The following is a 43,142-nucleotide window of genomic DNA, read 5'->3' on the forward strand; positions in this document are numbered from 1 at the left end:
AGCACCGGGTCGAAACTTGCCGTCGCCCGGTTCGATACCCCCGCCGCGGGGCCCGTCGTGGGGTTCGACGCCGTCGTCGCGGTGCCGGTTGCGCGGGGTGCCCGCGGAGCCGAGGTATCGGTCATGTTCGGGTCAGCAGCACAGAACGGGTCGGGAGCCGGTGCAGGAGCTGCAGCGGGTGGCCAGGCACCGCTGGGTCATGGTGATCTCCTGCAGGGCGTAGTCGCCGCCGGTGAACAGCGGGCCGGCCGGGTTCTCCCAGCCGTCGACCGGCGTGTCCGTCAACCACCGGGTGATGTGGTCCGGCGTCGGCAGCCGGTCAAGATCGGGCAGTGTGGTGGTCGGCATGATCATCTCTCCTTCACTGGTTGATCGATACATGCGATTCTTCGACTGCGCGCTTGCCGGGTCCTTCCCCCCGGCTTCCCGGACGGTTCCCGTGTCCTGACCTGGCCATTACTTTGGGTGGCAGGTCTCTTACCGTCGGGAGCTCTATTGGAAGTACGGGTCCTGGGACCGGTCGAGGTGGTCATCCACGGCGCTCCGGTTCGCCTCGCCAAGCGGCAACACCGGTTGATCCTGGGCGTCCTCGCCATCGAGGCCAACCGCAATGTGTCGAGCGGGCGGCTGATCGAGCTGTTGTGGGGCGACCGGCCACCCGCCCGCCCGCGGGCCGTCCTGCACAGCCGTCTGTCGGAGTTGCGGGCCGCGCTGCGGGCGCTCGGTGGCGGCACGGCCCACCGGGCGATAGCCACGGGCGACGACGGGTACACGCTGCGGATCCCGAAACGGATGGTGGACGCCCACCGGTTCTTCGAGCTGGTCTCCTCCTCCCGCAGGATCGGCTCCGACCCGCAGGTACGGGACGTGTTGCGGCAGGCACTCGACCTGTGGCGCGGACCGGTCCTGGGCGGGTGGTCGCCGGCCGGCCCGACGGACCCGCTGTTGGGCAGCCTCGAGTCGGCCCGGCTGACCGCCGCCGAAGATCTCTACGAGGCCGAGCTGCGACTGGGCAACCACACGTCCATCGCGGACGAACTGATGGCCCTGTCGGCCACACACCCGACCCGGGACCGGCTGACGGTGGCGGTGATGCTCGCGTTGCACCGCGCCGGGCGTAGCGCCGAGGCGGCCAGCGTCTACCACAAGCGCCGGGTCTGGCTGTCCACCGAGTTGGGCGTCGACCCGGCGCCGGAGCTGAAACGACTCCACGTCGCCGTGCTGCGGCACGATCCCGCCCTCGACCTGACCGGCCCGGATCCGCTCGACCGGCCCGCCTGACCATGCCCTGGTCGGCTGACCGGACCGCCGCGCCGGTGGTCCGGTCGAACCCTGCTGCGGGCCGAAGGGATCACCGGCACGACGCCGGTCAGCCCTTCACGGTCAGAACCGGCTGAAGTTCGGCAACGGGCCGGGCAACGTCCGCCCGTCGGAGGCTGTCGACGACCGGCCCGACATCCTTGTACGCCCACGGCGCTTCCTGTTTCAGGTCGCGGCGCCAGGCGTCGACGATGTCCCGCCGGGCGGCGATGGCCGGGTCACGGTGGTCGAGCGGGGTGACGACCCGGAACTCGCGGAGGAAGTCGTCCAGTTCGGCGTCGTTGCCACGGGCCGCCGCACCACGCGGAACCCGACGGCCGGCGCCGTGGCAGGCGCTACCCAACGCGCGGGTTTCGCCGAGCCCGCGCAGCAGGTAGCTGGGTGCGCCCATGGAGCCGGGAACGATGACCGGCTCGCCCCACAGCTCGGGGCCGCGGTGCGCGTGGTCGGTGATCCCGCCCGCCGGGGTGGCGCCCTTGCGGTGCACGACGGTGCCGTCGTCATGGGGCCAGAGCAGGTTGTGCGGCGCGTCGTAGACCAGCCGGGAGCCGATTTCCCCGACCACGTCGGCGAGGCCGGCGCGCAGCATCATCGCCAGAAAGAAGCGGTTGCCGATCGCGAAGTTGGCCGCGTTGGCGAACGCGGTCAGGTAACGCTCACGCCGCGGTGCGCCGGCTTCGTCGAGCAGCATCGGCAGGATCCGGTTGTTCGGCATCGGTACGCCGCGCGGCCAGACGGCGCGGGCCTGGTCCTGGCCGGTGGCGTTGGCCTGATGCCCCAGCGACAGGGAGCCACTGTGCACCATCAGCACGACCCGGCCGGGTGCCAGGCCCCAGGCGTGCGCGGCCGCACCGTCGTGGATCGCCGACACGTACTGCAGTTCGGCGAAGTGGTTGCCCCCGCCGATGCTGCCGATGATGCTGTCGTAGCTCGTCCCGCCGCCGCTGGTGATCCAGTCACGGAACCCGGCCGCGGACCCGACCGGGAATCCGGTCGCGTGGAGCCGTCCGTCGAGGTCGGCCGTATCGTCCGGGCGGACCTGCCGCCAGGCGCCGTCGGCGCCGGTCGGGACACCGCCGGCAAGCAGACCGGGCAGCCCGTCGCGCAGCAGCCCTTCCCGCTGCGTCGCGGTCAGGCCGATACGGCGTCCGCCCTCGAAGAACAGGTGGCGCAGCCGTCGCTCGAGGGTGTCCAGGTGCGGACGCAGCCGGTCGACGGTGATGTCAGTGGCCTCGACCCGCATCCCGCAGTTGATGTCGTTGCCGACCGCCTGCGGGATGAGGGCGCCGACGGTGCGCAGCACGGTGCCGATCGGAATGCCGGCACCCTTGTGGAAGTCCGGGGTACACACCACCCGGTCAATGCGGGGCTCGACGTCGAGGCCGGGCGTTGCCCTGGCCAGCGCCCGCAGCGTGTCGGTGGTTTCCAGCACCGTGAGCAGTTCGTCGATCGCCGCGGACTCGATCGGGACATCGGGACCGGCGCAGATCTCCACCGGCACGTTCGCGGGGTTGGGCAGGGTGAGCCAGGAGTCGTCGGTCCGGACCAGACGGTGGTCCGGCCGCTGGGTAGCGGGCATGGAATGCCTTTCAAAGCTGCTGAAAATGGGGACGGGAAACCGACACGCGATCGTGCCCGCGTGTGGATCCGGGTCGTACCGGTACAGGGTTTGGTTGTGTGCCTGACGGTTCAGCAGCCGCGAGGTCGTGATCAGCATAGGCGGCGGCGGGCGCGCCCCGCGAACCCGTTTCGTCGGCACCAGCGCACTTCGGGTACGGGTCACCCGACCAGCCAGCCGACACGGCCATCGCCCGGATCGTCGCAATGATCGCCGAGGCCAGCGCCACCAAGGCCGCGTCCAGCTCTTCATCGAAAGGGCCGAGCGGTACTCGGTCAGCCTGGCCGCCGCCACGGAGAACGGCTCCGACACCCACTCGCCCGCGCCGTGGTCACCGCCGCCCACCAGAGCGGGGTCTTCCCACCCGCCCGGGCCGAACCGATCAGGATGCCCTTCGGCTCCCTATCGCCAATTGATGGCAGTTACCCCTAGATTGCAGGGGTGACGATTCAGCTACCAGGTGTGCAGATCCGGCTGTCCCGCCGTCAGCAGGCCGGCTGGCTGCTGCTGGCGGTGACGGCGACGGCGGCCTGCTCCGCCCCCGCCGCTCCGGCCAGCGGCGACGGCACGAGCATCGTGATCGGGGCCGCCTGGGAGCCGGAGAACCTCAACCCGATCCTCGGCTACGCCCCGAACGGTGCCAGCAAGATCTTTGACGGGCTGCTGGACCGGGACGCCGACCTGACCCTGCGGCCGGCCCTGGCGGCCACCCTGCCGACCGTGTCCGCCGATGGACTCACCTGGACGGTCGATCTGCGGCCCGGCGTGCGTTTCTCCGACGGAAGCCCGGTGACCGCCGAGGACGTCGTGTTCACGTACCGGTCGGTGGTCGCGCCGGAGTCGCAGTCCCCCATCGCGGCGGAGTTCGAGGCGCTGGAGACGGTTCGCGCCGTCGACACCGACACGGTGGAGTTCCGGCTTTCGTTCGCCTACCAGCCGTGGGCCCAGCGGATGGCGCTGGGCATCGTCCCCCGGCACGCGCTCGCCGGGCAGGACATCGCGACGGCCGAATTCAACCGCAAGCCGATCGGAACCGGCCCCTACCAGCTCGTCGAGTGGCGGGCCGGCGAGCGGATGACACTGCGGGCGAATCGCGACTACTACCGGGGCGCGCCGGAGGTCACCGACGTCACCGTCATCTTCGCCACCGACGACAACGTTCGTGCCCAGCGGATGGCCGCCGGCGACTTCGACGCCACCGCACTGCCTCCGCGGCTGGCCAGATCGTACGAGGACCGGCCGGGCCACCAGGTGATCACGAACCGGAGCGCGGACTACCGCGGTATGGGCCTGCCGTGGGATCTACCGATCACCTCGACCCCGCAGCTGCGCCGCGCGGTCAACCTCGCCATCGACCGCCAAGCCATGGTGGACACGATCCTGGCCGGCAAGGGCGTGCCGGCGGCCACGCCGATCTCGCCCGCGATGACCGACTGGCACGACCCCACCGCCACGTTCGCCTTCGACCGGGCCGAGGCGGGCCGACTGCTCGACGCGGCCGGTTGGCTGCCCGGACCGGACGGGGTCCGCGGCAAGGACGGGGTCCGCGCCGAACTGCCGGTCCTCTATCCGGGCAATGATGTGCTCCGCAAGGAGTTGGCGATCGCCGCCGCGAGCGACCTCTCCGCCGTCGGGATCTCCGCCCGCGCGGAGAGTGCGACCTTCGAGCAGATGCTCGAGCGGCGGACGACGACCGCCGGCGTCTGGGGTGGCGGTGACCCCTACGATCCCGACAGCGCGATCTACAGTCTGCTGCACTCCCGGTACGCCGACGCCGGCGGCTATCAGAACATGGGCCGCTACCAGAATCCGGCGGTCGACGCCGCTCTGGACACCGGTCGCCGTACCACCGACACCGCCGAGCGCCGGGCCGCGTACCGTTCCTTCCAGCAGGCGTACGTCGCCGATCCCGGCTGGGCCTTCCTGGTCTTCCTCGATCACACATACGTGCTGCGTGACGGGTGGAACGGCCTCCAGTCCCAGGTCGAGCCGCACGACCACGGCCTGGTTCATGGTCCATGGTGGAATCTTGAACAGTGGACGCCGGTCCGATGAAGCCCTCCGCCCCACCGCGTCCCTCGCTGGCCGCGGCGGTGTGGCGCCTCGTGCTGCGACGACTGCTGTTCGCCTTCCCCGTCGTGGTCCTGGTCAGTGCCGGGATCTTCGTACTCGGCAAACTTTCCCCGTTCGATCCGGTCGCCGCCTACTTCGGGGTACGGATCCTGCGGGCGTCGCCGGAACAGCTGGCCCAGATCCGACAGGACTGGGGCGTCGACGACCCGGCCTGGCTGCAGTACGGCCGCTGGCTGTCCCGGCTCGCTGGCGGCGACCTCGGCGACTCGCGACTGTTCAGTCAGCCCGTGTCGACCGTGATCGCCGACCGCCTCGGCTGGACCGTGCTGCTGGTCGGGGTCGGCCTGCTGACCGCGCTGTCGATCGCACTGCTCGCCGGTGTCGCCGCCGCCTGGCACCGCGGTGGCTGGTTCGACCGGGCGGTGACCTCACTGGCCTACGCGATCGAGGCCGCCCCGGTCTTCTGGCTCGCTCTCGCCGCGTTGTCGCTGTTCGCGGTCCAACTCCGCTGGCTACCCGCCGCCGGTGTCAGCGACACCCGGGCCGACGTCTCGTTCGCGCAGGTCGCCGAGCACCTGATCCTGCCGGCGGCGGTGCTCGGCCTGGCCCAGGCACCCTGGTTCGTGCTCTTCGTCCGGCAGGCGCTGCTGACCGAGCTCGCCAGCGACTACGTGCTCGCCGCCCGTGCGCGCGGACTGGCCGAGCGGGCGGTGGTGCTGCGGCACGCCCTACGCACCGGGCTACTGCCCGCCATCACCCTGGTCGGTGCCCGGATTCCCGAACTCATCACCGGTGCGCTGCTGGTCGAGACGGTGTTCTCCTGGCCCGGCGTCGCGGCGGCGACGGTGACCGCGGCGACGTCGGTGGACTTCCCGCTGCTGGCCGCGATGACATTGCTTGCCACGGTGGCCGTCCTGGCCGGCAACCTGCTCGCCGACGTGCTGTACGCCGTCGTCGACCCCCGGGTGCGGGCCGATGGCTGACACCGGCACCGATCCCGCCACCGAGGCGCGGTCGTACCGGCGGCGTCGGTCGTCCGTCCGACGGGAGGGCGCCGGCGACCGACGCCCGTCGTCGCGTCGGACGGTCCGCCGCCGGCGCCCCGGCTCCGGCCGCCCCGGACCGGGTGAGAAACGGCGGGCCCGGCTGCGGCAGACCGTGTCGATCGCGATCCTGGTGCTGCTGGGCTTGGCGGTGCTCGTCGTCCCGCCGATCGTCGATCTCGACCAGCAGCAGGTCGTGCTCCGCCAGGCCGACCTCCCGCCTTCGACGGACCATCCGTTCGGCACCGACGAGGTGGGCCGGGACGTTCTCCTGCGCTGCGTCTACGGCCTACGGGTGTCGTTCACCGTCGGTATCGTCGCGGCGCTGGTCGCCACCGCCATCGGCGTCGTGGTGGGCGCGATCGCCGGCGCCTTCGGCGGCTGGACCGACCGGATCCTGATGCGCCTGGTCGATACCCTGGCATCGGTGCCACACCTGCTGCTCGGCATCTTCATCGTCGCCATCTTCCGGCCCAGCCTGTCCGCCGTGATCGCCTCTATCGCGCTGACGCACTGGCTGAGCACGGCCCGCATCGTGCGCTCGGAGATCTTGTCCCTGCGTGAGCGACCGTTCGTCGACGCCGCCATCGTCGGCGGCGCGACCAGATGGCGGATCATCCGTCGGCACCTGCTGCCCAACGTCGCACCACAGGCGCTACTCGCGGCGACGCTGATGGTCCCGCACGCGATCTGGCACGAGACCGCCCTGTCGTTTCTCGGCCTGGGCCTGCCGGCACACCTGGCCAGCCTCGGCAACATGATCAACGACGGTCAGCGGTCGCTGCTGACCGGTGTCTGGTGGACCTCGTTCTTCCCCGGCCTGCTGGTTGTCGTGGCGGCGCTGGCGATCGCCGGCCTTGCCGGACACCTGCGGGACCGGACCGACCCGCAACGACGAGCGGAGCTGATGCTGTGACCAGTGGGCCGCCCGGACCTGTCCGGGCCGTCAACGCGCGCCTGGCCGTGTCGGACCTGTCCGTCCGATTCCGGCTGCCGGACGCCACCGTGCACGCGGTCACCGACGCGTCGTTCGAGGTCGGCTCCGGCCAGTGCGTCGCCCTGGTCGGCGAAAGCGGCTGCGGCAAGTCGGTCATGGCCGGTGCTCTGCTCGGCCTGCTGCCCGGCAACGCCGAAGTGACCGGAACCGCCGTACTCGCCGATCCGGCTGGTGACACCGACCTGCTGGCCGCCAGTGAGACCGTGCTCGCCCGGCAGATCCGGGGCCGTCGGGTCGGTCTGGTGCCGCAGTCGCCGGCAGCGCACCTGACCCCCGTCCACACCGTGCGCCGGCACCTGGTCGACGTCCTGGGGGCGGTCGGGCCCGAACGGGCCGGGCGGGCCGCCCGGCACGCCGAGGCGGAACGGGTCGCCGCCGCCGTCGGGCTGCCGGTCACCGCGCTCGACCACTACCCGCACGAACTCTCCGGTGGGATGGCCCAGCGGACGGTGACCGCCCTCGCCCTGGCCGGCCGCCCGTGGTTGATCCTCGCCGACGAACCCACGACCGGGCTCGACGCGCCGCTCGTCCGGCGCACGCTCGACGAGCTGCGCCGGCTCACCGATGCGGGGCACGCCGTCCTGCTCGTGACCCACGATCTGGACGCCGCCGCGCGGATCGCCGACACGGTACTGGTCATGTACGCCGGCCGGATCGTCGAGACCGGAGCGGTCGACCGGGTGCTGCACGAGCCGCGGCACCCGTACACCCGTGGGCTGCTCGCCGCCCTGCCACGCAACGGGTTCCATCCCCTGCCCGGTCTGCCACCGCAGCTGAGCGCGCTGCCGCCCGGCTGCGCCTTTGCCGCGCGCTGCCCGCAGGTCGGCGACGACTGCGTACGGCGGCCGGACCTGTGGCCCCGCGACGGCCACCCGGTCGCCTGCCACCGGCCATGCTGACCGCGCTGGGGGTCACCGCCGGCTGGGTACCCGGCCGACCCGTCCTGCGTGACGTCGAACTGACCGTACGCGAGGGAGAGGTGCTCGGGCTGCAGGGGCCGTCCGGCTGTGGCAAGTCCACTCTGGCCCGCGTCCTGGCCCTGCTCCACCGCCCCGACGCCGGCACGGTGTGCATCGACGGCACCACCGTTCCCGGATTCCGGCACGCCGCCCCCCGCGCGCTGCGGACCCGGATCGGGGTGCTGTTCCAGCAGCCCAGGCTGTCCGTCGACCCGCGCCTCACGCTGCGGCAGGTCATCGCCGAACCGTTGCTCGCCAACGGGCTGCGCGGGCAGGTCCGCGACCGGCTGCCGGGGCTGGTCGAGACCGTCGGACTCACCGCCGAGCTGCTGACCCGGCGGGCGCACGCGGTCAGCGACGGGCAGCTGCAGCGGGCCTGCCTGGCCCGTGCCCTCGCGCTGCGGCCGCGCTACCTGATCTGCGACGAGATGACCACCATGCTCGACGCCTCCTCGACGGCGACGCTGGTACACGCCGTGCAGGAATACCGTCGCCGCGAACGGGCCGGGGTGCTCGCGATCAGCCACGACGACACGCTGCTCGGCCACTGGGCCGACCGGATCGAGCAGCTACCCGGACCGGCCGCCGCGTCGGCGCAGGGGCCGTAGGGTCAGCGTCCGGTCCCGCCCCGGCTGGGGACCGGTGAGAGGTACGGGGTGTGTCTCGCCCCGGGCGTGCGCCACGGTCTGGTCGTCGTAGTCGGGCGAGGTCGGCAGTTCGCAGGCGCCGTGCCGGAGCACGTCGCGCAGCCGTGGACCGTCGGCGCGAAGGTCGGCGACAAAGCGCAACGGCGCGCCCTCCACCGCCCTGCCGGCGGGGTCCGGGGTCATCAGGCAGACCGAGTGACCGCCGCCGGGCACCGGGGTGGCGGTGCCACCGAATTCGTCGCCTGGTCCACCGATGCCAGTCACCGACCAGCAAACCGGTCAGGGACATGGTCACCGCCCGGTCGCCATCCTCGCCCACTCGTTCGCCCGTACCGGCCAGCCCCTGTCCGACACCAACGACCGGGTCGCGCTTGTCGAACCGCCTCATGCAAGGCCGACCAGCGGGCGTACCCGGCGGGCGATGGCCGCGATCCGCCCGGCCACCAGCGGCGTGGCGGGAAACCCCATCCGCCCGCCGAGGGTTCAGGCTGGCCACGGCCATCTCGACGCAGTTGCCACTCCGGCCACTCAGCCGCTGGTCACTGGTTGGTCGTATGCGCCCTGGGAGGTGCCGGATCGTGCCGGGCACGGGTATCTGCGGGCGATCTGCGGGACGGGATGGTCAGGAGCGCCACCGCGACCCCCACCGCGGCGGCCGCCGCGGCGACCCAGGCGACCGTTGACAGACCGTCCGCGAAGGCGATCCGGGCCAGTTCGGTCACATCGGCCGGCAGGTCGGTGAAGCGGCCGGACGCGACGAGTTGTCTTACTCCGCCTTCCTCCCCCTCGGACACACCATGCCGGGCCAGATCCTGGTCGGGCAGTCCTGCTCCGATCCGGGCCGACAGGACGGCACCGAAGACGGCCGCGCCGACCGCCGTACCGAGGGGGAAGAAGGCGTTTGCGGTCCCGCTGGCCATGCCCGCCTGCTGCGGTGGTACGACCGACACCGAGATCCCCATCAGCGGAGCGAACAGAAGGCCCATTCCGCCGCCGACCAGCAGCAGGCCGGGCAGTGCCACCCACCAGGTGGAGTCGGCCGACACCCGGGCGACGAGCAGGTAGCCGGCGAGTACCGCGACGAACCCGGCGGTGACCACCAGCCGGTTGCCGTACCTGCGTTGCAGGCGGGCGACAGCGAGGCTGCCGGCGACGATCGCGCCGGACAGCGCGGACAGTTGCAGTCCGGCCTGCAGCGCCGAGTATCCGAGCATGCCCTGCAGCCACAGCACCAGGTAGGGCATGGTGCCGAAGCCGACGGCGCGGGTGAGGAAGCTGAGCAGGCTCGCGCCGGTGAACGCCCGGATCCGGAACAGGCCCAGATCCAGCATCGGATCGTTCGTCCGGCTCTCCACCGTGACGAAGGCGGCCAGGCCGATGAGCGCGACCACCACCGCGGTCATGGCGACCGGGCTGGTCCACCCGTCGTCGGCGCCGGAGATGACCGCCAGGTTCACGGCGCCGAGGGACACGACGCCCAGGACGGCACCGACCAGGTCGAGCCGGCGCTTCCCCTGGGGGCCGGCACCGGTGAGCCACCGGGCGGCACCGAGCAGCACGAACACCCCGGGCAGCAGGTTGACCAGGAACACCGACCGCCAGCCGAGGCTGGCGACGAGCGCGCCGCCGATCAGCGGCGCGAGGGCGGCCGAGACCGCGGCGGTCGCGCTGAACACGCCGATGGCAACTGTCCGCCGCTCCCCCGGGTATGCGGCGGCCAGCAGCGGCACGGCCGGGGCCAGGATGAACGCGCCGCCGATGCCCTGTACCGCCCGGCCGGCGATGAGCACCAGCGGATCGGGTGCGAGGCCGCACAGCAGCGAACCGCCGGTGAACAGCAGTACGCCGGTGACGAAGATCCGTCGGCGGCCGACCCGGTCGGACAGGGAACCGCCGGCCAGCAGTAACGCGGCGAAGAGCAGCGGGTAGGCGTTGACCGTCCACTGGAGTTGGGGAAAGGTCGCCGACAGGTCGTCGGCGATCGCGGGCAGGGCGACGTTGACGATGGTGATGTCCATCGTCGTCATCGCGCTGGCGACGCTGACGGTCAGCAGTGTCCGGCGGGCGAGGGTGCCGGGGTCAGGCTGGCGCAAGGACGACCACCTCCGGGGCTCCGGCGCCGGTGGCGGCCGCCGCCGGGCGCGTGGCCATCCCCGACTCGCCGGCCAACCGCGCGCTGTCGAGGGTGTGCCAGTCGTAGCTGTCGCTCACCTCGCGCAGCAGCCGGCCGGACCGGTAGACACGCCAGGTCGTGGTGAAACGCATTGACGTGTCGCTGCCGGGTTCGCCGGCCACCCACCATTCGTAGTCGTGGCGGCCGATCGAGTCGCGCAGCGACAGCGCCGGCGGGATCGACCTGGGTTGCCGCACCCCCATCAGTTCCACCACCACCACGCCGCCGGGGGCGAGCCGCTGCCGCAGCCGGTTCCACAGCCGTACCCGGGAGGGTTCGTCGAGGTGGCCGGCGACGCCGAAGATCACGGCGGCGCTGATCACCGGTGGCAGCGGCAGGTCCGGCGCGGCGCCGTCGGTCACCGTGACCCGTCGGCGCAGGTCGATGTCGGCGGCGACCCGGCTGGTCAGTACCGCCCGCATCACGCTGGACGGCTCGGCCGCCTCGATCCGGGCCTGTGGCAGCGCGGCCGCGATCACCTCGGTCACCTGGCCGGTGCCGGCACCGATCTCGACGACCGGGCCGGCTGCGGTGTCGATACCGGACAGGGCTGCGGCCAGAGCGGGTCCGCTGCTGGCGACCTGCCGGGTGGCGACCATCTCGTAGAACTCGGCCATCGGGGAGTAGTAGTCACGCATTGCGGCTCCTGCCGTTCGCGACGCGGGCGGGGGTCACGGCGTGCTCGGCCAACCGTGCGGGGCTCGGGCCAGCACCGGGTCGAGCTTGCCGACGATGGTCGCCACGACGGCCCGACGCTGCGGTACCAGGTAGAAGTGGTCGCCGGGAAAGGTGCGTACGTCGAGCTTGCCGGTGGTCGTCCGGGCCCACCCGTGGGCCTGGTCCGCGCTCAGTTCGGGATCGTCGCCGCCCCGAAGCACCGCGACCGGGCAGCTCAGTGCCGCGGCGGGCGTCGGCCGGTAGGTTTCGATGAGGCGGTAGTCGTTACGGACGTAACGCAGCACGGCCCGGCGCAGCTCCGGGTCGGCGAGCACGACGTCGTCCGTGCCACCGAGACGGCCGAGCTCGGCGCAGAGGCCGTCGTCGTCGCGCAGGTGTACGTCTCCGCCGGTGACATCGCCAGGGGCGGGCCGGCCGGAGACGAACAGCCAGTCCGGCTCCGGAACCCCGTACCGCCGCAGCCGCTGCACCGTCTCGTACGCCACCGCCGAGCCCATGCTGTGCCCGAACACCAGGTACGGCCGGTCGATGATGCGTGCGATCGCGGCGGCGACCTGGGCGGTCAACTCGTCCATGTCGTCGACGAGCGGGTCGGCGAACCGGTCCTCCCGGCCCGGATACTGCACGCTCACCAGCTCCACCGACGGCGGCAGCAGGACGTCCCAGGCCCGGAAGGTGCCGGCGCCACCACCGGCATGGGGGAAGCAGAGGAGCCGCACCGCCGCGGCCGGGCGGTGCTGGTAGCGCCGCAGCCAGGGACCGAGCGTCGTGCCGCTCACCACGCGACCGGCATCGCTTCGATGCCGAAGGTGGCGGCGTCGTGTTTGAACTCCAGTTCCTCGAAGGTGTCGGCCAGTCGAAGGGTGGGGAGCCGCCGGATCAGGGTTCCGAGCGCGATCTCGAGCTCCAGGCGGGCCAGGTTCTGACCGATGCACTGGTGGATGCCGTAGCCGAAGGCGACGTGGTGGCGGTTCGGGCGTTCGATGTCGAACCGGTGCGGCTCGGCGAAGACCTCGGGATCGTGGTTGGCCGCCGCGAGCAGGGCGATGATCCCGTCGCCGGCTCCGATCGGTGTCCCGTCGACGTCGATGTCCTCGGTTGCGACCCGCAGTGGGATCGAGTCCGCCACCGACAGCAGGCGCAGCAGTTCCTCGACGGCGGCGGGCATCAGTTCGGGGCGGGCCCGCAGCTTCGCCAGGTTATCGGGGTGTCGCAGCAGTTGTAGCGTGCCGAGCGCGATCATGCTGGTGGTCGTTTCGCGACCGGCGACGATGGTGATGCCGATCGTGGAGAGCAGTTCGTGGCGGGTCACCACACCGGTGTTCAGATGGTTGACGACCAGTTTGGACAGCAGGTCGTCGCCGGGCTCCCGCTCGCGCGCGCTGATCAGCTCGTCCAGCATTCTGAACATGCTTCCGAGGGCGGCGGTGACCTCTTCGGCGCTGCTGTTGCGGCCGCCGGAGATCCGGGTGACGTCGCGGAAGAACTCAAGATCGTCGGTCGGGGCGCCGAAGAGGCCGAGCACGGTGGTCGTCGATACGGCGTTGGCGAACACGGAGACGAGATCGACCGGCGGGCCGGCGGCGATCATGGCGTCGATCAGGTTGTCGACGGTGTGCTGGATGGCGGGACGCATGTCGCGGATCCGCTTGACGGTGAACTCCGCCTGCAGCATGCGTCGGTAGCGGGTGTGTTCCGGCGGGTCCGTACGGATGAACGGTCGGGACTTCGCGCCGGCCTCCTGCTCCCCGACGCCCATCGCCGGAAAGTTCGGGTGCCTGATGTCGGCACTTGCCCTGGGGTCGGACAGCAGCGCCCGTACGTCGGCGTACCGGGTGACGATCCACGGCTGCTTGCCGGTGGGCAGGGTCACCCGCGACACCGGCTCGGTGGCGCGCAACCCGGTGTAGCGGTCGGGCGGGCCGAACGGGCACTCCCGTGGCACCGGGAAGGCCGGCGGCGTGTCGGTCATCGGTGTTCTCCTTCTTCCTGCTCGGTGCGGGCCGCGGGCACCAGAACCCCGATCGGTGGGCCTTCGGTGGGCGACTGCGGCACGTCGCGCAGTTCCATTCGCGCCTCGGCGGCAATCTGCGCAAGGGTCACGGTGTGCCAGTGGTACTGGTCGGTGACGTCGCGGATCTGTGTGTCGCCGCGCGACACCCGCCATGTCGTGTGCAGTCGCATCCGATCGGCACCGTCGGGTTCGCCGGAGAACCACCACTCGTAGCTCTGGCGGCCGAGGTCGGCTCGGGCAAGTCGCGTCGGCGCAAGGATCACCGGCCGGTCGATGGCCATCAGTTCGACGACGATGCGGCCGTTCGGGGCGAGCCGCTCCGCGAGCCGGCGCCACAGCCGTACCCGGTCCTCCGTCGCCAGGTGACCGGCGACGCCGCAGACGACAGCGGCGGCGATGACGTCTGGAAGTTCGATCTCGGGGGCGGCTTCGGCCGACACGGTGACCCGCCGGCGCAGATCGGGGTCGCGGTAGATCCGGCTGGTCAGCACGGCCCGCATCCCGGTGGCCGGCTCGTAGGCAAGGATCTCCAGGTCGGGGTGGGCGCGCGCGATCGCCTCGGTCACCAGTCCGGTGCCGGCGCCGATCTCGACCACCGGTCCGACGGCGGCGTCGATGCCGGACAGTGCCGCGACGACCGCGGGTGCGCTTCCTTCGGCGACGTGTGGCGCGGCGGCGAGGTCGAAGAACTCCGCGGTCGGTGAGTAGGGTTCGGTGCTGCCCGTGCCGGCTGGTGCCCGCACCGCCTGATCGGAGCTGTCCGCGAGGTCGGCGATGGTGATGGTCTCCGGGGCGGCGGGACGGACCACTTCGGGTGGGCCGAGCCGGACGGCCAGGTCGGACCAGATCCGGCATGCGGTGATGTCGAACTGGGCGGTGCGCAGCGGGTCGTCGCCCCGATGGATCGCGGCGGCGAACTCGCGCAGCGCCCGCCGGACCGCCTGTGGCCAGAGCCGGTCGAAGATGTCCTGCTGGGTGCCGGCCGCCGTGCCGGGTAGCAGCGCGGTGCTCGGCCGGCCCAGACGGTCGCCGGCGAACACCAGCCGGTGGTCGGCGTCCCGGCTGACATGCAGCGTCGGAGTCCACAGCACCGGGCCGTGGGTGTCGGCGAGGGTCAGCGTCCCGGCCTCGGTGCCGACGCTGATCCGGTGCCACAGCAGGGCATGGTTGTCCCGGTCGGCCGGGTCGAGTTGGTGGTGCACGCGCAGCGTCAGTGGCACCCCGGCGAGCTGCCCGGTGACCGCGCGCAGCGGTCCGCCGGTGACGGCATCGTCGATCCGCCAGGGTCGCAGGCCGCCGAGCGCCCGCCCGAGAATGTCGACGAACGGGTAGAGCACGTGTACCGGGGTGGCCGCGTCGACGAACACCGGTCGTTGCCGGGCCCGCAGCCGGGCGGCGGCGGCGATGAACCGGGCTACCGGCTCGACGTGCCGGTAGTGGGCGTTGACCTGGTATTGCACGTTATGGCGGCGAGCCGTTTGGAGGCTGGCGACGAGTTCGTTGTGGTGCACCGGGTGCTCCTGCAGCACGTGCACCCCGCGGGCGAGCAGCGCCTGGGACAGGTCCGTGCCGACACCACCGGAGATGGTGGAGCCGACCGCGACACAGGCGACGTCGATGTCGTCGCCGACGCTGTCGAGGCTGTCGTGGTGGGCGACGCCGTACTGCCGCGCGAGCGTACGGGAGGCCTGCCCGCCGCGACTGAGGATGCCGGTCAGCACCAGGTCGGGAGCCAGGTCCGCGACCGCCTGCACGTAGAACCGACCGAAGTTGGTGCCGCAGACCAGCACCCGTAGCGGTGTGGTCACAGGCTTCCTTCCTCGGTGTCGGCGTCGTGCCCGCCCGACACGACCCGCAGCAGGCTCGGCTCGCCGGATGCGTGCAGTGCCGCGACGACCGCACCCGGGTCGAGCACCTCGGCGGTGTAGTGCACCCCTTCGGGGACGTCGCCGGACAGTACGGCGACGGCGGCCAGGGCGCCGAGCAGTCCGGTGAGCCGGTAGCTGCTCGGCACCCGCAGTACGGCGGTACGCTCCGCCGGCACACCGTCCCGGACGCCCCGCATGGTGAAGACCATCTGGTAGTACGGGCTGCGGCCGGCGAGATCGAGATCGGCTGCGCGGATCATCCGCCGGGCGAGATCGGCCCGGTCGGCGTTCTCGCGGGCGGCGACGGGCAGGGCGGCCAGCAGGTTGCGGACCTGCGGGCCCGGGTAGACGTTGAACCAGTCGACGTCGTGCAGGCGCAGTGACTGCGCCAGCCGGCGGGTCTCCGCGCTGAGGAACGGTTGCAGGGCCACCGGTCCGGTGAACATCGGTGCGTCGGCGTCCTCGAGGGGACGCAGGATGCGCGACCGGGCCGCGCCGGCCCGCCAGGCGGCGTTCGCCTCACCGTATGCCTGGCCGCCGGCACCGCCGGTCTGCAGGGAGAGCATCATGTCGACGGCGACGACCGGGGAGCAGTGTTCGACACCGCCGACCCAGGCGGTGAGGGCGTCGGCCTTGTCGAACTCTTCGGTGGCGAGCCAGCGCGGCAGGATGCTGGACAGGCCGGGAAGGGTGCCGGCCGACAGCAGCACGGTCCGGTCGGTTCCGGCAAGGCCCCGGGCGGCCAGTGCCTCCTGGACCGGGTCGTCGCCGGCGACGTCGACGCAGTGCGCCCCGGCGGTCAGGGCCGCGGCTGCGACGGTCTCCTTCAGTTCGTACGTCGGCCCGGCACAGTTGACCACTAGCGTGCACCCGGCACAGAACGTGGCGAGGGCGACCGGGTCCCGCACGTCCACCTCGACGGTGGTGGCACCGGGCAGGTCGGCGGCGAGCCGGTGCAGGGGCTCGCGGCGGCGGGCGCCGAGCCGCAGCGGTCCGGCGCCGAGCCGGTGCAAATGCGCGGTGGCGGCGGCGCCGACCGATCCGGTGGCGCCCAGGATCCCGATCATCGGGTCACCGCGCCGTCGGTGATCTCGCTGAGCAGCTTGACGATGCCTGGGGCGTGTGCCACGTCGATGCAACTGAAGTGGTCGCCGGGTACGTCGACGATGCGTAGGTCGCCGAGGCAGAGTTCGGCCCAGTGCTGGGTGACCGCGTCGCGGCTGCCGGGGAACGGGTACGCGCCGCTGTGCCGCAGGAAGGTGATGTCGCCGGCGTACGGTTCGGGGTCGTACCGGGTGATGGCGAACACGCTCTGCCGGAAGGTGCGGAACAGCCGCATCATGTGTTCGGGTTCGTACATGCCGGCCGAGGCGGGTACGGCGGCGCACATGCGGGCGATCCGCTGCTCGCGGGGTGTCGCGGCGAGTGCCCGGAAGGCGGCGGCGACGTCGGCGTGCTCGCCGGTGAGGTCGGCGAAGCCGCCGTCACGCATCACGCCGGGGCTTCCGGCCAAGACCGCGTCGGCGGCCCGTGCGACGACCAGTTCGTCGGCCGGGAAGCCGATGTCGGCCGGGGCGATGCCCATCATGACGGCGAACGAGTACTCCGACAGCAGTTCGTCGTCGAGCCGGAACCGGGGGCTGTGGCTGCTGATGGCGGTGAGGGTGGCGACGTTCGCTCCCGCTTCGGCCAGGCCGCGGGCGACCTCGGTGGCGATCAGCCCGCCGAGGCAGTAGCCGACGAGATGCAGCTCCCGCGCGTCGAGGTCGAGGATGGACCGTACGTAGTCGCTGGCGATGCGTTCGATCAGCCCGCCCGGTTCGGCGTCGAGGTAGGTGCGCAGGTGCGGCACCTCCAGCCCGACGACGGTGCCGGTGCCGGCGGAGCGGCGCCGCAGTTCGGTGATCACCGCCCGGTAGGGCATGACCGTGCCGGTTCCGGCGTGTACCAGGACGGTGACCGGGTCGCTGCCGGAGCCGTGCAGACGGACGAGTGGTGAGGTGCGCTGCGGGGTGTCCGAAGCATCGTCGGAGGTGTCGGAGGCGGTGACGCTACGCAGGTAGCCGGCGAGCGCCGCGATGGTGGGTTGGCGCAGCATGTGCCGCAGCACGACCTCCCATTCGAGGGCGACGACGTCGGGGACGCGTTCGCGCAGCAGGCCGACGAGGCGGGCGACCAGCAGGGAGTCGCCGCCGAGGGCGAAGAAGTCGTCGTGGCGGCCGACGTACTCGCGGTCGAGCAGTTCCGCCCAGAGTGCGGCGAGCTGCCGTTCCAGGGCGTCGACCGGCTCCGCGGCGACCGCGGCGGTCTGCTGCCCGCTGTCGGTGGTGGGCAGCCAGCCGCGGAGCCGGTTGCGGTCGATCTTGCCGTTGCTGGTCAGTGGTAGTGCGTCGACGAGTTGCCAGACGCCGGGCACCATGTATTCGGGCAGCCGGGTGGCGGTGTGCCGGGCCAGGCCGGCGGCGGTCAGTGGGGTGCGGGTGGTCTTGACCCGGGCCAGGAAGAGCTGCTGGCCGGTGGGGTGCAGCGGCTCGCCAGTTTCGGGCAGGCTGGTGACGAGGTCGGCGCCGGCCTGCGCGAGCAGCGCCCGCCACTGCGGCTCGGTGAGGAACGCCTGGCCGTTGTCGGCGCGGACGTCGGTGAACGGGCCCGCCGTGGCTTCCAGGAACTCCATCGAGACGAGCAGGGCGGGGTCGGCGTCGCGGGTCTGTTCCATGACGACCAGCCAGCCGCCGGGGGCGAGCAGCCCGGTCAGACGGTCGAGCGCCGCCGCGGCATCCTGCGCGGTGTGCAGGTGGTTGGGGCAGATGACCACGTCGGCGCTGTTGGGCGGTAGCCCCTGCGCTCGCGGGTCGGCCCGCAGGTCGAAGCGGGCGTAGCGGATCCAGGGATGGTGGGCGAACTGCTCGCGGGCCTCGTGGAGGAAGAACGTCGACGGGTCGGTGAACAGGTAGTCGGGGGCGTACTCCGCCAGAGCGGGGGCGAGGACGCTGGTGGTACCGGCCACGCCCCCGCCGACCTCGAGGATGCGCAGCGGCTGGTCGTCGACATGCTGTTCGGCTATCCGCCGCAGGGCGACGACGACGGCCTGGTGCAGGTGGGCGACGGCGAGGTTGTCCCGGTAGGCGGCGGCCATCGCGTCGGCCCGGGCGCCAGGGAAGAGCAGGGCACGGATGTCGACGGTGCCGGCGACGAGGGCGGGCAGCCGCTCGGTGCAGACGCGGACCGCGTCGATGAGGTCGGTGCTGTAGTCGACGCGATGCTCGGCTTCGGCGAGTCGCTGCCACGCCCGGTCGAGGGCGTCGGAGGTGGGGGCGCGGAGATCCGTGTGGCGCCCGTCGTCGTCGTGGGTCAGACGTCCGGCGTCGACCAGTGCGGCGAGCCAGCGCCGCACGATGGGCCGGGTCGTCGGGGTGGCGGAAAGAGCGGTACAGGCGTCCTCGACGCTGTGCCGGGCGCCGGCGGTGGCGATGCCGGCGTCGCGCAGGGTGCCGGCCATCGCGGTGAGCCCGACGTCGGACAGCGCGGCCTGGAAAGCGGCCAGCGCGTCCGGATCCACGCCGGCCTGGGCGGCGCGGGAGACGGCGGCCGCGGCGGTGCGGATCTGGTCGGCTCCGGTGGCGGCGGCCGGGTCTGGGGCGCCGGTGGTCGGTTCGACGAAGGCGGCGAGCCGCTTGCCGGCCGGGTGGTCGGTGTCGACGAGCACGGTGGCGTGGGCGACGCCGGGATGGGCCTGGATCGCGGCCTCGACCTCGGCGAGTTCGATCCGGTATCCGCGGATCTTGACCTGGTCGTCCTCGCGTCCGAGGAACTCGATCGTTCCGTCCGGCCAGTACCGCCCCAGGTCGCCGGTGCGGTAGAGACGTTCGCCGCTGTCCGGGTGGGTGAGGAAACGTTCGGCGGTTCGCTGCGGGTCGTGGTAGTAGCCGAGGGCCACTCCCGCTCCGCCGATGTAGAGTTCGCCGGCGGTCCATTCGGGCCGGTCGCGCAGGTGTCCGTCGAGGACGTGGAACGTCTGGTTGGTCAGCGGTAGCCCGTACGGGATGCTGGGCCGGTCGTGGTCGACCTCGTCGATGGGATGCCAGATGGACCAGATCGACCCTTCCGTGGCGCCGCCGAGGCTGACCACCCGCAGCCCGGGTACGGCGGCGCGGATCGCGTCGGGCAGGTTCACCGGGATCCAGTCGCCGGAGAGCATGGCCAGTCGCAGCGACGGCAGCCGCAGGCCCGGGACGGCCCGCAGGTAGTCGTGCAGCATCTGCAGCTGGCCGGGCACCGAGTTCCAGATGGTCACGTCATGGCGGTCGACGAGGTCGGCCCAGTGTGACGGGTCGCCGCGGAGGTCGGCGTCGGGCAGCACGAGCCGGCCTCCGGCGGCCAGCGGGCCGAAGATGTCGTACACGGACAGGTCGAAGCCGAGGCTGGCGAGGCCGAGAACGGTGTCGTCGGGACCGACGGCGAAGCGGCGGTTGATGTCGTCGATGGTGTTGCGCGCCGCCCGATGGCTGATCATGACGCCCTTGGGTACGCCGGTGGACCCGGACGTGTAGATCACGTAGGCGAGGTCGTCGGGGCCGGAGGTCGTCGAGCCGGGCACGGGAACGCTGTCCGGTTCGATGTCGTCGACGGCGAGGTGGGTGACGGTGTCCGGCCACTGCGCGGCGTCGGCCAGCCAGGACTGGGTGAGCGCGGTGCGCACGCCCGCGTCGGTGAGGATCGCGTTGCGGCGGGCGGCCGGCTGGGTGGTGTCCACCGGCAGGTAGGCGCCGCCGGCGAGCAGGGTGCCGAGAACGGCGACAATCTGTTCCCAGCCCTTGTCCATGAGCACCGCGACCGGTTCGGTGGGACGCAGGCCGGCGGCGGTGAGCCGGCCGGCGACGGCGGTGGCGCGGTCCAGCAGTTCGCGGTAGGTCAGCTCGCGTTCCCCGGTGACGACCGAGATGCGGTCCGGGGTGCGACGGGCCTGTGCGACGACCTCGTCGTGCAGCAGGCCGTCGGGCACCGGCCCGGCGGTGGCGTTGCCCCGGTGGCGCCGCTCGACCTGGCCGGCCGGCAACCGGACCGGCCCGGCCTCCCGCCATGGCCCGTCCTGTTCCGCGAGGCGAATGACCAGGTCGGCCCAGGCGGCGAAGGCGTCGTCGACGAGGCCGGCGGGCAGCACCCCGTCGCGGACGTCCCAGGACAGGGCGAGACTGTCACCGCGGGGCATGACCTGGCAGTCGATCCAGACCTGGGGGGTCTGGCTGATGGCGTAACCGACGGCGCCGCGATCGGGTGCCGGGGCGGGGGTGTCGAGGGTACTGGTGAAGACGACCGGCAGCAGGGGCCGGCTGCCGGTGCGCCTGCCGAGTTCGGCCAGTATCTCGCTGCCGGTGAAGAGGCTGTGCGACAGGTCCTCCAGCAGTTGCCCGCTGAGGTCGGCGGTGAGCTGGGCGAACGGCCGCGGTTCGGTGAGGTCGACGGCGAGCGGTTCGACGACGGTGAAGTCGCCGATGACGGCGTCGACTCCGGGGTGCAGCGGCAGCCGCTGGAAGGTGGGGATGTTGAGGGTGAACCGTGGGCTGCGGCTCCACCGGCCGATCACCTCGGCGTACGCGGTGAGCAGCGTGGCGGAGGCGGTGACCTGGTGGCGGGCGGCGCGTTCCCGCAGTCCGGTCCAGGTTCGCGGGGTCAGTAGCCGTTCCAGACGTCGGAAGCGGACCGGGCCGGTCTCGGGACGGTGGTCGGTGACCGGCAGGTCGGGTGCGGGTGGCAGATCGTCGAGGCGGCGCAGCCAGTACTGCCGGTCACGGTCGTAGGCCGGGGTCTCGGTGACCCGGCGGCGGCCGATGAGGTAGTCGCGGTAGGTGACCTCCAGCGGGTCAAGGGTGGTCTCCGGGTCGGCGTACAGCCGGTCGAACTCGGTGACCAGCAGTTGCACGCTGGCGTAGTCGACGATGAGCAGGTCCAGGGACAGATGCAGCACCGCGCGGCCGTCGGCGCGGGTCAGGTGCAGGGCGAACAGCGGCCAGCGGTCGGTCTGGGCCACCCGGTGGGACAGCCGCTCGCGTAGGTCGCGCAGATGTGTGTCGACGGGGGCGGCGTCACGGCCGCGCAGGTCGGTGACGTCGATGCGGTACGGGGGCGGGTCGGCGAGCACGACCTGGTATCCGTCGGGGTGGACGACGGCGCGCAGCATGTCGTGCCGGGCGACGAGGCGGTCCCAGGTCTGCTGAACCCGCTGCGGGTCGAGGTCCGGGTAGTCGTATTCGACGTAGGCGTGGCAGGCGACGCCGCCGTACTCGTAGTGCGGGCCGCGTCCGACGAGGTACGCGGCCTGCAGGTCGGACAGGGGGAAGGGTTCGTGTCGCCCGGCCGGGTCGGGGGTGATGTGTACCTGGTCGGAGCGCCGCAGGTGGTCGCGGATCGCGTCGCGGTGTTGGCGTACGGCCGCCCGTCGCTGTTCGGTGAACGTTCCCTTCGGGGCGCGGAAGCGCAGGTCGTCCCCTTCCAGCCACAGGGTCACGCCTTCGGCGTTCAGTTCGGAGATCAGTTCGTCGACGTCCATCGGGCTCCGCTTCGTCGTCGCTACGGCGTCAGGCTGCGGCCACTCTACGACTTGTTGAAAATGGAATTCAACTGCGATAGACCTATCTAAGCACAGACGTGATCGACGGACCAGAAGGGAATCCGGCATGACCCCCGACCGCGAGGAAGCCCCCGACAGTCCCCAGTGGACCGGATGGCCGGACGACGACGCCCGTCGTTACCGCGACGCCGGCTTCTGGGCCGGCGCCACCTTCGGTGACCTGCTGCGGGACTGGGCCGTCCGGCACGGCGAACGCACCGCACTGGTCGACGGTGACCGCAGGTGGACCTACCGGCAGCTCGACCATGCCGCCGACCGGATCGCCGGCGGCCTGCACCGGCTCGGGCTGCGCCGTGGCGACCGCGTCATCGTTCAACTGCCCAACCGGGCCGAGTTCGTCGAGACCTGGTTCGGCCTGCAACGCCTCGGCGCCGTACCCGTGCACGCCATGCCCGGCCACCGCCGGGCCGAGATCGTCCACCTGGCGGCCCTCTCCGGCGCGGCCGGATACGTGGTCGCCGACCGGCACACCGGGTTCGACTACCGCCGGCTGGCCCACGAGGTCCTCGACGCACGCCGCACCGCCGACGAACCGCTGCGCCACGTCGTCGTGGTCGGCGATCCCGTGGACTCCGGATTCACCCGCTACGCCGAGCTGCCAACCGATCCCGACGGCGACCACGTCGACGCCGGCCCTTCGTCCGGCGACCTCGCGCTGCTGCTGCTGTCGGGTGGTACCACCGGCATGCCGAAGCTGATCCCGCGCACCCACGACGACTACGCCTACAACGCCCGCGTCGGCGGCGAGGTGTGCGGGCTCGGACCCGACGATGTCTACCTGGCCGTGCTGCCGATCGCGTTCAACTTCACGCTCGCGTGTCCGGGCGTGCTCGGTACCCTGATGGCCGGCGGTACCGTCGTCGTGGCGCCCAACCCGAGCCCGGCCACCGCGTTCCGGCTGATCCAACGGGAGCGGGTCACCTTCACCGCCCTGAACCCGCCGCTGGTTCCCTACTGGTTCAGCGAGTACGCCGACAGCCGACCCGACCTGTCGAGCCTGCGCTTCGTGCAGGTCGGCAGCGCACGCCTCGCCGACGACCTCGCCCGCCGGTTCACCCCGACCCTCGGCGTGCGGCTTCAGCAGGTGTACGGCATGGCCGAGGGGCTGATCAACTACACCCGGCTCGATGACCCGGACGACCTGGTCTGCACCACCCAGGGCCGCCCCGGCTCCCCCGCCGACGAGGTCCGCGTCGTCGATCCCGGCGACGGCCGGCCGGTGGCGGCCGGCGAGCCCGGCGAGCTGCTCACCCGCGGCCCGTACACGTTGCGGGGCTATTACCGCGGTGACGCGGCGGCCGCCGCCTCCTTCACCGCGGACGGGTTCTACCGCACCGGCGACCTGGTGCGCCAACTGCCGTCCGGCCACCTCAACGTCGTCGGCCGGGTCAAGGATCAGATCAACCGCGGCGGGGAGAAGATCGCCGCGACCGAGGTGGAGGGTCACCTGCTCGCCCACCCGGCGGTCCGCCAGGCGGCACTGGTCGGGGTGACCGACGAGCAGTGGGGCGAGGCCCCGGTCGCGGTGCTGGTCTGTACGCAGCCGCGCCCCGCCGCCGCCGAGCTGGTCGCATTCCTGCGCGGACGCGGACTGGCCACGTACAAGCTGCCGGACCGGGTGGAGTACGTCGACGCCATGCCGCTGACCGCCGTCGGCAAGATAGACAAGAAGGCGCTGGCGGCTCGGCTGGCACCGGCGGCGGTCACCACCGGTCCGGATGCATGAACGCCACCGGGACCTGCGGCGTCCGGCCGCAGATCAGGTCAGACACCACCTCGCCGATCCCGGTGGCGTGCTTGAAACCGTGTCCGCTGTCCCCACCGGCGACGACCAGGCGGGGGTCGCCGCCCGGACGGCCGAGCAGGAACTGCCGGTCCGGTGTCATCGGATACATGCACACCGCGGCGCGCGACGGTGCCGCGGCGAGCCCGGGCAGTGCCCGGTCCAGCCGCCGCACCAGCGGGCTCCAGTCGTCCGGGGTGACCCGCCGGTCGTCGCCGTCGGGATCCATCTCGCGCATCAGCCCGCCACGGTCCTCCAGGCCGAGCTTGAGTTCGTCGCCGCCGTGCACGCCGTGGCCCCACAGGCAGGTGCCGTCGTCGAGTTCCCGGATGAACACCGGCACGTCGGCCAGCCCGTACGCGCCGGTCGCCGCCGGGTCGGCGGCCCGGAACCAGGTGATCGGCACCCGCAATACCCGCAGCGGCAGGTCCGGCAGCAGGGTCGGCAGCCACGCCCCGGCCGCGACGACCACTTGCCGCACCCGCAGCACGTCGTCGGCCGTACGCACCAGCGCGCCGCCGGCGACGAGTTCGACCCCGTCGACCCTGGTTCCGCTGTGCACCCTCGCCCCCAGGCGGGCGGCGACCGCCACCGCCGCACGGATCGCCGCCTCCGGCGCGATGAGCCCCGCTCCGGCCTCCCAGACCGCGCCGTGGTGGTCGCAGAGTCCGGCATGCCGCGGCAGCCGGGCACGCACCGTCGCGGCGTCCCAGACCTCCACGTCGAGGCCGTGGCGTGCGGCGGCCGCGATGGTGCCGGCCACCACGTGGCCGTGCCGGGGACCGATCAGCACCCCGCCGGTCGGCTCGAACAGCCGCTCCCCTGCGGCATCGCCCAGTTCCCGCCACAGCTGGCGCGATCGCAGCGCCAACGGCACCAGGTCCGGGTGCTCCAGGCACGCGGTGCGGAACATCCGGGTTCCGCCGTGCGACGACCCGAACCCGTGGCCGGGGGCGAACCGGTCGAGGCCGACGACGTCGACCCCGGCGGCGGCCAGCCGCCACAGGGCCGCCGCGCCGAACGCACCCAGTCCGACGACGGCGACGTCAGCGTCCGGCGAGCGCACGCGTGGTCTCGCCGGTGAAGTGCGGAGCCACCTGTTCGGCGAACAACCGCAGGGCGCGCTCCGCGTCCGGCAGCGGGGTGCATCCGGGATTGACCTGCAGGCACACCGACACGTCGGGGCCGAACCAGTCGGCGATCGCCGTCAACTGGTCGCGGACCTGGGCGGGGTCGCCGGCGAGCACCTTGTTGTCGGCGTACGAACGGTCGAAGTCGTACCCGCGGACCTTGTCCACCAGGTGCTCGTAACCCGGATAGTCGGCGCTGCGGACGGTCGCCCACGAGGCGATCGCGGTGGCCATCTTGTCGATGTAGTTCAGCTCCCACCGGCGGGCCGCGGTCAGCGCGACCGTGGCGTCCTCGGCCAGGTAGCAGGTGTACTTGATCTGCACCCGGCCCGGTCCGCGATGGCCGGCCGCGGCCCGCGCCTCCCGGTAGGCGGCGAGCATCTCCTGCAGGTTCTCGCGACTGGTCACGGTCGGGACCACCTGCAGGTGGTGGCCGGCCCGGCCGGCGTCGGCACAGGACTGGACGCTGGTCGTGGACGCGACGAAGATCGGCGGGTGCGGCTGCTGGTAGGGCCGGGGCAGCATGGTCACCGGGCCGAAACTGCCCCAGTCACCGGACCAGCTGACGTCCTCCTGCGTCCACAGGAGACGGCAGGCCTCGATGCCCTCGGCGAAGCGGATCCGGCTGGCGCTCATCGGGACGCCGAAGGCCGCGAACTCCTCGGGCAGGAACGCCCGGCCGAACCCGGCGTCGAGGCGCCCGTGCGACAGGTTGTCGAGCATGGCCAGCTTGCCGGCGAGCTTGACGGGGTGGGTGAAGGCGGGCACGACGGCGCCGGTCACCACCCTGATCCGGCTGGTACGTGCCGCGACGGCGGTCAGGAACGTCACCGGGTCCGGGCTGTACCCGCCGTAGGCGGAGAAGTAGTGCTCGACCATCTGGACGTGTTCGTAGCCGAGTTCGTCGGCGAGCACGGCCAGGGCGAGGCTCTCGTCGTACCAGTCGCTCGCGCCCTTCTCGGCCGGTCCGAGCACGGGGAAGAACCCCACACCAAATTGCATTCGTTTCCTCCGTGATGAGTTCGGTCGCCGCCGACAAGTGAAAGGCGAATCCTCAGGAAAAGTCAACGGGCAGCACCCCGAAATATCTTCTTGATCACACGCTCTGCGCATTTTCCCAACTTGGAGGATGCGGCATTCGACGCTGCCGGAAAACAATTACCGAGACACATTGCTCTTTTTGCATCCCGCGCCACCCGTGCTATTTTCCCGCTCACATCACCGCCGCAACAGGAGCCGCGAAACCTATGGAAGATCGTGACTACCGGGTCGCCTTTCCGACACGTGGCAGCATCCTCGGCGCCGCCGAACTGGCCGCCCTGGCCGACCTCGTCAACTCGGAGCAGATGCTCTCCGACGGCAGATGGCGCAGCGCGTTCGAGCACCGCTTCCGGGACCATGTAGGCTCCCGCCATGCACTGTCGGTAACGAGTGGCACGGTCGCACTCGAACTCGCGATCCACCTCGCCGACCTGCGTCCCGGCGACGAGGTGATCGCCACACCGCAGACCTTCTCCGCCACGATCCACCCACTGTTAGACCGTGACGTGCGGGTTCACTTCTGCGACATCGACCCCGCGACCCTCAACATCGACCCTGCACAGGTCGAGGCGACCGTCAGCGACCGCACCGCGGCGATTCTCCTGGTCCACTACGGAGGGTATCCGGCGGAGATGGAGCGGATCGTCGCCGCGGCGCACCGGCACGGCGCGGTGGTGATCGAGGACTGCGCGCACGCCCTCGGTGCGGTGCGGCACGGCCGCCGGCCCGGCGCCCTGGGCGACATCGGCTGTTTCAGTTTCCACAATACGAAGAACCTCACCACGCTCGGCGAAGGCGGAATGCTCACGTTCGACCGGGACGAATGGTACGTGCGACTTGACCGAATACGCTCCAACCAGCCCGACGTGGTCTGTCGGATACCGCAGTCCCCGACTCCCCCACCGACGCCTCTGTTGCCGTGGATGCGGTTCTCCGGGGAGGTGTACGCGTACGACTACGCACAAATCCTCCGGGCCGGCACGAATGCCACCATGTCCGAGGCCGCGGCAGCCGTCGGAATCGTCCAACTTGATCGACTGGCGGAATTGGCCGCCCGGCGTCGGGAGATCGCACGCCGCCTCGACGACTGCCTCGGCCGGTACGGACAGATCAGACTGCATCGGCCACCGGAGGGCGTCACCCACGCCTACCACCTGTACACGTTCTTCGTCGAGGCCGGACAGGCTGCCCGCGAGCACCTGGTGAAGGCACTCGACCGCAGCGGCGTCGAGGTACAGCTGCGCTACTTCCCCCTGCACCTGACCCCGGAGTGGCGGGCCCGGGGCCACCGGCTCGGCGAGTGCCCGCAGGCCGAGCGGCTCTGGTTCGACCAGCAGGTCAACCTGCCGTGCCATCCCGGCATGACCGACGCGCAGGTCGACTACCTGGTCGAGGCGGTCACGGCGGCTCTCGACGAGACGCTGCCGCCGACCGGTCCGACCGGTCTGGACGAGCGCGCCGCCGCCCGCGCCTGACCAGTACCGCACCCCTTCCCGCCTGAACGGAGAACCGATGCCATTCATCGACGTACGAATATTCGAGGAGCGACTCACGCCGGCGGTCGAGCGGGCCCTCGTCGCCCGGCTCACCGATGCCGTGGCCGATGTCCTCGGGTCGGACGTGCGCGCCCAGACCTGGGTGGTGCTCACCGGCGCACCCGCCACCCGCTGGGGTGTCGGCGGGGTGCAGGGAACCCCGCCGTCGCCGACGGCCTCTGACGAAGGCGGGTCCCGGTGACCGTGACCAGGCCCGTCTCCCCCGGCGCAGCTCCACGCAGGCGCAACGCGACCGGGCCGGACCCGGCCACGGTACGCGCCGAGGTGGCCGCCGCACTCGGCGTCGCTGCCGACGAGCTGACCGCCGAGGCCGACCTGTTCGGTCTCGGTCTCGACTCGCTGGCCCTCATCCGCCTGGTGTCCCGGTGGCGCCAGGCGGGGCACCAGGTCACGTTCGAGCAGCTCGCCGACGAGCCGACGATCTCCGGATGGCTGGCCGTCCTGACCGCCACCACGTCGACGGAGCCGCCCGCCACAGACGCGACTCCCGCACCGGCCGCCGGACCGGTCGGCCAGGTTGACCCGGCGGCGCCGTTCGAACTGGCCACGATGCAGTACGCATACTGGGTCGGCCGGCAGGACGGTCAGCCGTTCGGCGGGGTCGCCGCCCACTTCTACGTCGAGTTCGACGGTTACGGCGTCGAACCCGGCCGGCTGCGGACGGCGATGGCGCTGCTGACCGCGCGGCACGGGATGCTGCGTGCCCGCTTCGACGCCGAGGGCCGGCAGCGCATCGGTGGTGGTGGTCCCGCTCTGGTCGTGCACGACCTGCGTGACGCCGGGCCGGCCGGGTCGGCGCAGCGGCTGGCGGCGCTGCGCGAGCACTATACGCACCGACGGATGGACGTCGAACACGGCGAGGTCCTCACCGTCGCGCTCAGCCTGCTGCCCGACGGCGCCACCCGGCTGCACGTCGACCTGGACATGCTGGCCGCCGACGCGCTCAGCATGCGGATTCTGCTGAACGACCTGCGCCGGCTGTACGAGGAACCGGCCGCCGCACTGCCGCCGGTCACCTCGAGCTTTCCCGAGTACCTCGTGGCGCACCGGCAGGCGGGTGCGGCGGCCCACGAGCGGGCCCGCGAATGGTGGCAGCAGCGGCTGGACAGCCTGCCCGGCGGCCCCCGGCTGCCGCTGCGTCCCGACGCCGGCCGGGCCGGACAGCCCGCCCGCAGCGTACGGCTGCACCACTGGCTGGACCCGCAGCGCAAACGCGCCTTGCTGGAGCGGGCCGCGGGTCACGGCGTGACGTCCGCGTCGGCGCTGGCAACCGCCTTCGCCGAGGTGCTCGGCGCGTTCAGCGACGACCGCCGGTTCCTGCTCAACCTGCCCCTGTTCGCCCGCGAACCGCTGGTGTCCGACGTGGATCTGCTGGTCGGCGACTTCTCCAGCTCGGTTCTGCTCGACGTGGACACCGCCGCGATCGTGCCGTTCGTGGAGCGGGCACGGCGGGTGCAGGCGGGGCTGCGCTCGGCGATCGACCATGGCGCGTACGCCGGCGTGGAGGTGTTGCGGGACCTGTCCCGACGGGCCGGCGAGGCGGTGCTCGCCCCCGTCGTCTACACCAGCGCCCTCGGGCTCGGCGAGATCTACGACGCGGCCCTGCAGGAGACCTTCGGCGCCCCGTCGTGGATCATCTCGCAGGGGCCGCAGGTATGGCTGGACGCGCAGGTCACCGAACTCGACCAGGGCCTGCTGCTCAACTGGGATGTACGCCTCGACGTGCTGGTCGACGGGGTGGCGCAGGCGGCGTTCGCGGCGTACCGGGACCTGGTCGAGGCCCTGGTCGACGGTGATGACGCGTGGCGGCGACCGGTCGGCGCGCTGCTACCCGCCGCCCAGATCGCCGAGCGGGAACGGGTCAACGCCACCGCGGTCGTCCGGCCGCCACGTTGCCTGCACGACGGGTTCTTCCAGCACGCGGCGACCGAACCGCGACGGATCGCCCTGGTCGACGGCGACCGAACGGTCGGCTACGGCGAACTTGCCGGCCGCGCCATGCGGGTACATGCCCTGCTGGCCGCCCACGGGGTACGGCCCGGTGACCCGGTGGTCGTGACGCTGCCCAAGGGCGCCGACCAGATCGCGGCGGTGCTCGGGATCCTCGCCGCCGGCGCCTGCTACGTGCCGGTGTCTATCGACCAGCCGCCACGGCGCCGAACCCACCTGCACTCCCTCGCCGGTGCCCGGGTGGCGCTGACCGACACGGCGCACCGCGACGTCGTGACGGCCGCCGGGGGCGTCCGCCCGCTGACGGTGACCGACGCCGACGCCCTGGCGCCGCGCGACCCGCTTACGCCGGCCCCGGACTCGCTGGCGTACGTGCTGTTCACCTCGGGGTCGACCGGTGATCCCAAGGGCGTGGAGATGACGCACGCGGCGGCGATGAACACGGTCGCGGCGTTGAACGCCCGGTTCGACGTCGGGCCGGCCGACCGGGTGCTGGCCCTGTCCGCGCTGGAGTTCGACCTGTCGGTGTACGACACGTTCGGCCTGCTCACCGCCGGTGGCGCGCTGGTGCTCGTCGACGAGGAGCGCCGCCGCGACGCGGCGGCCTGGTGGCAACTGGTCACCACCCACCGGGTGACCGTCTGGAACACGGTGCCGGCGCTGCTGGACATGCTGCTCGTCGCCGGGCACCAGACGGCCGGGGAAACGCCGGCACCTGCTTTGCGGGTGGTCCTGCTCGGCGGCGACTGGGTCGGTGTGGACCTGCCCGCCCGGCTGCGGGCGCTCGCCCCGGCGTGCAGGTTCGTCGCCCTCGGCGGAATGACCGAGGCCGCGATCCACTCCACGGTGTTCGAGGTGGACCGGGCGGATCCGACGTGGCCGTCGATGCCGTGGGGTGTGCCGCTGGACAACGTCGCCTGCCGGGTCGTCGACACCGACGGGCGGGACCGGCCCGACTGGGTCACCGGCGAACTGTGGATGGGCGGCGCGGGTCTCGCCGACGGCTATCGCGGCGATCCGCGGCGCACCGCCGAACGGTTCGTGACGGTCGAGGGCCGTCGTTGGTACCGCAGCGGCGACCTGGCCCGGTACTGGCCCGACGGCACCCTGGAGTTCCTGGGACGCGCCGACCACCAGGTGAAGGTACGCGGACACCGGATCGAGCCGGGTGAGATCGAGGCCGCGCTGACCTCGCATCCGGCGGTGGAGCAGGCCGTCGTCGTGGTGGCGGGCACCGGTCCCGGCCGCCACCTTGCCGCCGCGGTGACCGTGGCGACCGGCACGGCTGACCGGTGGCCACCGGCCGACCTGGACGACTGGCTCGCCGAGCGGCTGCCGGCACACATGCGTTGCGAGACCGTGCTGGTGTGGCCGTCGCTGCCGCTCACCGGCAACGGCAAAGTGGACCGCACAGCGGTCCGGAAAGCCCTCACCCGGGAGGCGGAACAACGGCGCACGGGCCGCGAGTCGGCCGAGCCACCACGCGGTGAGGTGGAGGAACTCGTCGCGGCGATCTGGGCCGAGTTGCTCGGTGTGTCGCCGGTGGGCCGCGACGACTCGTTCTTCGCCCTCGGCGGTGACTCGCTGCTCGCCACAGGGCTGCTGGTGCGGCTGCGGGCCGCGGGCGTGACCGGGGCCCGACTGGCGACTCTGTTCGCCAGCCCACGCCTTGCCGACTTCGCCGCCGACCTGCGGCTGGGCGCGGAGTCCGCCGCACAGGTGGTGGCCGCGGACCCGACGCACCGGCACGACCCGTTCCCGCCGACGGACGTACAGCGCGCCTATTTCCTGGGCCGGGACGACCGGCTGCCGCTGGGCGGGGTCGGCACCTGGCAGTACACCGAGTTCGACGGTGCGGACGTGGATCTGGACCGGATGCGGGCCGCCTGGCAGCGGCTGGTCGAGCGGCACGAGATGTTGCGCGCGGTGTTCGACGCCGACGGCAACCAGCGCATCCTCGCCGAGGTACCCCGGCTGGAGATCGACCTGGTCGACGTGGGTGACGCAGATCCGCAGGCGGCCTTGGCCGTGTTGCGGGCCGAGCGGTCGCACCGTCTGGTGGACCTGTCCCGGTGGCCGTTGTTCGATCTCGCCGCGGTCCGCTATCGCCGGGCCGGTCAGGTCAGGACCCGGCTGGCGGTCGGGTTGGACTACATCATCTTCGACGCCTTGTCGATCATGACGTTGTACACCGAACTCGACCTGATCTACCGCCTGCCGGACGCCGAACTGCCGCCGATCGACGTGTCGTTTCGCGACTACCTGCTGCAGGTCGAACCGGATCCACAGATCGTGGAACGGGACCAGCGGTACTGGACCGAACGGCTGGCCGGGCTGCCGCCCGCACCGCAACTGCCGACCACCCGGCACCCCGCCGACGTCACGCGGCCCCGGTTCGGCCGCCGGCAGCACCTTGTGCCCGCCCGGCAGTGGACGGCGATCCGGGACCGCGCCCGCACATACGGGCTCACCCCGTCGACGGTGCTGCTCGCCGCGTACGCGGAGGTGCTCGGCGCCTGGAGTTCTCAGCGTGATCTGACGGTCACCCTGACCCTGTTCAACCGGCGCGACGTCCACCCGCACGTCTACCGGGTCCTCGGCGACTTCACCACCTTGTCGCTGGCCGACTACCGGCCGGCGCCGGGTGGAACGTTCCTCGCCGACGTGACCGCCCTGCACCGGCGGATGGGCGCGGACCTGGACCACCGGGAGGTCAGCCCGTCGTGGTTGCTGCGCCAACTGGCCCGCACCACCGGCAACATGGACGCGATGCCGGTGGTCTTCACCAGTGCCATCGGGGTCGGCGACGGCGTGTCGATGGACCGGTCCGACGCTTTCCCGCAGCCGGTCTGGGGCATCTCGCAGTCGCCGCAGGTGTGCCTGGACAACCAGGTGCTGGAGTCCCGGTCGGGGCTGCTGGTCACGTGGGACTTCGTCGACGAGTTGTTCCTGCCCGGTGTGCTGGACGCGATGTTCGGCGCATACCTGGAACTGCTCGACCGGCTCGCGGAGTCGGCGTGGGACCTGCCGCTGCCGCCGCTGCTGCCGGCCGGCCAGCGGGCGGTGCGGGACCGGGTCAACTCGACCGTGGCGCCGATCCCCCGGCGCCCGCTGCACGACGCGTTCTTCGCCGGCGCCGCCCGCGCGCCCGCGCGTACCGCACTGATCTGGCACGGCCCGGACGGGCCGGCGGCGATGACGCACGGCGAGGTACGCGACCGGGCGCTGCGGGTGGCGGGCGCTCTGGTCGGGCAGGGGGTGCGTCCGGGCGACGCGGTGGCCGTCACCCTGCCCAAGGGACCGGACCAGGTGGTGGCCGTACTCGGGGTGCTGGCCGCGGGTGCGGCGTACGTTCCGGTCGGAGTGGAGCAGCCGCGCCAGCGCCGGCACCGGATCTACCGCGAAGCGGGTGCGGTCGCGGTCCTCGCCCGCCCCGGCGGTGATGCCGGCGGACTGCCGCTGCTGGACCCGGCCACCGCGACGACCGCGACGCCGCTGGCGGAGCCGGTGCCGGTCGACCCCGACGAGACGGCGTACGTGATCTTCACTTCGGGCTCGACCGGGACCCCGAAGGGCGTCGAGGTCAGCCACGACGCGGCGGCCAACACCTGCGCGGACGTGACCGCCCGGTTCGGTGTCGGCCCCACCGACCGGGTGCTGGCGCTGTCCGCGCTGGACTTCGACCTGTCGGTGTACGACATCTTCGGGGTGCTGGGCGCCGGCGGTGCGCTGGTGCTTCCCGGCGAGGACGAGCGCCGCGACGCGCCCCGCTGGCTCCGCCTGGTCGACCAGCACGGCGTGACGTTGTGGAACACGGTGCCGACGCTGCTGGACATGCTGCTGGTGGCGGCCGAGCCGGGGCCGCTGCCGACAGGTCTGCGGCTGGCGCTGGTCTCCGGCGACTGGGTCGGGCTGGATCTTCCCGGCCGCCTGCGGGCCGCCACGGCGTGGCGGGAGGGTGGGCCGTGCCGGCTGGTGGCGCTCGGCGGCGCGACCGAGGCTGCCATCTGGTCGAACGCGCTGGAGGTCGCCGAGGTACCGGCGCACTGGCGTTCGGTGCCGTACGGATTCCCGCTGGCGAACCAGGCGTACCGGGTCGTCGACGGGGCCGGCCGGGACCGGCCGGACTGGGTGCCGGGCGAGTTGTGGATCGGCGGGCGCGGGGTGGCGCGCGGCTACCGCGGCGACGTGGGCCGTACCGCCGCGAAGTTCGTCACCGACGCCACCGGCCGCTGGTACCGCACCGGGGACATCGGCCGGTACTGGCCGGACGGCACCCTGGAGTTCCTGGGCCGTGCCGACCACCAGGTGAAGATCGGCGGGCACCGGCTGGAACTCGGCGAGATCGAGGCGGCGTTCGAGGCGTACCCGCCGGTCGGACGGGCGGTGGTCGTCGCCACCGGTGAGCGCCACGCCCGCCGGCTGCACGCGTTCGTGGAGGCGGACGCCGCCGCGCCGGACGATGTCGTGGCCGCTCTGCGGCCGTTCCTCGCCGAGCGGTTGCCGGCGTACGCCGTACCGGCGCGCATCGGTGTGGTCGACGCGCTGCCGCTGACCGCCAACGGCAAGGTCGACCGGGCCGCGTTGCAGGCCCGGGTGGCACAGGCGGACGACGCGACGCAGGGCAGTCCTCCGGTGGGCGAGGTCGAGTCCGCGGTGGCCGCGCTCTGGCAGGAGTTGCTGGGCGCCGCGGTGACGAGCCGGGAGGCGAACTTCTTCGCTCTGGGCGGTGACAGCGTCACCGCGCTGCGGCTGATCGCCATGTTGCGGCAACGGTTCGGCGTGGAGGTGCCGATCCGGCGGTTCCTGACCGCGGCGACGGTGGCCGACCTGGCGGCCGAGATGGAAAGTGCCGGCACCGACCTTAATGAAAACGAGTACGATTTCGGATTGCTATGACAGACACCGACGCACCCCGGCCCCTGACAACGATCCTGGGCCCGATCCGAGGACAGCTCGCTGCCGCGATCGTGCTGCAGACCGCGGCCAGCGCCGCCGGCATCGGCATGCTCGTCGCGATGGCGGAGATCGGCAAACGACTGCTCGACCCCGCCGCCGACGGCACGGTGTGGGCCGTGGCGCTCGCCGGCGCCGGCGCCGCGCTGGCGAGCGTGTTGCTGGCCGCCGCCGCCAACGTGGTGACCCACCTGGCCGACACCGCGCTGCAGCTACGGCTGCGCCGTGGCCTCGCCGACCGGCTGGGAAGGGTGCCGCTGTCCTGGTACGGCGGACGCGGATCGGGCCAGGTGAAGAAGGTCGTCCACGACGACGTGCAGGCTATGCACTACCTGGTGGCACACACCGTGCTCGACGTGACGTCCGTCGTCGTCGCCCCGGTGGCGGCCCTGACGTACCTGGCCACGGTCGACTGGCGGCTGGCGCTGGTCTGCACACTGCCGCTGGCCGCCGGCGCGGCCCTGTTCCGGCACGCGATGGCCGGAGCGGGTCCGAAGATGGCCGCGTACGGCCGCGCCGCCAGGGAGATCAACAGTGCGGCGGTGGAGTTCGTCGACGGCATCGCCGTGCTCAAGACGTTCGGTCGGGCCGGCGCGGCACACCGACGATTTCGTGAGGCGGCCGACGCGTTCAGTGACTTCTTCGCCCGGTGGGCGGCCGGCACCACGGCGGTCACCACCACCTCGCAACTGGTCGTCACCGCCCCGGTGGTTCTGCTGGTGGTTCTCGCGAGCGGCCTGCCCGCCGCCGTCGCGGGCTGGATCCCGCCCTCGGCGCTGGTGGCGTTCATTCTCCTCGCCCCCGCCGTGGCCGCACCGGTCGCCGGCATCGGCACCCGCGTCCAGGCGCTGCGCACCGGACTGACCGCCGCCGGCGACGTCGCGGCACTGCTGGACGAGCCGGCCGACTCCCGCCGCATTGAACCGGTGCAACCGGTGGGAACCACCGTACGGCTCGACGACGTCGGGTTCTCCTACGACGGAACCTCCCGCGTGCTGGAAGGCGTGAACCTGGAACTCGCCCCCGGCACGGTGACGGCCCTGGTCGGGCCGTCCGGAGCCGGCAAGACCACGGTGGCACGGCTGATCGCCGGGCTCCACGAGCCCACCACCGGCACCGTCACCGTCGGTGGGGCCGACATCGGTGACCTCGACCCCGCGCTGCTGCACCGCACCGTCGGCTTCGTCCTGCAGGAGGTGATCCTCCTGCGCGCCAGCATCGCCGACAACATCGCCCTGGCCAGGCCGCACGCGACCCGAGCCGAGATCGAGGCCGCCGCCCGGGCGGCGCAGATACACGACCGGATAGCGGCCCAGCCCGGCGGCTACGACGCCGTCGTCGGTGTCGACGTGTCGCTGTCCGGCGGCGAGGCGCAGCGGCTGTCCATCGCCCGGGCGCTGCTGGCCGACGCGCCCGTCATGGTCCTCGACGAGGCGACCGCGTACGCCGACCCGCACGCCGAGGCGCAGATCCAGCGGGCCCTGTCCGCCCTCGCGGCCGGCCGCACCCTGCTCGTGATCGCACACCGGCTGGCCAGCGTCCGCACCGCCGACCAGATCGTCGTACTCGACCACGGGCGGGTCGTCGAGCGGGGGCGCCACGACGACCTGCTCGCCGCCGACGGCCGGTATGCACGCATGTGGCGGGCCCAGGAAACCACCACCCCGGTCGCGGCCGGCGGCAAGAAGGAGGCGCCGTGATCAGGAGTCTGGCCACGGCGCTGGGCCCCGCGTCCGCCGCCCCGCTGCGCCGGCTGCTCGCCCTCCTGGCCGCCGCCGCGGCCGCCCAGGGGACCGCGTACGCCCTGCTGGTGCCTCTGATCCAGAACCTGCTCGGCGACCGGCCGGCGGCGGCGCTGCCCTGGCTGGCCTGGTTCGCCGCCGCGACCGCCGGCTATGCGGCACTGACCTGGTGGGCGCAGAATCTCGCCTTCGGCCTCGGACAGGACGTGGCCCGGGTGCTGCACGACCGGCTCGGCGAGAAGGTCATCGGGTTGCCGCTGGGATGGTTCACCCCGGCACGCACCGGCGAGCTCAGCCGGCTGGCCAGCCAGAGCGTCCTGCAACTGATGAACGTTCCGGCGCATCTGCTGCGGCCGGTCGTCACCGCCACGGTGACCCCGTTGGTGGTCGCGTCGGTCCTGCTCGTCGTGGAGCCGCGGCTCGGCGCGGCCGTCGCCGTCGCCGCACCGCTGCTGGCGCTCACCCTGTGGTGGAGCAACCGGGCGGTGGCAAGCGCCGACGCCGCGCGGCACCACGTCATGGACGACGCGGCGGCCCGGATCGTCGAGTTCGCGAAGTCCCAGCCGCTGCTGCGGGCGTACGGCAGGACGGCGCGGGAACACCGCCTCCTCGACGACGCCCTGACGGCGCAGGGGCGGGCGGACCGCGCCCTGCTGCACCGCGTGGTTCCCGGACTGGTGGCGTTCGGCTTCGCGGTCCGGGCGCTGCTCGGGACGGTCCTGCTGCTCGGGGTCCACCTGGCGCTCGGCGGCGACCTCGATGCGGCGACGCTGGTCGCCGTGCTGGTCCTGGCCGTACGGTTCACCGAGCCGCTGGCCACCGCGGCCGAACTCGGTGCCTCGCTGCGCATGGCCGCCGGCAACCTGGCCGGGGTCAACCGGGTGCTGGACGCCGCGACGCTGCCCGAGCCGGTCCGGCCCCAAAGGCCGGAGACCACGGAGGTCGTCTTCGACGATGTGCGGTTCGGCTACGACGACCGCCCGGTGCTGCGCGGAGTCGGTTTCACCCTTCCCGAGAAGAGCATGACCGCCCTGGTCGGCCCGTCCGGTGCGGGCAAGACCACCGTGGCCCGCCTGCTCGCCCGGTTCTGGGATGTCCAGGCCGGTGCGGTCCGCATCGGCGGTGTCGACGTGCGTGACATCGCCGGCGCGGACCTGTCCGCCCGCGTCTCGTTCGTGTTCCAGGACGTGTACCTGTTCGACGGCACCCTGGCCGACAACATCCGCCTCGGCCGGCCCGACGCCACCGACGACGAGGTCCGGGAGGCCGCCGGCCGGGCCGGCCTCGACGACGTCCTCGCCGCGCTACCCGCCGGCCTGCGCACGCCGGTGGGTGAGGGCGGCACCGCCCTGTCCGGCGGCCAGCGGCAGCGGGTGTCGATCGCCCGGGCGCTGCTCAAGCGGGCTCCCATCGTCGTACTCGACGAGGCGACGGCGTCGCTCGATCCGGAGGCCGACGCGGCGGTACAGACGGCGGTGGCGGCCCTGGCCCGCCGGGCGACGCTGCTGGTGATCGCGCACCGCCTGCAGACCGTACGGGCCGCGGATCAGATCCTGGTGCTTTCCGACGGGCGCATCAGCGAGCGGGGAACCCACGCCGACCTCGCCGACGGCGCCGGGCTCTACGCGTCGTTCTGGCGGGAGCGGGCCGAGGCCGAGGGCTGGCGGCTGGTGGGAGGCTGATCCCCGGTGCCGCGCCCGGTCAGTCGGGCGCGGCACCGGTGGCGCCGACCAGGGCCCGGGTGACCGCGTGCCCGGGTGCGCGAAGCACGGCGGCGGTCGGTCCGGACTCCACCACCCGGCCGTTGTCGAGCACGACCACGGCATCCGCCCACCGTGCCACGGTGGCCAGGTCGTGGGTGATGAGCACGACGGTGAGCCCCAGGTCGCGGCGCAACTCGGCGAGCAGGGCGAGCATCGCCTCGCCGGTGTGGACGTCGAGCGCGGAGGTCACCTCGTCGCAGACGAGGACACGTGGCCGGCAGGCCAGCGCCCGGGCGAGGTTCACCCGCTGCCGCTCCCCGCCGGAGAGGCTGGCCGGCCGGCGGTCGACGTAGCCGGCCGGCAGGTGCACCCGGGCAAGCAGATTGGTGGCCTCTGCCCTGGCTTGTGGGACGGGCAGTCCGCGCAGGTGCCGCAGCGGGCGGAGCAGGGCCTGGCCGACGGTTTCCCTGGGGTTGAGGGCTGCGACGCTGTCCTGGGCGACGAGTTGAAGGTCTCGACGGTGGGCCGCGGTGCGGTCGCCGGTCGCGCGGGCCACCGGCTGGCCGTGCAGTGTCACGGTCCCCCGGTACGGGTGCAGACCGACCAGGCACCGGGCGAGTGTCGACTTGCCGGACCCGGACGGTCCGACGACGGCCAGACACTCCCGCTCCCGTGCGGTGAAGGACACGGCGGTGAGTACGGTCCGCCGGCCGTACGTGGCGCAGACTCCGGCGGCCGACAGCGCGGCGTCGACGGGGACGCGGACGGCGGTGGCGGTCTTCGGCGGACGTCGCGGGGCCAGGATCCGCGCCGGAGGACCGCTGGCCACCGTGCGCCCGGCCTCCAGGATCACCACCTCGTCGCTGACCGGACGCACGAGGTCCGGGTCGTGGCTGATCAGGACGGTCGCGTGCCGGCCAACCAGCGACCCGATCAGGTCGCGTACGCCGCGGGCAAGGACGGCGTCGAGGCCGGCGGTCGGTTCGTCGAGGACTAGCAGCTCCGGGTCTGCTGCCAGGGCGACGGCGAACGCGACGCGCTGCGCCTGGCCGCCGGAGATCTGGTGCGGGTGGCGGCGCAGGAACGCCCGGTCGGTGGGCAGGTGGACGAGATCGAGCAGCCGGGTGAGCTGTTCGGCGCGTTCGGTTCGGGACAACCGTCCGTGCCCGGAGAGGGCCTCGGCCAGAAGACTCGCCAACCGCCGGGCGGGGTTGAGTGTGGCGGCGGCGTCCTGCGGCAGGTAGGCGATGTGGCCGCGCCGCAGCGTGGCCGCGCCCGTGGCGGTGAAGGGATCATGGCCGGCGACGTGTACGGTGCCGGCGCGCCGGGCCAGCCCGGGCCGCAGGTGGCCGAGCAGGGTCAGCGCGGTGGTCGTCTTGCCGGATCCGGATCGTCCCATCAGCGCGACGACCTGTCCGCCGGTGACGCTCAGGTCCACGCCGGCCACCGTGGGCGGGCCACCGGTGACCGGGCCGACGACGAGCCCTTCGATGCGGGCCAGTGGTGTGCTCACCGGTCGGCCCACCGGGCGGCGAGGTCGTCGGCGAGCAGGTTCACCGAGACGGTGAAGGTCACCAACAGCAGGGCCGGAGCGAGGACCGGCCACACGGTCAGGGCGATTCCCGCGGTGTTCTCGTTGACCATGCGTCCCCAGTTCGCCGTCGGTGGGCCCGCGCCCAGGCCGAGGAATCCGGCGGTCGCGGTCAGATGGACCGCGGCGGAGAACCGGATTCCAGCCTCGGCGAGCATGGTGCCGGTGACGTTGGGCAGGATGTCGTGGCGGACGATCCGCCACCGGCTGTCGCCGCGGGCGCGGGCGGCGTCGACGAAGCCCCGTACGGCCACCTGCCGGGTCGCCGACCGCATGACCCGGACCGAGAACGGCAGGCTGACCAGGCCGACCCCGACGAGGATCGCGGTGTCGCTGCCCGGGAAGCCGGCGGCGAGCACCAGCAGTACCAGCAGACCGGGAATCACGGCGACGACATCGACGACGCGGACCACGAACTCGCCCGGCCGGCGACCGGCGAGACCGGACAGCACGCCGAGCGTCACGCCGACGACACTGGCGAGCAGGGTGGCGCCGGCGGCGAGAAGTACCACCGCCCGACCACCGTGCAGCAGCCGGCTCAGCACGTCGCGCCCGACGGCGTCGGTGCCGAGCGGGTGGGCGGCGCTGGGGACGTCGAACGGCAGCCCCACCTGTGCCGTCGGGGAGGCCGGGGCGACCAGGGGGCCGAGCAGTGCGGCGAGTACGACGACGGCCGCGGCGGTGCCGGCGGCTGTCAGGGCGTGTCGGGACCGGGTGACGGTGACCGCCGCGCCGGTCTCGGCCGTGTCGATGCCGTTCATGCCCGCCCCCGCAGTGCGGGGTTGAGCAGGAGGTGGGCGATGTCGCCGAGCAGCAGCACGGTGAGGGTGGTGGCGGACATGGCCAGCGTGATGCCTTGCACCATGGGTACGTCGCGGTTGGCGACCGCCTGCTGCAGTTCGTAGCCGATGCCCGGATAGTTGAACAGGGTTTCCACGACCACCGCGCCGCCGACGAGCCCGGCGAACATCACGGCGACGACCTGGACGGCCGGGCCCGCCGCGTTGGGCAGCACGTGTCGCAGGGCGAGTCGGACACCGGTGACGCCCCGCAGCCGGGCGGCCTCGACGTAGGGTGTCGCGGCGATGTCCGCGACCGAGGCCCGCAGCAGCCGGCCGGCGGCCGCCGTCGCCGCGACGGCGAGGGCCGCGACCGGGAGGACGAGCACTTCGGGGCTGTCCCAGGGCCGGCCTCCGAGTGGGACCAGCGACACCTCGGGCAGCAGGCCGAGGCCGGCCGCGAAGACCGCGATCAGCAGTGCGGCGACGAGGAACTCGGGCACACCGACCGCGACGAGCGTGGCGGTGCTGACCGCCCGGTCCGCACGGCGTCCGGCGCGCAGCCCGGCGACCAGCCCGATGGCGGCGGCGACCGGAATCGCCACCGCCATCGCGAGTGTGGTCAGGACGAGACTGTTCGGCAGCCGGTCGGCGAGCACCTCGACCACCTCTCGGCGGCCGACGTATCCGGTGCCGAGATCACCGCGGATCGCCGCCGCCGCCCAGTCGATGTACCGGCGCGCCGGGTCGGTGTCCAGGCCGAGGTCCCGGCGTAGCTGCTCGCGTTCGGCCTCGGTGGCGTCGGCGCCGGCGAGCGTGCCGGCCGCGTCCCCAGGCAGCACCTCCGTCGCCGCGAAGATCAACACGGAAAGGGCCACCAGGACGAGGCCGGCGGCGGCGGTGCGCCGGACGGCGAGGGCGGCCAGGGCGGCGTGGTTCACGCCAGGTATGCCTGCTCGAAGCTGGTGAACGGTTCGTCGCGTACGCCGTGGACGGCCGGCGTGTGGGCGTTGATCGATGGCGCGAAGACCGGGATCACCTGGTTGCCCTCCTCCCAGATCAGCCGTTGGGCACGCACCGCGGCGTCCCTGCGCCCGCTCGGATCGGTGGCGCCGCGGGCCTGGCCGACGAGGTCGTCGATGTCGGGGCGGTTGAACCCGAAGGTGGACGGGGAGCCCGCCGTACGCGTGGCGGCGTAGCTCGACAGCGGCGGCACCGGTGGGGTGTAGCTGGCGGCGAACGGCAGCTTCACGTATGCGGGGAAGTCGGAGAAGAGCTGGCCGGTGGGGCGTTGGTCGAGGGTGGCCTCGATTCCGACCTGCTTGAGGTTCTCCACGACGACGGTGGCGGTCTCGGCCATGCCGGCGACCTCGGGCGCGGTGCTGACCGCCACCGTGATCTTGCCGACGGCGGCCTCCGCGAGCAGGGCGCGGGCCCGGTCCGGGTCGTACGGACGCTGCTCGATCTCGTCGGCGTAGTCGCCGAAGCCGAGGGAGCTGAGGTCGTTGCCGACGAAGGCCCGTCCGAAGAAGACGTTGCGGACGATCGCCTCGCGGTCGATCGCGTACTTGACCGCCTGGCGGACGCGTACGTCGGACAAGGGCGCGAAGGACAGGTTCAGCCCGAACGACAGCGACGTCGCGTACGGCAGTTCGGAGACGGCGAGGGTGAACCGCCCGTCGCCTTCGATGGTCCGTGCCGCCACGGGGCCGATGTCGCTGACGAAGTCGACCTGGCCGCCGGTGAGTGCGTTCGTCCGTGCGGTCGCGTCGGGGATGGTGCGCAGTTCGAGGGCGTCCAGGTACGGTCCGGTGCCCAGGGCCAGGCCGTAGTAGTCGTCGTGGCGGGTGAACGAGGCACCCTGTCCGGGCTCGAACTCGGCGAGCCTGAACGGGCCGCAGGTGGGCATGTCCGGGGTGAACCGCGTGGTGCCGTCCTTGAAGACGAGGGTGCTCTGGCACAGCACGAGCCGCCCGTCGGCGATCGGCCGCTGGGTCGGGAGGGTCAGCGTCAGGTCGTCGGTGACGGTCGCCCTGGCCAGGTCGAAGTTCTGCGACGGCGGTTTGAGGAACGGCAGGGAGCCGAGCGTGACCGGGGCGTTGAGCGAGTAGAGGACGTCGCGTGCCGTCAACGTGGTTCCGTCGGTGAATGTCACGCCAGGGCGGACCTTCACCGTGTAGGTCGTCAGGTCGTCGCTGACGTCGATGCGCTCGAGAACGCCGTAGCGTACGCCGTGCTCGGCAGCCGGGTCGAGTACGCCGAGGGCGCCGTGCAGGCACCGGGCCCGTACGTAGTCGAGGCCGGTCGGCCCCATCAGGAAGTTGAGGGTTTCCGCCGCGCCGCCGCCGACGAACGCGGCTCGTAGCGTCCCGCCGGGCCGGGGCGACGGCGCGGTGTCCGACGTACCGCCTGCGGGCGCGTCGTCGTTGGAGCAGGCGGTCAGCAGAGGCAGGCCGGCGGTGGCTGCGACGGCTGCGGCGCCGGTCCGCAGCAGAAGACGGCGATTGAAGGTACGCGCCAAGGGATGCTCCCGGGTTGGTGTCGAGTGCAGGGGTGTGCGGTCGCCCGCGCCCGACAGCATCACCGAAATGAAAACCATTGTCAACTTGCCGGAGGTCGTCGAAGCGCACCCGACGGGCAGAGCGCGACCACCTCACGCAGAACGTCGTCGGAAGCCCCGGACACCTGGCCACCGAGCCACACCACGACACCGGTCTCCGGCTCCTGGTCGAACACCTGCGGCATCAGTCGCGCACAGTGCCCGGCACCGACACACCGGTCCGGATCCACCACCAATCCGCTCATTGGTGCACCCTTGTCTCACTCGAGCTGATGTTGGTTCGAGTGCACCGGTGACCGTCGGGCCATCGCCCAGCTCGCTCGACCTTCGAGG

Annotated in this window: 30 protein-coding genes (1 of these 30 only partly in view); 12 read left to right on the forward strand and 18 right to left on the reverse strand. The window is 72.4% G+C overall.

Features of this window, described 5'->3' with window-relative positions; translation table 11 throughout:
• A protein-coding gene (locus AB0M79_RS27865) for a type 2 lanthipeptide synthetase LanM family protein (RefSeq protein WP_364218917.1) crosses the window boundary here: on the reverse strand, positions 1 to 5 show its 5' end (the start). 2,881 nt of this gene lie to the left of the window's left edge; only the first 5 of its 2,886 coding nucleotides appear in the window; its start codon is at positions 3 to 5; the stop codon falls past the left edge of the window.
• Between the two features lie 127 nt (positions 6 to 132).
• Positions 133 to 348 (reverse strand): DUF6229 family protein, encoded by a 216-nt coding sequence (locus AB0M79_RS27870; RefSeq protein WP_364218919.1) that lies wholly within the window; start codon positions 346 to 348, stop codon positions 133 to 135.
• Between the two features lie 147 nt (positions 349 to 495).
• Here AB0M79_RS27870 and AB0M79_RS27875 point away from each other — a divergent pair, with 147 nt between their 5' ends.
• A complete protein-coding gene (locus AB0M79_RS27875; protein WP_364218921.1) occupies positions 496 to 1,281 on the forward strand; it encodes a BTAD domain-containing putative transcriptional regulator in 786 nt (261 codons plus the stop codon).
• A gap of 88 nt (positions 1,282 to 1,369) precedes the next feature.
• Here AB0M79_RS27875 and AB0M79_RS27880 read toward each other — a convergent pair whose 3' ends face one another.
• Positions 1,370 to 2,899: an RtcB family protein gene (locus tag AB0M79_RS27880; protein ID WP_364218924.1), complete on the reverse strand. Its 1,530-nt coding sequence runs from the start codon at positions 2,897 to 2,899 to the stop codon at positions 1,370 to 1,372.
• A 480-nt stretch (positions 2,900 to 3,379) separates the two neighbouring features.
• On the opposite strand from AB0M79_RS27880, the gene AB0M79_RS27885 reads away from it, so the two are divergent.
• Genes AB0M79_RS27885 through AB0M79_RS27905 form a run of 5 tightly spaced genes read left to right on the forward strand, consistent with a single transcriptional unit; the run spans position 3,380 to position 8,618 of the window.
• On the forward strand, positions 3,380 to 4,993 hold the full coding sequence (locus AB0M79_RS27885) for an ABC transporter substrate-binding protein (RefSeq protein WP_364218927.1): 1,614 nt from the start codon (positions 3,380 to 3,382) through the stop codon (positions 4,991 to 4,993).
• On the forward strand, positions 4,990 to 5,994 hold the full coding sequence (locus tag AB0M79_RS27890; protein WP_364218930.1) for an ABC transporter permease: 1,005 nt from the start codon (positions 4,990 to 4,992) through the stop codon (positions 5,992 to 5,994). Before AB0M79_RS27885 ends, AB0M79_RS27890 begins: the two co-directional genes overlap by 4 nt.
• On the forward strand, positions 5,987 to 6,970 hold the full coding sequence (locus tag AB0M79_RS27895; protein ID WP_364218933.1) for an ABC transporter permease: 984 nt from the start codon (positions 5,987 to 5,989) through the stop codon (positions 6,968 to 6,970). The genes AB0M79_RS27890 and AB0M79_RS27895 overlap by 8 nt, the downstream gene beginning before the upstream one ends.
• Positions 6,967 to 7,950: an ABC transporter ATP-binding protein gene (locus AB0M79_RS27900; RefSeq protein ID WP_364218936.1), complete on the forward strand. Its 984-nt coding sequence runs from the start codon at positions 6,967 to 6,969 to the stop codon at positions 7,948 to 7,950. The genes AB0M79_RS27895 and AB0M79_RS27900 overlap by 4 nt, the downstream gene beginning before the upstream one ends.
• Positions 7,944 to 8,618 (forward strand): ATP-binding cassette domain-containing protein, encoded by a 675-nt coding sequence (locus AB0M79_RS27905; protein WP_364218939.1) that lies wholly within the window; start codon positions 7,944 to 7,946, stop codon positions 8,616 to 8,618. The genes AB0M79_RS27900 and AB0M79_RS27905 overlap by 7 nt, the downstream gene beginning before the upstream one ends.
• On the opposite strand, the gene AB0M79_RS27910 is transcribed toward AB0M79_RS27905, so the two are convergent.
• The 8 genes from AB0M79_RS27910 to AB0M79_RS27945 form a co-directional block, all read right to left on the reverse strand.
• Entirely contained in the window at positions 8,580 to 8,921 is a 342-nt protein-coding gene (locus AB0M79_RS27910; protein ID WP_364218942.1) for a penicillin acylase family protein, read from the reverse strand. The two genes, AB0M79_RS27905 and AB0M79_RS27910, sit on opposite strands and share 39 nt — an antisense overlap.
• 275 nt (positions 8,922 to 9,196) lie before the next feature.
• Complete coding sequence (locus AB0M79_RS27915) at positions 9,197 to 10,750, reverse strand: DHA2 family efflux MFS transporter permease subunit (protein ID WP_364218945.1); 1,554 nt, start codon at positions 10,748 to 10,750, stop codon at positions 9,197 to 9,199.
• The gene (locus AB0M79_RS27920) at positions 10,737 to 11,468 is read right to left on the reverse strand and encodes a class I SAM-dependent methyltransferase (RefSeq protein ID WP_364218948.1); all 732 of its coding nucleotides are present in this window, start codon (positions 11,466 to 11,468) and stop codon (positions 10,737 to 10,739) included. The genes AB0M79_RS27915 and AB0M79_RS27920 overlap by 14 nt, the downstream gene beginning before the upstream one ends.
• Positions 11,469 to 11,501: 33 nt before the next feature.
• The gene (locus tag AB0M79_RS27925) at positions 11,502 to 12,287 is read right to left on the reverse strand and encodes an alpha/beta fold hydrolase (RefSeq protein ID WP_364218951.1); all 786 of its coding nucleotides are present in this window, start codon (positions 12,285 to 12,287) and stop codon (positions 11,502 to 11,504) included.
• Positions 12,284 to 13,480 carry a cytochrome P450 gene (locus AB0M79_RS27930; RefSeq protein ID WP_364218954.1) on the reverse strand — a complete coding sequence of 399 codons (1,197 nt, stop codon included), beginning with the start codon at positions 13,478 to 13,480 and terminating at the stop codon, positions 12,284 to 12,286. The genes AB0M79_RS27925 and AB0M79_RS27930 overlap by 4 nt, the downstream gene beginning before the upstream one ends.
• Positions 13,477 to 15,330, reverse strand: coding sequence for a Gfo/Idh/MocA family oxidoreductase (locus tag AB0M79_RS27935; protein WP_364218957.1), 1,854 nt, complete (start codon positions 15,328 to 15,330; stop codon positions 13,477 to 13,479). Before AB0M79_RS27935 ends, AB0M79_RS27930 begins: the two co-directional genes overlap by 4 nt.
• The gene (locus AB0M79_RS27940; RefSeq protein WP_364218960.1) at positions 15,327 to 16,457 is read right to left on the reverse strand and encodes a saccharopine dehydrogenase NADP-binding domain-containing protein; all 1,131 of its coding nucleotides are present in this window, start codon (positions 16,455 to 16,457) and stop codon (positions 15,327 to 15,329) included. The genes AB0M79_RS27935 and AB0M79_RS27940 overlap by 4 nt, the downstream gene beginning before the upstream one ends.
• Positions 16,454 to 21,937, reverse strand: coding sequence for an amino acid adenylation domain-containing protein (locus tag AB0M79_RS27945; protein WP_364218963.1), 5,484 nt, complete (start codon positions 21,935 to 21,937; stop codon positions 16,454 to 16,456). Before AB0M79_RS27945 ends, AB0M79_RS27940 begins: the two co-directional genes overlap by 4 nt.
• A 127-nt stretch (positions 21,938 to 22,064) precedes the next feature.
• On the opposite strand from AB0M79_RS27945, the gene AB0M79_RS27950 reads away from it, so the two are divergent.
• Positions 22,065 to 23,744 carry a (2,3-dihydroxybenzoyl)adenylate synthase gene (locus AB0M79_RS27950; RefSeq protein WP_364218966.1) on the forward strand — a complete coding sequence of 560 codons (1,680 nt, stop codon included), beginning with the start codon at positions 22,065 to 22,067 and terminating at the stop codon, positions 23,742 to 23,744.
• Here the strand turns inward: AB0M79_RS27950 and solA are convergent.
• Positions 23,722 to 24,867: an N-methyl-L-tryptophan oxidase gene (solA, locus tag AB0M79_RS27955; protein WP_364218969.1), complete on the reverse strand. Its 1,146-nt coding sequence runs from the start codon at positions 24,865 to 24,867 to the stop codon at positions 23,722 to 23,724. The two genes, AB0M79_RS27950 and solA, sit on opposite strands and share 23 nt — an antisense overlap.
• A complete protein-coding gene (locus tag AB0M79_RS27960; RefSeq protein WP_364218972.1) occupies positions 24,848 to 25,933 on the reverse strand; it encodes an LLM class flavin-dependent oxidoreductase in 1,086 nt (361 codons plus the stop codon). Before AB0M79_RS27960 ends, solA begins: the two co-directional genes overlap by 20 nt.
• A gap of 245 nt (positions 25,934 to 26,178) precedes the next feature.
• On the opposite strand from AB0M79_RS27960, the gene AB0M79_RS27965 reads away from it, so the two are divergent.
• The 5 genes from AB0M79_RS27965 to AB0M79_RS27985 are packed head-to-tail and all read left to right on the forward strand — an operon-like array spanning position 26,179 to position 37,858.
• Entirely contained in the window at positions 26,179 to 27,447 is a 1,269-nt protein-coding gene (locus tag AB0M79_RS27965; protein WP_364218974.1) for a DegT/DnrJ/EryC1/StrS family aminotransferase, read from the forward strand.
• A 37-nt stretch (positions 27,448 to 27,484) separates the two neighbouring features.
• Positions 27,485 to 27,709, forward strand: coding sequence for a 4-oxalocrotonate tautomerase family protein (locus AB0M79_RS27970; protein WP_364218977.1), 225 nt, complete (start codon positions 27,485 to 27,487; stop codon positions 27,707 to 27,709).
• Positions 27,706 to 34,377 carry an amino acid adenylation domain-containing protein gene (locus AB0M79_RS27975; RefSeq protein ID WP_364218980.1) on the forward strand — a complete coding sequence of 2,224 codons (6,672 nt, stop codon included), beginning with the start codon at positions 27,706 to 27,708 and terminating at the stop codon, positions 34,375 to 34,377. The genes AB0M79_RS27970 and AB0M79_RS27975 overlap by 4 nt, the downstream gene beginning before the upstream one ends.
• Entirely contained in the window at positions 34,374 to 36,134 is a 1,761-nt protein-coding gene (locus AB0M79_RS27980; protein WP_364218983.1) for an ABC transporter ATP-binding protein, read from the forward strand. The genes AB0M79_RS27975 and AB0M79_RS27980 overlap by 4 nt, the downstream gene beginning before the upstream one ends.
• The gene (locus AB0M79_RS27985; protein ID WP_364218986.1) at positions 36,131 to 37,858 is read left to right on the forward strand and encodes an ABC transporter ATP-binding protein; all 1,728 of its coding nucleotides are present in this window, start codon (positions 36,131 to 36,133) and stop codon (positions 37,856 to 37,858) included. Before AB0M79_RS27980 ends, AB0M79_RS27985 begins: the two co-directional genes overlap by 4 nt.
• A 19-nt stretch (positions 37,859 to 37,877) precedes the next feature.
• Here the strand turns inward: AB0M79_RS27985 and AB0M79_RS27990 are convergent, their stop codons facing one another.
• The 5 genes from AB0M79_RS27990 to AB0M79_RS28010 form a co-directional block, all read right to left on the reverse strand.
• Positions 37,878 to 39,392, reverse strand: coding sequence for an ATP-binding cassette domain-containing protein (locus AB0M79_RS27990; protein WP_364218989.1), 1,515 nt, complete (start codon positions 39,390 to 39,392; stop codon positions 37,878 to 37,880).
• Positions 39,389 to 40,231 carry an ABC transporter permease gene (locus AB0M79_RS27995; protein ID WP_364218992.1) on the reverse strand — a complete coding sequence of 281 codons (843 nt, stop codon included), beginning with the start codon at positions 40,229 to 40,231 and terminating at the stop codon, positions 39,389 to 39,391. Before AB0M79_RS27995 ends, AB0M79_RS27990 begins: the two co-directional genes overlap by 4 nt.
• Positions 40,228 to 41,190 carry an ABC transporter permease gene (locus AB0M79_RS28000; RefSeq protein ID WP_364218995.1) on the reverse strand — a complete coding sequence of 321 codons (963 nt, stop codon included), beginning with the start codon at positions 41,188 to 41,190 and terminating at the stop codon, positions 40,228 to 40,230. The genes AB0M79_RS27995 and AB0M79_RS28000 overlap by 4 nt, the downstream gene beginning before the upstream one ends.
• A complete protein-coding gene (locus AB0M79_RS28005; RefSeq protein WP_364218998.1) occupies positions 41,187 to 42,770 on the reverse strand; it encodes an ABC transporter substrate-binding protein in 1,584 nt (527 codons plus the stop codon). The genes AB0M79_RS28000 and AB0M79_RS28005 overlap by 4 nt, the downstream gene beginning before the upstream one ends.
• Positions 42,771 to 42,850: 80 nt before the next feature.
• A complete protein-coding gene (locus tag AB0M79_RS28010; protein ID WP_364219001.1) occupies positions 42,851 to 43,054 on the reverse strand; it encodes a (4Fe-4S)-binding protein in 204 nt (67 codons plus the stop codon).
• Between the last annotated feature and the right edge of the window lie 88 nt (positions 43,055 to 43,142).

The sequence above is a fragment of the Polymorphospora sp. NPDC051019 genome (genome assembly GCF_040683055.1).
Classification (GTDB): Bacteria; Actinomycetota; Actinomycetes; order Mycobacteriales; family Micromonosporaceae; genus Polymorphospora; species Polymorphospora lycopeni.

Excerpts from the sequence above, each read along its gene's own strand:
- AB0M79_RS27870 (WP_364218919.1), bottom strand. The coding sequence starts at position 348 with ATGCCGACCACCACACTGCCCGATCTTGACCGGCTGCCGACGCCGGAC.
- AB0M79_RS27880 (WP_364218924.1), bottom strand. The coding sequence starts at position 2,899 with ATGCCCGCTACCCAGCGGCCGGACCACCGTCTGGTCCGGACCGACGAC.
- AB0M79_RS27890 (WP_364218930.1), top strand. The coding sequence starts at position 4,990 with ATGAAGCCCTCCGCCCCACCGCGTCCCTCGCTGGCCGCGGCGGTGTGG.
- AB0M79_RS27895 (WP_364218933.1), top strand. The coding sequence starts at position 5,987 with ATGGCTGACACCGGCACCGATCCCGCCACCGAGGCGCGGTCGTACCGG.
- AB0M79_RS27905 (WP_364218939.1), top strand. The coding sequence starts at position 7,944 with ATGCTGACCGCGCTGGGGGTCACCGCCGGCTGGGTACCCGGCCGACCC.
- AB0M79_RS27920 (WP_364218948.1), bottom strand. The coding sequence starts at position 11,468 with ATGCGTGACTACTACTCCCCGATGGCCGAGTTCTACGAGATGGTCGCC.
- AB0M79_RS27930 (WP_364218954.1), bottom strand. The coding sequence starts at position 13,480 with ATGACCGACACGCCGCCGGCCTTCCCGGTGCCACGGGAGTGCCCGTTC.
- AB0M79_RS27940 (WP_364218960.1), bottom strand. The coding sequence starts at position 16,457 with ATGATCGGGATCCTGGGCGCCACCGGATCGGTCGGCGCCGCCGCCACC.
- AB0M79_RS27945 (WP_364218963.1), bottom strand. The coding sequence starts at position 21,937 with ATGGACGTCGACGAACTGATCTCCGAACTGAACGCCGAAGGCGTGACC.
- AB0M79_RS27950 (WP_364218966.1), top strand. The coding sequence starts at position 22,065 with ATGACCCCCGACCGCGAGGAAGCCCCCGACAGTCCCCAGTGGACCGGA.
- AB0M79_RS27960 (WP_364218972.1), bottom strand. The coding sequence starts at position 25,933 with ATGCAATTTGGTGTGGGGTTCTTCCCCGTGCTCGGACCGGCCGAGAAG.
- AB0M79_RS27965 (WP_364218974.1), top strand. The coding sequence starts at position 26,179 with ATGGAAGATCGTGACTACCGGGTCGCCTTTCCGACACGTGGCAGCATC.
- AB0M79_RS27970 (WP_364218977.1), top strand. The coding sequence starts at position 27,485 with ATGCCATTCATCGACGTACGAATATTCGAGGAGCGACTCACGCCGGCG.
- AB0M79_RS27980 (WP_364218983.1), top strand. The coding sequence starts at position 34,374 with ATGACAGACACCGACGCACCCCGGCCCCTGACAACGATCCTGGGCCCG.
- AB0M79_RS27995 (WP_364218992.1), bottom strand. The coding sequence starts at position 40,231 with ATGAACGGCATCGACACGGCCGAGACCGGCGCGGCGGTCACCGTCACC.
- AB0M79_RS28010 (WP_364219001.1), bottom strand. The coding sequence starts at position 43,054 with ATGAGCGGATTGGTGGTGGATCCGGACCGGTGTGTCGGTGCCGGGCAC.